The sequence below is a fragment of the Rhodococcus sp. IEGM 1318 genome (genome assembly GCF_033142465.1).
GTDB lineage: Bacteria > Actinomycetota > Actinomycetes > Mycobacteriales > Mycobacteriaceae > Rhodococcus_F > Rhodococcus_F qingshengii_B.
In genome coordinates this window covers 1-48,145 of the sequence record NZ_JAWLSC010000021.1, presented here as the reverse complement: position 1 = coordinate 48,145, position 48,145 = coordinate 1, and the positions used below count along the sequence as shown (strand labels likewise).

At 62.4% G+C, this 48,145-nt stretch carries 55 protein-coding genes and 4 pseudogenes; 28 read left to right on the top strand and 31 right to left on the bottom strand.

What is annotated here, in order from left to right:
- Positions 1-167: 167 nt before the first annotated feature.
- Both R4P65_RS30660 and R4P65_RS30655 read right to left on the bottom strand, forming a co-directional pair.
- The gene (locus tag R4P65_RS30660) at positions 168-2,534 is read right to left on the bottom strand and encodes an arylsulfatase (RefSeq protein ID WP_317829306.1); all 2,367 of its coding nucleotides are present in this window, start codon (positions 2,532-2,534) and stop codon (positions 168-170) included.
- A 909-nt stretch (positions 2,535-3,443) separates the two neighbouring features.
- Positions 3,444-4,097 carry a helix-turn-helix domain-containing protein gene (locus tag R4P65_RS30655; protein WP_317829305.1) on the bottom strand — a complete coding sequence of 218 codons (654 nt, stop codon included), beginning with the start codon at positions 4,095-4,097 and terminating at the stop codon, positions 3,444-3,446.
- Positions 4,098-4,162: 65 nt separating this feature from the next.
- On the opposite strand from R4P65_RS30655, the gene R4P65_RS30650 reads away from it, so the two are divergent.
- The gene (locus R4P65_RS30650; protein WP_317829304.1) at positions 4,163-5,041 is read left to right on the top strand and encodes an alpha/beta fold hydrolase; all 879 of its coding nucleotides are present in this window, start codon (positions 4,163-4,165) and stop codon (positions 5,039-5,041) included.
- A gap of 334 nt (positions 5,042-5,375) precedes the next feature.
- On the opposite strand, the gene R4P65_RS30645 is transcribed toward R4P65_RS30650, so the two are convergent.
- Positions 5,376-5,708, bottom strand: a complete 333-nt coding sequence (locus R4P65_RS30645; protein ID WP_317829303.1) for a hypothetical protein — start codon at positions 5,706-5,708, stop codon at positions 5,376-5,378.
- 160 nt (positions 5,709-5,868) lie between these two features.
- On the opposite strand from R4P65_RS30645, the gene R4P65_RS30640 reads away from it, so the two are divergent.
- The gene (locus R4P65_RS30640) at positions 5,869-6,375 is read left to right on the top strand and encodes a sigma-70 domain-containing protein (RefSeq protein ID WP_317829302.1); all 507 of its coding nucleotides are present in this window, start codon (positions 5,869-5,871) and stop codon (positions 6,373-6,375) included.
- 292 nt (positions 6,376-6,667) lie between these two features.
- On the opposite strand, the gene R4P65_RS30635 is transcribed toward R4P65_RS30640, so the two are convergent.
- Both R4P65_RS30635 and R4P65_RS30630 read right to left on the bottom strand, forming a co-directional pair.
- Positions 6,668-6,853, bottom strand: coding sequence for a hypothetical protein (locus R4P65_RS30635; RefSeq protein WP_317829301.1), 186 nt, complete (start codon positions 6,851-6,853; stop codon positions 6,668-6,670).
- Between the two features lie 262 nt (positions 6,854-7,115).
- On the bottom strand, positions 7,116-7,334 hold the full coding sequence (locus R4P65_RS30630) for a hypothetical protein (RefSeq protein WP_317829300.1): 219 nt from the start codon (positions 7,332-7,334) through the stop codon (positions 7,116-7,118).
- Positions 7,335-7,614: 280 nt separating this feature from the next.
- On the opposite strand from R4P65_RS30630, the gene R4P65_RS30625 reads away from it, so the two are divergent.
- Positions 7,615-7,770: a hypothetical protein gene (locus R4P65_RS30625; protein WP_317829299.1), complete on the top strand. Its 156-nt coding sequence runs from the start codon at positions 7,615-7,617 to the stop codon at positions 7,768-7,770.
- A 205-nt stretch (positions 7,771-7,975) separates the two neighbouring features.
- Here the strand turns inward: R4P65_RS30625 and R4P65_RS30620 are convergent, their stop codons facing one another.
- The 3 genes from R4P65_RS30620 to R4P65_RS30610 all read right to left on the bottom strand — a co-directional run bounded on the left by R4P65_RS30620 (position 7,976) and on the right by R4P65_RS30610 (position 9,086).
- Positions 7,976-8,389: a PIN domain-containing protein gene (locus tag R4P65_RS30620; protein WP_317829298.1), complete on the bottom strand. Its 414-nt coding sequence runs from the start codon at positions 8,387-8,389 to the stop codon at positions 7,976-7,978.
- Positions 8,386-8,607, bottom strand: a complete 222-nt coding sequence (locus R4P65_RS30615) for a type II toxin-antitoxin system VapB family antitoxin (protein ID WP_317829297.1) — start codon at positions 8,605-8,607, stop codon at positions 8,386-8,388. Before R4P65_RS30615 ends, R4P65_RS30620 begins: the two co-directional genes overlap by 4 nt.
- A gap of 80 nt (positions 8,608-8,687) precedes the next feature.
- Entirely contained in the window at positions 8,688-9,086 is a 399-nt protein-coding gene (locus R4P65_RS30610) for a hypothetical protein (protein ID WP_317829296.1), read from the bottom strand.
- Between the two features lie 62 nt (positions 9,087-9,148).
- Here R4P65_RS30610 and R4P65_RS33280 point away from each other — a divergent pair, with 62 nt between their 5' ends.
- Both R4P65_RS33280 and R4P65_RS30605 read left to right on the top strand, forming a co-directional pair.
- Complete coding sequence (locus R4P65_RS33280) at positions 9,149-9,610, top strand: helix-turn-helix domain-containing protein (protein ID WP_411742605.1); 462 nt, start codon at positions 9,149-9,151, stop codon at positions 9,608-9,610.
- Positions 9,510-10,484, top strand: coding sequence for an IS3 family transposase (locus tag R4P65_RS30605; protein ID WP_411742608.1), 975 nt, complete (start codon positions 9,510-9,512; stop codon positions 10,482-10,484). Before R4P65_RS33280 ends, R4P65_RS30605 begins: the two co-directional genes overlap by 101 nt.
- A 181-nt stretch (positions 10,485-10,665) precedes the next feature.
- Here R4P65_RS30605 and R4P65_RS30600 read toward each other — a convergent pair whose 3' ends face one another.
- Both R4P65_RS30600 and R4P65_RS30595 read right to left on the bottom strand, forming a co-directional pair.
- The gene (locus R4P65_RS30600; protein ID WP_317829294.1) at positions 10,666-11,601 is read right to left on the bottom strand and encodes an NADP-dependent oxidoreductase; all 936 of its coding nucleotides are present in this window, start codon (positions 11,599-11,601) and stop codon (positions 10,666-10,668) included.
- A gap of 69 nt (positions 11,602-11,670) precedes the next feature.
- Complete coding sequence (locus R4P65_RS30595) at positions 11,671-12,135, bottom strand: DODA-type extradiol aromatic ring-opening family dioxygenase (RefSeq protein WP_411742604.1); 465 nt, start codon at positions 12,133-12,135, stop codon at positions 11,671-11,673.
- A gap of 532 nt (positions 12,136-12,667) precedes the next feature.
- Between R4P65_RS30595 and R4P65_RS30590 the strand changes: the two genes are divergently transcribed.
- Together R4P65_RS30590 and R4P65_RS30585 are read left to right on the top strand one after the other, a co-directional pair.
- Positions 12,668-13,141 (top strand): MarR family winged helix-turn-helix transcriptional regulator, encoded by a 474-nt coding sequence (locus R4P65_RS30590; RefSeq protein WP_317829293.1) that lies wholly within the window; start codon positions 12,668-12,670, stop codon positions 13,139-13,141.
- Between the two features lie 323 nt (positions 13,142-13,464).
- Positions 13,465-14,019: an EthD domain-containing protein gene (locus tag R4P65_RS30585; RefSeq protein ID WP_317829292.1), complete on the top strand. Its 555-nt coding sequence runs from the start codon at positions 13,465-13,467 to the stop codon at positions 14,017-14,019.
- 28 nt (positions 14,020-14,047) lie between these two features.
- On the opposite strand, the gene R4P65_RS30580 is transcribed toward R4P65_RS30585, so the two are convergent.
- Entirely contained in the window at positions 14,048-14,509 is a 462-nt protein-coding gene (locus tag R4P65_RS30580; protein WP_317829311.1) for a MarR family winged helix-turn-helix transcriptional regulator, read from the bottom strand.
- A 483-nt stretch (positions 14,510-14,992) separates the two neighbouring features.
- On the opposite strand from R4P65_RS30580, the gene R4P65_RS30575 reads away from it, so the two are divergent.
- Positions 14,993-15,925, top strand: coding sequence for a chlorophyllase/cutinase-like alpha/beta fold protein (locus R4P65_RS30575; RefSeq protein ID WP_317829291.1), 933 nt, complete (start codon positions 14,993-14,995; stop codon positions 15,923-15,925).
- 451 nt (positions 15,926-16,376) lie between these two features.
- Here the strand turns inward: R4P65_RS30575 and R4P65_RS30570 are convergent, their stop codons facing one another.
- The 3 genes from R4P65_RS30570 to R4P65_RS30560 form a co-directional block, all read right to left on the bottom strand.
- The gene (locus R4P65_RS30570) at positions 16,377-17,552 is read right to left on the bottom strand and encodes an ATP-binding protein (protein ID WP_317829290.1); all 1,176 of its coding nucleotides are present in this window, start codon (positions 17,550-17,552) and stop codon (positions 16,377-16,379) included.
- 777 nt (positions 17,553-18,329) lie between these two features.
- Positions 18,330-18,587 carry an alpha/beta fold hydrolase gene (locus tag R4P65_RS33275; RefSeq protein WP_411742607.1) on the bottom strand — a complete coding sequence of 86 codons (258 nt, stop codon included), beginning with the start codon at positions 18,585-18,587 and terminating at the stop codon, positions 18,330-18,332.
- Between the two features lie 516 nt (positions 18,588-19,103).
- Complete coding sequence (locus R4P65_RS30560) at positions 19,104-19,550, bottom strand: hypothetical protein (protein ID WP_317829289.1); 447 nt, start codon at positions 19,548-19,550, stop codon at positions 19,104-19,106.
- Between the two features lie 647 nt (positions 19,551-20,197).
- On the opposite strand from R4P65_RS30560, the gene R4P65_RS30555 reads away from it, so the two are divergent.
- On the top strand, positions 20,198-20,437 hold the full coding sequence (locus R4P65_RS30555; protein WP_317829288.1) for a transcriptional regulator: 240 nt from the start codon (positions 20,198-20,200) through the stop codon (positions 20,435-20,437).
- A 1,686-nt stretch (positions 20,438-22,123) separates the two neighbouring features.
- Here the strand turns inward: R4P65_RS30555 and R4P65_RS33270 are convergent.
- The gene (locus R4P65_RS33270; RefSeq protein ID WP_411742606.1) at positions 22,124-22,390 is read right to left on the bottom strand and encodes an integrase core domain-containing protein; all 267 of its coding nucleotides are present in this window, start codon (positions 22,388-22,390) and stop codon (positions 22,124-22,126) included.
- Here R4P65_RS33270 and R4P65_RS30545 point away from each other — a divergent pair.
- Positions 22,360-22,602 (top strand): hypothetical protein, encoded by a 243-nt coding sequence (locus tag R4P65_RS30545; RefSeq protein WP_317829286.1) that lies wholly within the window; start codon positions 22,360-22,362, stop codon positions 22,600-22,602. The two genes, R4P65_RS33270 and R4P65_RS30545, sit on opposite strands and share 31 nt — an antisense overlap.
- Positions 22,603-22,605: 3 nt before the next feature.
- On the opposite strand, the gene R4P65_RS30540 is transcribed toward R4P65_RS30545, so the two are convergent.
- Together R4P65_RS30540 and R4P65_RS30535 are read right to left on the bottom strand one after the other, a co-directional pair.
- Complete coding sequence (locus R4P65_RS30540) at positions 22,606-22,776, bottom strand: hypothetical protein (RefSeq protein WP_317829285.1); 171 nt, start codon at positions 22,774-22,776, stop codon at positions 22,606-22,608.
- Positions 22,777-22,849: 73 nt separating this feature from the next.
- Positions 22,850-23,020 (bottom strand): annotated as a pseudogene (locus R4P65_RS30535) (helix-turn-helix domain-containing protein); the annotation flags it as partial.
- Between the two features lie 447 nt (positions 23,021-23,467).
- Between R4P65_RS30535 and R4P65_RS33265 the strand changes: the two are divergent.
- Positions 23,468-23,773 (top strand): annotated as a pseudogene (locus R4P65_RS33265) (integrase core domain-containing protein); the annotation flags it as partial.
- Positions 23,774-23,992: 219 nt separating this feature from the next.
- Here the strand turns inward: R4P65_RS33265 and R4P65_RS30530 are convergent.
- The gene (locus R4P65_RS30530; protein ID WP_317829284.1) at positions 23,993-24,145 is read right to left on the bottom strand and encodes a hypothetical protein; all 153 of its coding nucleotides are present in this window, start codon (positions 24,143-24,145) and stop codon (positions 23,993-23,995) included.
- 236 nt (positions 24,146-24,381) lie between these two features.
- Between R4P65_RS30530 and R4P65_RS30525 the strand changes: the two genes are divergently transcribed.
- Positions 24,382-25,029, top strand: a complete 648-nt coding sequence (locus R4P65_RS30525; protein WP_317829283.1) for a trehalose corynomycolyl transferase — start codon at positions 24,382-24,384, stop codon at positions 25,027-25,029.
- A gap of 122 nt (positions 25,030-25,151) precedes the next feature.
- On the top strand, positions 25,152-25,376 hold the full coding sequence (locus R4P65_RS30520; protein ID WP_317829282.1) for a hypothetical protein: 225 nt from the start codon (positions 25,152-25,154) through the stop codon (positions 25,374-25,376).
- An 80-nt stretch (positions 25,377-25,456) separates the two neighbouring features.
- Here R4P65_RS30520 and R4P65_RS30515 read toward each other — a convergent pair whose 3' ends face one another.
- Positions 25,457-25,696, bottom strand: coding sequence for a hypothetical protein (locus R4P65_RS30515; protein WP_317829281.1), 240 nt, complete (start codon positions 25,694-25,696; stop codon positions 25,457-25,459).
- Between the two features lie 579 nt (positions 25,697-26,275).
- On the opposite strand from R4P65_RS30515, the gene R4P65_RS30510 reads away from it, so the two are divergent.
- The 4 genes from R4P65_RS30510 to R4P65_RS30495 all read left to right on the top strand — a co-directional run bounded on the left by R4P65_RS30510 (position 26,276) and on the right by R4P65_RS30495 (position 28,439).
- The gene (locus R4P65_RS30510; protein ID WP_317829280.1) at positions 26,276-27,022 is read left to right on the top strand and encodes a flavodoxin family protein; all 747 of its coding nucleotides are present in this window, start codon (positions 26,276-26,278) and stop codon (positions 27,020-27,022) included.
- A gap of 174 nt (positions 27,023-27,196) precedes the next feature.
- Positions 27,197-27,688 carry a redoxin domain-containing protein gene (locus tag R4P65_RS30505; RefSeq protein WP_317829309.1) on the top strand — a complete coding sequence of 164 codons (492 nt, stop codon included), beginning with the start codon at positions 27,197-27,199 and terminating at the stop codon, positions 27,686-27,688.
- Positions 27,689-27,801: 113 nt separating this feature from the next.
- The gene (locus R4P65_RS30500) at positions 27,802-28,149 is read left to right on the top strand and encodes a glutaredoxin domain-containing protein (RefSeq protein ID WP_317829279.1); all 348 of its coding nucleotides are present in this window, start codon (positions 27,802-27,804) and stop codon (positions 28,147-28,149) included.
- Between the two features lie 5 nt (positions 28,150-28,154).
- Positions 28,155-28,439 (top strand): DUF427 domain-containing protein, encoded by a 285-nt coding sequence (locus R4P65_RS30495; RefSeq protein ID WP_317829308.1) that lies wholly within the window; start codon positions 28,155-28,157, stop codon positions 28,437-28,439.
- Here R4P65_RS30495 and R4P65_RS30490 read toward each other — a convergent pair.
- The gene (locus tag R4P65_RS30490) at positions 28,377-29,054 is read right to left on the bottom strand and encodes a class I SAM-dependent methyltransferase (RefSeq protein ID WP_317829278.1); all 678 of its coding nucleotides are present in this window, start codon (positions 29,052-29,054) and stop codon (positions 28,377-28,379) included. The genes R4P65_RS30495 and R4P65_RS30490 overlap by 63 nt on opposite strands.
- 147 nt (positions 29,055-29,201) lie before the next feature.
- Here R4P65_RS30490 and R4P65_RS30485 point away from each other — a divergent pair, with 147 nt between their 5' ends.
- The 4 genes from R4P65_RS30485 to R4P65_RS30470 all read left to right on the top strand — a co-directional run bounded on the left by R4P65_RS30485 (position 29,202) and on the right by R4P65_RS30470 (position 32,172).
- Complete coding sequence (locus R4P65_RS30485) at positions 29,202-29,744, top strand: RNA polymerase sigma factor (RefSeq protein WP_317829277.1); 543 nt, start codon at positions 29,202-29,204, stop codon at positions 29,742-29,744.
- On the top strand, positions 29,741-30,016 hold the full coding sequence (locus R4P65_RS30480) for a zf-HC2 domain-containing protein (protein WP_317829276.1): 276 nt from the start codon (positions 29,741-29,743) through the stop codon (positions 30,014-30,016). Before R4P65_RS30485 ends, R4P65_RS30480 begins: the two co-directional genes overlap by 4 nt.
- Positions 30,013-31,473 (top strand): dihydrolipoyl dehydrogenase family protein, encoded by a 1,461-nt coding sequence (locus R4P65_RS30475; protein ID WP_317829275.1) that lies wholly within the window; start codon positions 30,013-30,015, stop codon positions 31,471-31,473. Before R4P65_RS30480 ends, R4P65_RS30475 begins: the two co-directional genes overlap by 4 nt.
- Before the next feature lie 120 nt (positions 31,474-31,593).
- A complete protein-coding gene (locus R4P65_RS30470; RefSeq protein WP_317829274.1) occupies positions 31,594-32,172 on the top strand; it encodes a hypothetical protein in 579 nt (192 codons plus the stop codon).
- Between the two features lie 35 nt (positions 32,173-32,207).
- Here the strand turns inward: R4P65_RS30470 and R4P65_RS30465 are convergent, their stop codons facing one another.
- Both R4P65_RS30465 and R4P65_RS30460 read right to left on the bottom strand, forming a co-directional pair.
- Positions 32,208-32,831, bottom strand: coding sequence for a CDP-alcohol phosphatidyltransferase family protein (locus R4P65_RS30465; RefSeq protein ID WP_317829273.1), 624 nt, complete (start codon positions 32,829-32,831; stop codon positions 32,208-32,210).
- A complete protein-coding gene (locus tag R4P65_RS30460; protein WP_317829272.1) occupies positions 32,828-33,568 on the bottom strand; it encodes a TVP38/TMEM64 family protein in 741 nt (246 codons plus the stop codon). Before R4P65_RS30460 ends, R4P65_RS30465 begins: the two co-directional genes overlap by 4 nt.
- Before the next feature lie 204 nt (positions 33,569-33,772).
- Between R4P65_RS30460 and R4P65_RS30455 the strand changes: the two genes are divergently transcribed.
- From R4P65_RS30455 to R4P65_RS30440, 4 genes are read left to right on the top strand one after another with little or no spacing between them, the layout of a single operon-like run.
- Entirely contained in the window at positions 33,773-34,981 is a 1,209-nt protein-coding gene (locus R4P65_RS30455; protein WP_317829271.1) for an ABC transporter substrate-binding protein, read from the top strand.
- A complete protein-coding gene (locus R4P65_RS30450; RefSeq protein ID WP_317829270.1) occupies positions 34,978-35,817 on the top strand; it encodes an ABC transporter permease subunit in 840 nt (279 codons plus the stop codon). The genes R4P65_RS30455 and R4P65_RS30450 overlap by 4 nt, the downstream gene beginning before the upstream one ends.
- Complete coding sequence (locus R4P65_RS30445; protein WP_317829269.1) at positions 35,814-36,587, top strand: ABC transporter permease; 774 nt, start codon at positions 35,814-35,816, stop codon at positions 36,585-36,587. Before R4P65_RS30450 ends, R4P65_RS30445 begins: the two co-directional genes overlap by 4 nt.
- Positions 36,584-37,618, top strand: coding sequence for an ABC transporter ATP-binding protein (locus tag R4P65_RS30440; RefSeq protein WP_317829268.1), 1,035 nt, complete (start codon positions 36,584-36,586; stop codon positions 37,616-37,618). Before R4P65_RS30445 ends, R4P65_RS30440 begins: the two co-directional genes overlap by 4 nt.
- A gap of 8 nt (positions 37,619-37,626) precedes the next feature.
- Here the strand turns inward: R4P65_RS30440 and R4P65_RS30435 are convergent, their stop codons facing one another.
- A complete protein-coding gene (locus R4P65_RS30435) occupies positions 37,627-38,796 on the bottom strand; it encodes a radical SAM domain-containing protein (protein WP_317829267.1) in 1,170 nt (389 codons plus the stop codon).
- A gap of 458 nt (positions 38,797-39,254) precedes the next feature.
- On the opposite strand from R4P65_RS30435, the gene R4P65_RS30430 reads away from it, so the two are divergent.
- The gene (locus R4P65_RS30430) at positions 39,255-39,815 is read left to right on the top strand and encodes a carboxymuconolactone decarboxylase family protein (protein WP_317829266.1); all 561 of its coding nucleotides are present in this window, start codon (positions 39,255-39,257) and stop codon (positions 39,813-39,815) included.
- On the opposite strand, the gene R4P65_RS30425 is transcribed toward R4P65_RS30430, so the two are convergent.
- A complete protein-coding gene (locus R4P65_RS30425) occupies positions 39,808-40,443 on the bottom strand; it encodes an RES family NAD+ phosphorylase (protein ID WP_317829265.1) in 636 nt (211 codons plus the stop codon). The genes R4P65_RS30430 and R4P65_RS30425 overlap by 8 nt on opposite strands.
- A 9-nt stretch (positions 40,444-40,452) precedes the next feature.
- Positions 40,453-41,082: a helix-turn-helix domain-containing protein gene (locus R4P65_RS30420; protein ID WP_317829264.1), complete on the bottom strand. Its 630-nt coding sequence runs from the start codon at positions 41,080-41,082 to the stop codon at positions 40,453-40,455.
- A gap of 211 nt (positions 41,083-41,293) precedes the next feature.
- On the opposite strand from R4P65_RS30420, the gene R4P65_RS30415 reads away from it, so the two are divergent.
- A complete protein-coding gene (locus R4P65_RS30415) occupies positions 41,294-41,803 on the top strand; it encodes a hypothetical protein (protein WP_317829263.1) in 510 nt (169 codons plus the stop codon).
- Between the two features lie 299 nt (positions 41,804-42,102).
- Positions 42,103-43,191, top strand: a pseudogene (locus R4P65_RS30410) (IS110 family transposase).
- Positions 43,192-43,517: 326 nt separating this feature from the next.
- Here R4P65_RS30410 and R4P65_RS30405 read toward each other — a convergent pair.
- From R4P65_RS30405 to R4P65_RS30380, 6 genes and pseudogenes are all read right to left on the bottom strand, one after another.
- Positions 43,518-44,526: pseudogene (locus R4P65_RS30405) on the bottom strand (IS481 family transposase).
- Between the two features lie 224 nt (positions 44,527-44,750).
- Entirely contained in the window at positions 44,751-46,121 is a 1,371-nt protein-coding gene (locus R4P65_RS30400) for an MBL fold metallo-hydrolase (protein ID WP_317829262.1), read from the bottom strand.
- 57 nt (positions 46,122-46,178) lie between these two features.
- Positions 46,179-46,448 (bottom strand): metal-sensitive transcriptional regulator, encoded by a 270-nt coding sequence (locus R4P65_RS30395; RefSeq protein WP_317829307.1) that lies wholly within the window; start codon positions 46,446-46,448, stop codon positions 46,179-46,181.
- Positions 46,449-46,521: 73 nt separating this feature from the next.
- Positions 46,522-47,295, bottom strand: coding sequence for a sulfite exporter TauE/SafE family protein (locus R4P65_RS30390; protein ID WP_317829261.1), 774 nt, complete (start codon positions 47,293-47,295; stop codon positions 46,522-46,524).
- Positions 47,295-47,714 (bottom strand): DUF302 domain-containing protein, encoded by a 420-nt coding sequence (locus R4P65_RS30385; RefSeq protein ID WP_317829260.1) that lies wholly within the window; start codon positions 47,712-47,714, stop codon positions 47,295-47,297. Before R4P65_RS30385 ends, R4P65_RS30390 begins: the two co-directional genes overlap by 1 nt.
- Positions 47,715-47,757: 43 nt before the next feature.
- Complete coding sequence (locus R4P65_RS30380; protein WP_317829259.1) at positions 47,758-48,003, bottom strand: YgaP-like transmembrane domain; 246 nt, start codon at positions 48,001-48,003, stop codon at positions 47,758-47,760.
- Between the last annotated feature and the right edge of the window lie 142 nt (positions 48,004-48,145).

Sequence of the window (48,145 nt, the reverse complement as noted above, 5' to 3'; positions counted from 1 at the left end):
CGGAAACCACAACGTCGATCCCAGCCGGCCTCGAGCCGAGCAACAGCACACCGGAGACCGACACGAAGTCGTCGCGATTACACCACTCAACCAAGCCGGAAGCTTTGACGTTTTCCTTCCTTGGACCTGGGAGGCTATGCGCCTCCGCGCCGACTACTTACTCGCTGCTACTGCCGTGATATTGCCACCCTCGAGATGAGTGCAGGGTCAATGAGGTGGGTGTGGTCGTCGTCGCCGACGTCGATCTGGACGACGTCGATGCGGCCGTTGAATTTGCTGGCGCCGTGGTAATCGGAGCTGACGGGCATGCCGTAGTCGTCGCCGATGTCGGTGGTTTCGTCTGCGGAGAAGATCATTGGTTGGGTTTGCTCGATCCGACCCGTTCCGACTTCGGCGCCGTCGTAGAAGAGGGTCACGTCCCCGCCTTTCGCGAGTCCTCCTCCATCGTAAGCGAATTCGACGCGGACCTGATGAGCGCCTTCCGTGAGTGCCTCCGTTGCGGTGGTGGTGAACTCGGTCATTCCGAGCAGGTTGTACACGAACGTGGCGTATCCGTCCTTCATGTAGAGAGCCCATCCACCGAATCTCCCGCCTTGAGCGATGATCACACCGTTCGCGGCCCCGTGTGTCGCGGTGTCGATCGCGGCGCTCACGCTGAAGGAGCGGTTCTTGATGTCCAGGACGCTGTGCTCGCTGAGGCGTTTCATTCCAGGGAAGAGGACCTGTGTGGTGCCGTTGATCAGTTGTGGCCGACCGGCAATAGTCGGATTGAGCCGTTCGAATCTGCGGTCGTCGACGGGAAGGACATTATACTTCACCGCTTCGATCAGCCACAACCGCTGTAGTGCCGCAAGCCGTTCCGGTTGTTCTTTCGACAGGTCACGTGCCTGGGACCAGTCTTTAGTGCCGTCGTAGAGTTCCCACACGTCGTCATCGAGAGCGGGTAATTCCTCGTTGGGGAGCCAGGGCGTGCTGTGCCGGGTGACCGCGCTCCACCCCTTGTAGTAGATGCCGCGGTTACCTGCCATCTCGAAATACTGAAGATCGTGGCGTTCGGGAGCATCTGGCGCGTCGAATGTGTAGCTCATGCTGGTGCCCTCGATGGGTGACTGTTGGACGCCGTTGACGAAGGTCGGTTCGGGTATCCCGGCTGCTTCGAGGATGGTGGGGGCCACATCGATGACGTGGGTGAATTGCGAACGAACCCCGCCTTTGCCTGTGATGCCGGCGGGCCAGTGCACGATCGTTCCGTTGCGGGTGCCACCCCAGTGCGAGGCAACCTGCTTGGTCCACTGGAAGGGCGTGCACATCGCCCACGCCCAGCCCACCGAGTAATGGTTGTAGGAGTCGACGCCGCCGAGTTTGTCTTTGACTTCGGCCATGAATTCCGGGGTCTCGATGGCTGCCAACCCATTGAAATTCGCCATCTCGTTGAACGCGCCGTTGACTGTGCCTTCGGCGGAGGCACCGTTGTCGCCGATGATGTAGTAGATCAACGTGTTACTCAGGGCACCAAGTGATTCCACAGCATCGATGACCCGGCCGACATGAAAGTCAGTGTGCTCGAGGAATCCTGCATAAATCTCCATCTGCCGTTCCAGGACAGGTTTGAGCTCATCGCTCATCTCGTCCCATGACGGGATCGCATCCGGTCGTGGTGTCAATTCGGCGTCGGTAGGTACGACGCCGAGTTCCTTCTGCCGTGCGATGATCGCCTCGCGTTGTGCATCCCAACCGCCGGCGAACCTGCCTGCATATTTGTCAGCCCATTCCCGCGGGACATGATGCGGTGCATGAGTGGCGCCGGGAGCGAAGTAGACGAAGAACGGTTTCTCCGGCGCCAACGCTTTTTGTGTACGGACCCAATCGATCGCCCGATCAGCGAGGTCTTCGGTCAAGTGATAGCCCTCTTCCGGGGTTTTGTCGGGCTCGATCGGACTGACGCCGTCGTAGAGAGCAGGGTAGTACTGGTTGTTTTCGCCGCCGATGAACCCGTAGAAATGTTCGAACCCTCCGCCGCCGGTCGGCCACGCGTCGAAGGGCCCCACTGGTGATGTCTGCCAGGGCGGGACCTCGTGGCATTTGCCGAACTGCGCCGTCGAATATCCGTTGAGTTTCAACGTCATCGGCAGTGCTGCTTTGGTGTTCGGTCGCATTCCGGATGATCCGGGAGCTGCTGTCGCGGTTTCGGTGATCATTCCCATCCCGACCGAATGATGATTGCGTCCACTGAGCAGCGCCGCGCGGGTCGGTGCACACAGCGCCGTGGTGTGGAAACGGTTGTAGGTGAGGCCACCACTTTGCAGTCGCTCCGCAGTCGGGGTGTCCGCGGGCCCCCCGAACGCACTGCTGGCCCCGTAACCCACATCGTCGAGCAATATCACCAGAACGTTCGGGGCATCCTCAGGTGGCTGCAGGGGTTCGATCGGGGGGAAGGTGGTGTCGGGATCCTTAGCGTCGTAGGTCACCAACCCCAAATATTGGCGATCGGCGATGGGTAGTGAATCTCGACGTGCACCCGACTGGTCCGTCATGGTCGAATCCTCATTCTGCTCGATCAAACAGTTCGAAAGTGCTGGCGGCCACCCGCGCGGGGCTGTCTTGCAAAAACGCCTATTCCGCCGACGAGAGCGGGGAAGCTGCTGCCATCGTGGTCCCCTTCGCGAGGCTGCGCTGGATGCGCTGGTGCGGGAAGGTCGGCTCGGAGTAGTCATGAACTTCCCTTTATCGGTACAACAGCGGTGAGAACAGTATTGAAAGGTTCAGGCCGAGGAACATCACCCCGAAAGGATGAGACTCACCATCCGGCGGAACGGCCTCGGGGCGCGGCCGAGGCGGCTGAGCTGTGAGGGGCAGTTGTAGAAATTTCGGGGAGCCAGCGAGCCAGAGCAATGATCAGAACCTGGCTCACGATCAGCGGCCCTGTCCCTATCAGCGGTCCATCGACGTCACCGCACCCGGCGACACCACCCCCCGGATCATTGATGACAGGGGCACGAAGTCATACCTGGTTTGGCGACCGCAGCCCTCGGTTTCAAGGACTGCCTAAAAGATAACGGGCAGACGAACGCACGAGATGCGCCAGCACACCTGTACACCGCGAGAGAATGGCATCACCCAGACCCACACAACGATTTCCTGACAGCACCATCAAACTTCACATCGCCAGTGTTTCCACGCGTTTCCATCGCCCACGCCCCGCGTACACGTGAGACGACCTAGCGAGTCTGCGTACGCCCCATTCCTTCAACGTGAACTACCCTGCACGCGTCTGCGTCTCGGACAACAGGCCACCCGTCGTCCGCAGGAGCGGCACCAAAGATGGCCGAACCGGCATACCGACACCTCCGGTACGCGCAGAGGCAGCATCAACCTTCCTTCATCGCGCCGACTTCACGAACTGAAAAGACAAACTACCGCCCGCCAACTGATGCCGCCGAGGGTCATGTCTTCGAGAGCCCTGCCGCAGCGCGGGGAGCTTCGAAGATCGCGCGTAGGGCGGCGATATCACCGTCCATGACGACGGCTGGTGCGACGGCGTCGATGGTCAGCACTCCTGCTGCCAGACCTAGCACGATCGGGGCGTCGGCACTCAGAACGGCGTCGACATCCCGCCCGTCCGGCAGACCCACATCGATACCAGTGGGTGTGGCGCGGAGTTGGATACAGTGGTCTGCAACCGAGATGTCCACCGCCGCCGTCTGATCGGCTGGGACGCGGCCGGTGAACAAGGCCGCGAGGGCCAGCGACACCCACTCAGGCCGGAACTCGTCGTCCTCTGGACCGCGGATCATCAGCGGCGTCGACCACCGGATCAGTCCGTTGATCGGCTCGCGAAGTTCGGCACCCCACACGGTCAAGGCGTAGGTGATGGCATTCCCACCTTCAGACAGGCGCCTTTCGATCACACCGGCGGCCTCGAGGTAGCGCAGGCGGCCGGCCAACAGGTTCGTGGCGATGCCGGAGAGGGCTTCGCGCAGGTCACCGTATCGAGCAGGCCCCAGCAACAACTGCCGCACGATCAGCAAATTCCACCGGTCACCGATCACATCGAGAGCTCGCGCGAGTCCGCAGTACTGGCCATAATCGCGGCTCATAACACCTACTTTCGAAAATAAAGTGTGCTTCACTATATCAATCATCAACTTTGCGAGGGGCGCGCATGACGACGACAACAAGGCCATCCTGGGTCGACGACGACCTGTTCCCGTTCGAGAGTCGATTCGTCGACATCGACGGAAATACCGTCCACTACGTCGACGAGGGATCCGGTCCCACATTACTTCTGCTGCACGGCAATCCGACCTGGTCATTCCTCTGGCGCGAGGCGATCAGTGCGCTCCGCTCCGACTTTCGATGTATTGCCCTCGACTATCCGGGCTTCGGCCTCTCGACCCCCAGGCCCGGCTACCGCTACTTTCCCGAGGAACACGCCGACGTCGTCACCGGATTCGTCGACGCACTCGGCCTTGACGACGTCACGTTGGTCGGGCAGGACTGGGGCGGGCCGATCGGGCTGGCCGCCGCCCAGCGGCGACCGGATGTTTTCGACCGACTGGTACTCGTCAACTCCTGGGCGTGGCCGGTCAACGGGATTCTCCACTTCGAGGCATTCGCTCGCATCATGGGCAGTCTCCCGATCCGTTTCCTGGTTCGTCGGGCCAACCTGCTTGTCAACGCCTTCCTCCCCACCGGGCACCACCGCCGGAAACCGACCACGGCCGAGATGACCCACTACAGGATGGCACTCGACACTCCGGAGCGACGACAGGCCACCGCTGTGCTTCCCGGCCGGATCCTCGCCAGCCGTGACTTCTTCGCCGAGGTCGAGGCCGGCCTCCCCGACCTCGCTCAACTACCCACGCTGATCGTGTGGGGTGACGCGGACATCGCCTTCCGTCGACAGGAGCGTGAACGCCTGGAATCCACGTTCCCCGACCACACGACCGTGATCGTCAAAGGCGCAGGTACCTACGTCGAATCCGACGCCCCAGATGAGTTCGTCGCCGCAATCCGCAACTGGCACACACCCCAACAGTGACGGCGGCAAGTGGCAGGGCGACGACGCGCACGCCGACCGTTTCACACACCGCACATCACGGGTACCCGGCAGTGCGCGAAGGCAGCACGAGCCCCATCATGCAGAGCTGCAATGTGCTACTCTGCCCCTCACCCCACCGCACCCGTTTCACAGCCTCCGTTGCCGGGGAATTGACTCGACGGCCGAGCGTTGCACACGCAAACGAGTCGACGACAGGCCCCACTGCCAGCCAGCACCAACCGGCACCAGCCGGCAACGGCCTGCGCGCCTCCCACACACCCGACCACGGGATACGCACACAAACAGCCGACCGTTCAGGGTCGGCACCCAGCGTTCATGTCCCCGATGACAGCCAGATGACCGGACGTATCGACGGCGGCGTGTACCGCGAATACCGCTCTCTCGCAAGGCTTCTCAACTGAATCGGTTCGCTGGACAACTCCACCCGGCGCCGGTAGCGAAGAAACCCGCTCACACACTCCCACAACTCATCAGCACACACCGGAGCAGCCGGTCCCACCAACCCGATCAACAAACCGAACACCACATCGTCGTCACCGTCCACGAGGGACTCGTAGGACCCGATCAACACCGCATCATCGGGAAACCGCCCACGAAGCTGCCTCAACTCCCGCAGAACCTTCTCCCGACACTCACCAACACTCACGCGCTTCCGTCCCTCCCCTGCTCGACCGGCCGGACACACCCCACGAACAGACGATAACGATCGCACCGCTGCCCGCTCGCCTGCGCTCTCCCTGGTCAGTGCCGTCAACCGATTCGACCTCGACAAAGGGAAAGACTTCCTCGCGTTCGCCGTCCCCACCATGATGGGGGAAGTCCGCAAGCACTTCCGGGACAAAGGCTTGGGCGTTCGGGTTCCGCGCTCGCTGCAGGAAAACTACCTCGCGCTGAAGAAGGCGCGATCCTCGCTGACACAGAGCCTCGGTCGCGAACCCACCATGCCCGAACTTGCCGCAGAGACCGGTGTGGAACCGTCCGAGATCGGGCAGATAGTCGCCGCCGGCGACTCGTACCGTTCGACGTCCCTGGATATCGAAATTTTCAAAGACGGCGTCTTCGTCGGCTATACCTTGGGGACTTCGATGCCGCCATCGACGGCGTCGACAACCACGAAACCCTCCGCCCAGCCCTGCTCGCACTCCCCCGAACGAGAACGCACGATCCTGCTCTACCGATTCTTCGGCGAGATGATCCAAACGGAAATCGCAGCGAAAGTCGGCCTCTCCCAAATGCACGTCTCCCGGCTTCTCAGCCAATCCCTCAAAGCCCTACGGCGCGAACTCGGCAACAGCCACCTCCTGAAACGGTGAGGACCCATAACCGAGGGAGTGGGCAGAACCCGGGAGTTGCCACCACGCCTGTCCCACGCCCGGACCCTGATCTCAGTCCACAGAACTCTCAGTCCGCAGAAGACGATGTAGTGGTCCCCTGATGTCCACGACGTGCGAACCGGCGACGACTATTCCGCAAAGAGGGTCGCAGCCATCCGAACTCCAGACAGGTCACCACGATCGCGCCGATACTCAACATCAGAAGCAGCAGAACGACATTGCCCATCGCGTCCCCACCCTTTCCGAATCGAGAAATGCCCGACCCATCCGGTCACGCCGCGGTCACCGCATGAAGCGATGCAGGCGCCGAATCGCGCCTTCTCGGTGTCACCGAAAGAGTGCGTGGCTGCTCCCCGGCAACCGTTGTCGCGCAGCGGTCTCCGGTAGTTGTGATTCCCACAATCTCACGCCACCACCGTTCACGTTCCTCGGATTCCTGCCACACCACGACATCCACCGCGCCCTCCTTCTCAGCAGTCAGCGCCCGGCCCCCCTCTACGCAGTGCAGGCAACGGACCCTGCGGAGGACATCCCCGCCTTCCACGATCGGTGAGACCACAAGAACAGGGAAGCCCCTCGAACTCGATCACAGGCGCGCGGTAGTCGACGCCATAACCATGCTAACGATCACCGACCGTGACGCACAGCCACTTCCGAAGCGAGCGAAAAAATACCGGACAGCCCTTCGCCCTCGCCCCAAATAGATCTCAGACCAGATCTCAGACTTCACCGTCCCAGGCATCGCCCTGAGCCTGCACTGTAGGCGTCGGCATTCCCGCGGGCAGGCCGCGAGCCTTCATCTCCTCATTCACGTAATAGAGCCGCGCATGCTGGTTCGGGCTCAGTTGCTCGGACTGATCGCAGAGCGCGTGGTAATCCGCCACGAGTTGGTCCGACGTCAACCGGTAAACGGCCACCGGAATCTGCCCACCCTTCATGTGCACCACCCCACCTCAGACGAGTAAAGACAGTGACAGCGGGTGGTTCGAAAACTCCCGCGGTCACGAACCAGAACGAATCGAACTGCCACACAATATTTTACGCTGCGCGACCTCAGGAGAAGCGAAGGCTGTCGCGCTGCGATCAGTTCCTATTGGGCGCGCGGTTGCCGGCATGGACGGATCGGGCAGTGGCGGATACTACCGATAGCTCTGTTGCGGGGTTGCGAATCCTTGCCGTGCTAGCAGCATCGAACTCGACATCGACGGCCTGGACATCATGGCCGTCGGCGACCGCGTCATCGCCGAAGGACGCGAAAGGGGCGCCCTCGCCGACGGCACACCCTGGCCCGACACCCAGATCTCCACCGGTCGCTTCTGCAACGTCTTCACCTTCCGCGGCGCCGAGATAAGCTCCGTTCACATCCGACCCTGACATTGCCAGCGATCACCAGGCCAAGATCCTTCAGCCGCGCCAAGATTGAGGACGCGGCGCCGGTCTGACACCACCACACGGGGCGGCCGCCCCGGCGCTGCATCTTCTCGATCACCCGATAAGTACACCCCCGGTCAACCTTCCTCAGGATGGCACTCCCCTTGATCGAACTCACTCATGACGTTTGAAATGACCGAGGCCAGAGTCAAACAGAGGGGGCGACGTATTCGTGCTTGAGCTCGCTCACCCGCGCGATGTAATCGAAGTCGTGATCAGCGGTCAGCACTGTTGCGCCGTTGACGATGGCGTAACCGGCGATGAGGATGTCGACAGCGCCTGCGGAACGGACACGGCCCGATCCCCACAGCGCGCTCTGAATGTCGAGGACGAGGGACTCATCCGGCGCATGTTCGAGCGGGAACCCGAGGGAGATCTGCTCGCGATAGCAAGCGTGCTCGTCTGGTGTCCTGGCGCTGTGACAGAACTCGAGCACCTGTGGAGGACAGGTGACGAAGAGATCGGCGGGAGCGCGCTCGACCCGCCGTAACCGAGCCGTGATCACCGGGTCGCCGGTCGCCAGCCGAGCCCAGACCGAGTTGTCTACGAGGTAATCGGTCACGAGGCCCGAGGCGCTGTGGACGGCGAAACGACAGGCGCGCCAAGCCCTTCAGGGAGATCGGTCAACTCGGCGACGCCGTCGATCATCGCACCCTTCTGCCTTGAGGCGATGAGGCGGCGTAATGCGAGGTCGAGCACGGCACGGTTCGACCGTTCCCCAGTAAGCGCGCGGGCACGCTCGATGAGGCGGGGATCAAGATCGACACTGGTTACTGCCATGACAGGCTCCTCTCACAGAATTATATCTCTGACTATATAGTCACGCACGGGGAAGCGCCAGCCGACACAGAGCTGAATCTTTATCTCGGTCTCATCGTGCCAGGCAACGCGCGCAACGAGTCCTCGACGATGGCGCGCTCTGGTTCGGTCACGACAACGACCCAACTGAGTACCGAGTGCCATCGTGCGACGAGCAAGTGCGTTCCCTCCGATCTCACCCGGGCAGATGCAAGACGCACTCCCTGTGACGCGATTTTGTCGCCGTCGAACCTGGCCAGATCCCGGGCAGGACTGAGAACAGCTGCCCCAGCGGCGTACGAAGCGGCAAGTGGAAAGCCCTCGGCGACCCCGTCGACACCGTGCATCTGGATCGCTCGATCGGCGATTTCGAGCCGCAGTGCGTAGTTACTGCCGGGACCGCCGCGATGGCCGTCGAGTTTGCAACGCGAAGGAGGATCGAACGAAACAACGAACGACATTCTGGAGTGGACCCCAAAAGTTGGACACCGAATCTAGGTATCCTTCTTCAGGGAGTAGTCAGATGTACTCGAAAAGCACGTTAAGCCACACCGACGCCATGTCGGCGCTCGAACTGTTCGAGCAGGGCTTCACGGCCAAGTCCGTGGCCATTTCGCTTGACCTCGCCCAGAACCCTGTCCAAATGTTGTATCAACGATGGCAACTACGGGGAGCAGGTGCGCTGGTGACGAGAGACCGAAGACAGTACGACTTCGAGACCAAACTCGAGATCGTGCGTCGCCACGTCAACGGAGAGTCCGGAAGGGTTCTGGCCGAAGAGTACGACTTACCCTCGCCCACAACGGTAGCGAACTGGACTGTCATCTACCGACGCGACGGTGAGGACGGGTTACGCCCGAAGAAGCGCGGCAGGCCTCCAACCGATCGCGGGGATCCCCTCCGAAAAGCGAGCTCGAGACACTGCGCACCGAGAACGAACGACTTCGCGCCGAGGTCGCGTACTTGGGAAAATTACGGGCCTTGAGGTCTCAGGAACGACGCTGAAAGTTCGAGCAGTCGACGATCTCAAGGCGCAATTTCCGCTGGCACTCTTGCTGTCGATCGCGCACCTCCCCAAATCGACGTTCTATGACCATCGGAATCGACTCCGTCGCGCGGACCGCCATGCTGAGCTCAAAGGAGCCATTCGTGAAACCTTCGAAGATGCGAAGGGCGCCTACGGGCACCGACGCATCCTCGCTATCCTTCGACGGCAGGGACGGAGGGTGTCGAAGAAAACCGTGCTCACATTGATGCGCACCCTCGGACTGCAATGCCTGGTGCGTCGTCGCAAACGGTACAACTCCTTCCGAGGAGAAGTCGGCGAGGCAGCCGAGAACGTGTTGAACCGCCGGTTCGCGGCAGAGACGGCGCACACCAAATGGGCAACGGACGTAACCGAGTTCAACATCGGCAGTTCCAAGGTCTACCTTTCGCCCATCCTCGATCTCCATGACAACCGAATCATCTCTGTCACGGCCGGGCCCTCTCCGAGCGTGAAGATGGTCACCGACAGCCTCCGCATGGCAATCGATACCCTCAACGCTGGCGAAAAACCACTTGTGCACTCCGAACAAGGATTTCAGTACCGTCACACCCTCTGGAGGGACACGTTGCGCGAAGCAGGGCTCACCCAGTCAATGTCCCGCAAAGGCACGTGCCTCGACAACGCTGTCATGGAAGGATTCTTCAGCCACCTCAAGGAGGAATGGTTCCGCATCCAGAAACCCGGAACTCTCGACGAGTTTCACACGGGGCTCACCGACTACCTACGATGGTGGAACACCACCCGCATTCAACAGCGACTCGGCTACCTCAGCCCCGACGAGTACCGCGCCCAAACACCCGCCATCGCATAAGGTTCCATTAAGAGTCCAACTTTTGGGGTCCACTCCAATTCTGCGCGCGCATTTTCCGAAGGGATCTCCCCCCTCTCATTCCACAGCCTCGACCACCTCGAACGAAGGGCCCACGAACGGAACACCGGAACGCTTCGAGATTCCGGCATTCCGGCATTCCGTGACGGGCGTCCTCTATGACCTACGCAATGGTGATGATGGTTTTACCCGAGAGCTTTCCGCTCGAGGCGTCTTCGTGGACGGCCCGTAGCTGCTGCAGTGGCCGCCGACCGACAATGGTGAGCTCGAAGAGACCGTCGTCGAGACGAGACACCATGTCGGCCAGGTGAGAACCATTGGGCGTTACCCACACGTTCGCAGACCTCACCGAGCGCTCGTCGTCGGCGGGCACGGCGCCGGCGGAGCTGACCACAATGCCGCCGTCGGCGACGTACGAGGTCAGCTTCGCAAGTCCATCTGCATCCAAACGCACGTGATTGACGACCACGTCGAAAGGACCGCCGACCGCAGCAGGACCCGCATCGAGGTCCAGTGGGCCCACAACCCTCGTCGCGCCGTAACTGCCAAGACGAACGGCGTGCTGCGGTCCGTCGACTGCAGTGACGGTTGCGCCGGCGTCGACGGCAAGCTGGACGACGAGGCCGCCCACCGCACCGCCTGCTCCGATTACGAGCACGCTCTGCCCCTTCTCGATGTCGGCCAGCTCGATAGCAGCCTGCCGGGCGGCGAGGCCGACGAGAGGAAGTGCGGCGGCATCAGTCAGGGCCACGGTGCTGGGCGCAGCGGCGAGGAGATCGGCCGTGATCACCGCGTACTCTGCCGCGCCGCCATGCTGATTCAGGGGGAACATGCCGACGACCTGATCGTCGACCTGCAGGCCGCTGACCTCTGCCCCCAGCTCGACGACTGTGCCGGACAAGTCCAGACCGGGCGTGATCGGCAATGGGGTGGGAATCGCTTCTGCGAGCACCCCCAGACGAATGTGGTCATCTACCGGGTTGAACGACGTCGCGGCGACTTTAACCAGCACCTGCCCGGCGCTGGGAATCGGACGGTCGACGTCTTCGTAGCGCAGGACTTCACTGGTGCCGAACTCGTGGAAACGGATTGCCTTCATGGAACTGTCCTCCAAGGTGTTTCGATGTCGTCGCCCCGGAATGAGGCGATCAGGTCGGGAAGTCGAGGCTCAGGTCAATTGGACCGAGCGGATGGAATTGCCCATCACCATGCGGTCGATGACGCTCACGGCACTGGCGGGGTCATCGGCGGCGCCGACGGTGAGCAGCAACGGAACGAAGTGCTCAGTGCTCGGATGGGCGACCGCAGCGCCAGGGGCCTTCCTGCGGTAGTCGGTGAGGGCGTCGACGTCGCCTCGCGCGAGAGCGTCAATGGCCCACTCGTCGAAGGCCGAGGTCTGGGCGGCGAGTGCGGGCCGTCGGAAGACAGCGAAGCTGTGCGTCATGAAGCCCGAGCCGAGCACAAGGATGCCTTCGTCGCGCAAGGCCCGCAGGCGAGCGCCGAGTGCCAGCAGCGCCCGGGGTTCGAGGCTGGGCATCGACAGCTGAACGACCGGCACGTCGGCCGCCGGATACATCGCCATAAGCGGAATGAACGCGCCGTGGTCGAGACCGCGGTCGGAGAACTCGTACACCGGCGTGCTGCCGAGCAGGCCCGTGAGTCGGTGAGCGAGGTCGGTGGCGTCCGGGGTGGCGTAGGGAGGGTCTTGTAGCGGGGATGGAAACCGCTGAAGTCGTAGTAGAGCGGGGTGCCTGCTGCGGCTGCGGTGACAGCGGTGGGCGCGTGTTCCCAGTGGGCTGAAATGACCACTATGGCAAGGGGTTTGGGCATCGACTGGGCCCAGGCGAAGAGGTCACCGAGCCACTGCGGATCGTCGAGGGTGAAGGGGGCGCCGTGGCTGACGAACAGGCTGGGCAGCGGCCCGTCGGACGGACTCCACACGCGCTGCTCACGTGCCTGCGGCAGCACGTGGGCACGGAGATCGTCGTACGCGGCGGCCGGCCCGGGCGAGGTCCGGCCGTGGCGCGAGGCTGGGCTCGTGAACATCAAAATCGGCTCCTTAACTTTCCCAGGCAACTGTTTTAACTTGCCTGGGCAAGTACTAGTCTAACGCGGGATCACTTGCCTAGGCAAGTGCAAGTTGCCCAGGCAAGTACGATGGGCCCATGAACACCCCGTCGCCCTGGCTCGATGAAGACCAACAGGATTTGTGGCAGGCACTGCTCACGGTCGTCATCGCACTCCCGACAACCCTCGACCGACAGCTCCAGCGCGACGCGGGCATCTCCAATTTCGAGTACGGAATACTGGCCCAGCTATCGATGGCCGACGACGACACGATGCGCCTGAGCGACCTCGCCCGTGTCTGCGACAGCACCCAGCCCCGTCTGTCGAAAGCGATGGACCGCTTCGAAGCCCGCGACTGGGTCACCCGCCGCCCCGACCCCAGCGACGGCCGATACACCTTCGCCACCCTCACCGACGACGGCCGCCGCAAGCTCGCCGACAGCGCCCCCCAACACGTCGCGCACGTAAAACGACTCGTGTTCGATCCACTGACCGCTGCTCAACGCCGCAGTCTCGGGACCGCGCTCACCCGCATCGCCGCCACCGTGCGCGGGGAACTCGAACAGGGCTGAGCCACCCCTAGTCGCGCCAGCCCTCCAACCCGGCATCAACCACTCGAAGAAATCAACGCCTTCGTTTATACCCAAAACGAACTGGGCATCTCCGGCTGTCCCCCGAACACCGAAAGCCGCCCAGCAGCGCCTCCCCCAGACAACCAGCAACCTCCGGACCGCAGGCAAGCGCTTCGACATCGAGAATTCCGAAAAACGCTGATCGAAACTCCGGAAATCACCTGGAGGGGGCAAGATCCACCGACCCCCTTGCGCGAGACTCGTCTGCGTGCAATAGCTGCCCCAGCAACAAGTGCCCCCGCAACTAATTTGGAGGACGGCTCATGATCAAGATCACCATCCTGCTGACCCGGCGCAGCGACCTCACCCACGACGAGTTCATCGACTACTGGACCCAGAAGCACACGCCGCTGCTGGCCCAACTGCCCAGCGACGAAGTGACGGTGAACCGCTACGTCCAGCTCCAGCCCACCGGCGACTCGATCTCGGGCATCGCGACAGCCCCGGTCGACGGTGTGGCCGAACTCTGGGTCGACACCGTCGCCGACGCCGCCTCGTGGTTCACCTCGCAGACCTACCAGAGCGTCGTGGCCGAGGACGAGACCAACTTCCTCGACCGGTCCAAGACTCAATTCCTGTACGCCACCGAGCAAGGGCGCTCGGTCCAGGTTCGGCTGCCCGTACAGCTGTCGGTTGAGCATCTTGATGCGGTTCATGTGACCTTCGAGGGGGCTGGAATGGTGTTCGAGGGTCGGTCCTCAGCGGTAACCATCGAGAACACTGGCATACTCGAGAGCGGATGCTTGCCGCAGTTAGGCCTGCTATGGGTCGCGCCGAATCTCACCCACCAGCAGACCGGCGATCCCCGTTTGGCGTAGCGCCGAATTCTGTTGCAGACCAAGCGATTTACGATGCCGGCTCCGCGCTCCGAGGTCGAGGTTCTTGCACCGGTTCTCTGGCACGCCCGCCTCCCGCTTGCCGCTCCGCACCTAAGGGGCCGCTTGGGTCCAGGCTTCGCACCAACCGTGCGAGAAGGGCGCCGAGCGTAGTGACCTCGTCGGCGGACAAGCAGCTCAATGCAAGGTCGCGGGCTGCGGTACTTTGGATTGGCGCCGAATCGCGCAGCCGACTACGCCCTTCCGTCGTGAGCTCGATGTCGAATGCGCGTGAATCCTCAGTAGACCGCACGCGACGCACAAGCCCACGCGCCTCGAGTCGCACGAGGACCTTCGACATGCGTGGCAAGGAGGCGTAGGTACGCTCGGCCATCTCACTGATCCGCAACGTGTGCTTCGGTGAGTCCAGGAGCGACATCAGCGCCCCGTACTCGAACAAAGTCAAGTCGACCGACCGGAGACGCTGGTCCATCGATGGTGTCAATAGCTGGGACATCACCGTGAGTGCGATCCACAGCTCCGCCTCCGCATCACTCAACCCGGGTAAGCCTCTTGACATGTCAACGATCCTACCAAAGTAGTTGCACTTGCAACTGTTCTTCTATATAGTTGCCGGTGCAACCAAAATTTGGAGGGTGAATCGCAATGGCTCGTCGAGCTGTTTCGTATGCGGGATCGGATGGAGAGTTCACCCGCAACGAGAAGCAGAAGTCGCGCGGCCTTCCTTCGTTTGGACACCGGCTGGATTCCCGGGAATCTGGCACGAGGACCGCAGCAGAGGCTTATCGACAGTCGATCGAACTGGTCGTCGCAGCGGAAGAAATTGGCGTCGCCGGGGCGCACTTCCGCGTACATCACTTTGCCGAGCAACCGACCGCGCCATTGCCGATCCTCGCTGCCGCAGCGGAACGCACCGGATGGCGCCAACCGACCAATCCACTCGAAAGGTATCCCCATGTTCGAGAACACCACTCATCTGATCGCCGCTCAAGGGCCGATCGTGTCCGTCAAACCCATCGTCGTACCGAGCAACGGGCGAGGAACCGCCCTGCAGCTTCGGATATCCGCACCCACGACCGGGACCGATCTCCCCGTCATTCTATTTTCCCACGGTTTCGGTGAATCGATGGACGGATACGGTCCACTCACGGACTGGTGGGCCTCGCACGGTTTCGTTGTCCTGCAGCCCACCTATCTCGACTCCCGCAGCATGGGCCTTACCGACGAGGATCCCCGGCGTGCCGGCATCTGGCGGCAACGCGCCAACGATGCGATCCGGATCCTTGACCACCTCGGCGATATCCTCGACACCATCCCGGGACTACGCGAACGCACCGACACCACGCGCATCGCCGCCGCCGGACACTCTTTCGGCGGCCAGACAACCGGAATCCTGCTCGGCCTCGGCGTCGTTGATCCAGATACCGGCGACATCGTGTACTCCCCCGACGAGCGGGTGCGAGCCGGCGTGCTCATGGCCACGGCCGGACGCGGCAGCGACCTGTCACCATTTGCCGCGGAGCACTTCCCCTTCATGAACCCCGTCTTCGACCGCATGACCACACCTGCCCTCGTCGTTCTCGGCGACAAAGACGACTCACCACTCAGTACCCGCGGCCCCGATTGGTCTGCCGACCCCTACACCGACAGCCCAGGCGAAAAGCACCTCCTCACTCTGCACGGCGGCGAACACTCCCTCGGCGGCATTCCCGGCTACGACGTCCGCGAGACCACCGACGAGAACCCCGCTACGGTGCGGTTGCTGCGCGAGACTGCAGCAGCATTCCTCCTCCACGCCCTCCACCTCGACGACACCCACTGGGAGTCGGCGCAACGATCTCTCGGCGGCAACGGGACCGACCTCGCATGGTTGGAGTCGAAGCGATGACTCGGACCAAAAGCCTCGACGAACATAAGGCCACCCCAGAATCGAAACGCAAGGAGTGTTTACAGCTCCACAAAAGGTCTTCAGCGGCAACGGAATACGAGCTTTGAATCCGGTGCGGGGTAGCCCTTACGCATCGTCAGTGAGATCACAGAGTGGACGCGACTGACTCCCGAGCAGCTCCAGACCGGGCGGGAGCGGGCAAGCCAACGGCATGCTCGTCTACCGCATCCCCGCGCTCCCAACAAACGAACGTCAAACTCCGCGACATCCCCGAACAACTCCTCACCCGAGTATCAACCCGGCATCGACGTTCCCTTCACCTCAGAGAGACGAGTCCACATCGATTCGGCGATTGCGCCATGGGGATCCGGCCCGAGCTCTCCTATCCGTCCTTCTGAACGAGATCGTGGCAGAGCGAGGAAAACTGTCATCGACACTGTGCCGGATATGTTTACGCTGTCGGTTGGCGCCTGATGAAGTCGGCCATGCCAGGGACCGTGAAGGCGATCCGGCCGTGTTCCGGCGCCCAGATCAGCCCCTTACGAATAGCGGAGTCGCGAACATCGCTGACACCACTCGAGGTCGATCCCATCAGCTCGGCAACCTTCCCCGACCGGGGCGTGTCCTCACCTGTAGCCGCTATCGCGACAAGATACCGACGTTCACGTTCAGTGGAACGGTCCCAGCGGGAGGGGAAGAACCCCTCGTCCAGATGGCTTCGGCCGACTTCCACGGCAAGTTCGGCGTCCTCGAGCTGGAATGGTGTATCAGGGGCGAGAGTCCAGATCGCTTTGCCGTACTCCTGCAGGAAGTACGGGTAGCCACCGCTCGCAGTGACCAGCAGCGCCAGCGCCTCCTCTGTGAAGTCGCCGCCGTGGCGGCGGACCGGAATCCGCAACGCATCGGCGGCGGCCTCTCGATCAAGGGGCCCGATCGTGTTGTAAAGGAACTGCCTCTCGGCGTACGAGCGGTTCTCCGCCAACGTCGCCGGCAAGTTCGGCAGGCCGGCCCCGATCAAGAAAAACGGCCATTCCCGCTGGCTCGCACGATGCTGGACCGCCAGCAATGCAGACAGCAGATCCGTGTCGAGATCTTGCATCTCGTCGATGAACAACCCGAAAGCACCGCCCCGCGGCTTGAGTGCCCCGGCGATCGCCTCGACAAGCTCCTCGATATCGAGGTCGATGTCTCCGCTCGCTGCCGCGGGCTGCGCCGCTCCGACCTTCACCGTCGCCGGTCCGAGCCCAACTTTCAGGGAGAATCCCCGAGCAAGATCAATCAGCGGGTCGACGACCTGCTGAAGTTTGTGCTTGCGGCTGTAGCGGCGCAGGCCAACTGTCAACTCTTGCGAGAACTTCGCCCGGACCGCTGCGGTGCCGGAGACATTAGGCCGCGCCTCGATACCGATCGTCAACCATTCATGCCGATCAGCATGTCCGGCAAGGGTGTTCAACAGCGTTGTCTTACCCACTCCCCTCAATCCCGACAAGATCATGCCCCGGTCGTAGTTACGGCGCTTGCTCCGCGCCACGAGAAGGTCGAACGCCGCGAGCTGCTTGTCTCGACCTTCGAGCGCCGGAGGGCGAAGGCCCGATCCCGGCTTGAACGGGTTCAGCTCCAGGTCCATATCGGAAACTATAGCAATCTATGGTCACATTCCCATATACATCGATAAGTTCAGATACCTGTCTAGGCCCGAAACCAAGCCATCACCCACGACCGACGTTGCGTTGTTCTGGACACCTGAGTACGCAGGACGTTTGCCTGGCGGCTTCAAGAACCTGCTCGACTGGACAGTCGGTGGACCGAACTGACCGACAAACCTCCGGCTTGGATCAACGTCGACGCACGGGTCCTGGGCCGGGCGCCATGCACACATCGAAGACCGTATTAGGTTATGTCGGGGCACAAGTGGTCCGGGCTGCACGCTTGCAAGCACCTGTCGGACGGGCCGACGTCGACGAAGACGGCACCATACGAAACCCGGCAGTAGTGCAATCACTGGCCCAGATCTGGAGCCAGCTGAGATGACCTCCACCAGAGTCCCCGCGGTGGGTCGCCAAAGATAGTCTAACCGGTACGCCGGCGCCTCCGGTTCGCACAGAATCTTCACCCACTCGCACGGCGGTCATTTCGGCGGGGTCAAAGGATTTGTCACTGACGAGGAGATTGAGTCCGGTGCTGTAAAAGTCTATGCGCCAGACAGTTTTACCGAAGAGGCGATTTCGGAGAACGTGCTCGCCGGCACCGCGATGACGCGTCGCGGCATGTACATGTACATGTACATGTACAGATCGTTCCTTCAACCGGACAACGGAACACTGCGCCCGACCGACGTCGCGCCTGTACGAAGGTGTTCCGTAGAGGTCTCCGGTAATCCCCCCGCTATGGGGAACACTTGGTGCTACGGGCGATCCGTTCTGTGTCGGATACGTGCACTGTTCCACCGACGAACAAGACGTCGAGAGCAGCAAAATTGTTCGACGCCGATCGAATCGAGGGCCCCGAGGGTGTCGCTCGCTTGTTCGTCAGGACCGAAATCAGATACCGGCGAGCGATCCACACCGTGGCCGCGCCAGTCGATGCGCACCACCTGGTGATCGTTTGCGAGGATAGAGACGAGCGGGCCGAATAACCGATGGTCCTGGCACCATCCGCTCAGTAGTACAACGCTCGGGTTCGAACGATCGCCGTGCTCGTCGTAAGAGATGCCATGATCTGCAACAGCGATGCTTTCGAGAGCGGATGCAGATCATCGCCCTGCCTTTCTGTCGGCGGTCACGGCTCCGGCGAATCGGCCGAATCCGGTCGGGGTGGTCAACGCAGCGCACAGGCGCGAGCGTTTCGAAACGTCCAGTTGCACTGAGGAATGAGAACGCGCACCGTCAGGAATGTTGTTGAGCGGCCGCAGCCCGTACGACCAGCGCTGGGTGTGTTGGATAGTTGGACGTTCCCTAGCCTCCCAGGCCTGGAGTGCCTACGGTACCGATCCGGTCGAGAGGGTCAGAGCGTCGGCAAGGCCGAGCGCGTTCATCATTGCGCAGCCCCTCCCTGCCTGAGGTACGGGGGTTGAGCGTGCGCCGCGTCCCGATGACGGCAACCTTGCCTGCCGACCAGGACTTGAGTTTGATGAGTTCGAAGGTATCCCAGCGCGCTGGAACGCCTTCCAGGCTGGCGATTAGCTTCGCGAGGTGGGGAAAGCTCTGCGTCCAGGCGTCCACATCGACCGGGACGCGGGCGGCGGCCTCGTCCCCTGTGTCGGCCACCAGCGCAATGTAAAAGACTCTCCGCGCTGCTCGGTGTGTAGAGCACACGTCGGTGTCCGCTGAAGTACTCGAGGTAGCGCCCGGCGTCCTCGGGCGACACGAATTCGTCCGATCGAGGAACTGTCAGCCGGATTGCACCCTGACTCATCCGGACCCGTTCCTCGATCAATCCGAATCCATCTCGGGATCCTCGAGTGCGCGCCGTCCGCCGCGACTACCACGTCGGCAGTGCTGACATTTCCCTCGGCATCGGTCACCGAACCTGCTTCGTCGGCCGAGACGATTTCGGAGTCGGCGACGATCTCGACTCCAGCCCGGGTGGCTCCGTCGACGAGCGCGCCGATGAGTCGCTCACGCATGATCGTTTTCACACGAGGCCGGCCAGGAGTGTTGATCTCGATACGTTCGACAGTGTGGCCGTTGTGGTCTCGACTCTCCAGGACCGACCTACATGAGCGGCCACCACCGCGTCGTCGTACAGTCCGAGCGCTTCCAACGAGGCAAGTCCGTTGCCCACACGTAGATTCCGGCGCCAATTGCACGGATTTCGGACGCGCGCTCGTGCAACCGCACCTTCCAGCCGCGTTGCGCCAACGCTGTTGCGACTGTAAGATCGCAGATTCCGCCACCGATGACTTGGGCTGTTCAGGTACTTGCCACGTTGCGTGACCTCCGGGGTCGATGTTGAGGAGGGTGCACCGCCGTGAACCACGGTGCGGCCTACAGCACATGCCTGTCTAATGCGAATACTGCTTGTAGATATACCTATACGGGAATATCTCAGCGACTCCTGAGAGCGTGATTGAGAACTCGACGACTGCATGCATCTGCGGTGGTAAATGCATCGAAGTGGGCTCCTGGTTGAGTTGGTGAGGTCGACATCCGCAGCCGAATCGAGGAGCCCACCCATACCATTATCGCCGGTCTCACTGCGCCCGTCGTGTTCGCCCCACTCGACGGTAGGGCACCGTTGCGCGGTGTACCCGTCGTCGGCCACCGACACACAGTGGGCGATTCTGCAACCGCTGCTGCCGGCGGCAAGCAACATCGCGGGGCGCGGCGGCAGACCCGAGAAGCGCTGCCGCCGAATTGTGATGCGGGCCTGGTCGAGGTCAAAAAGGGATACTCCGGTAAACGGCCTCGAACGTGGATTTCGCTTACCAGCGCCGGACGTTCCGCACTGGTACGCGAAATCAGATCACTGAAGGCCATCGTGGCCGGACTCGGCCCCGGCCGACGTCAGTGACAGCTCCGAGCCAGGTGCGAGCTAGATGTACGAGGCCCGCGTCCCTAACGTCCGTGCCTCATACAGTTAGTGCAGCTTAACCGGACCGACGAGTGGGCAGCAGTGCGCAAAATCGGGCTTTGAAGTACGACAGCGACTCTCATCGAACTCCGTTGGAAGGAGACGCTTGCAACATATCGGTGGTCCGCCCACCCCTGCCATGCTCGCTGTTCACGGGCACGTTCCGGGCCTCACACCCGATTCGAGCACAAGTGCTTGCGGCGTCACACCACGCTCCACCGCGGTCTCACGGTGTGGGGTATCCCCTGACCTCAGCATTCGCCTTCGCGTGCTCTCGTGATCCACCTGACTTGGTCGAGTACGCATACCTCCTTCGCGCCAATTTCCATATTGCAGGCCTCCCTCTTCGATCGGTTTTTCGCTAGTCTGCATGATCAACTACGCACTCGCAGGAGACCGATCAGTGCCAATGCCAAACAATGACACCCCACTCGCTGCTGGCCGGTACCAGGCTGAACAGTGGCTTCCCACAGCTGGATTGCCAGCGCAATCAGACAACATCGCCTTGTTGGCCCGCGCATTGGCACCAAGCGCCTACGGTTCAGCTCGCGATGCCCTGCCGCTGCCCGATCCAGATTCCCCCGCAGGGGCGGCTGTTGCTGCACTACTCCGAGCAGGTCAAGTGCCCACGCATAGGTCCGTCCTCGCAACACTGAAATGGGAGCGCACCAACCCGATCATGCCGAAGGATGCTGCCGAAGACCTCGACAACATGAATCGGTGGCATACGCGCGTCGATGCGTTCGGCGCGGTCCTATCCACCGCAGTGGAAGACTATTGGCATCGGAAGGGATACGGTCCGACGCGATCCGAAGCTTTCGAATCCGAAGCGGTTATTTCATTCGCCCACGCCAACGATCTCGTACAACCGACGCATCGCCAACTGCGATCAACACTGTGCTCAGAACTCCATCGAGCCGGTTGGCTCGTATCGAACCGGCACCCACGATCACTCTGCACAGGCCCGACATTCTTTGCCGTCCAGCACAAAAGATCAAGACGTCGGAGTACCCAGAGAATCGGCCAGCAAGTTGGAAAGTCCATCGGAGAGTTCCGATTTCGATATCACCGCAGTCCCACCTGGAGTCAACTCGCCAGCTTCGCCAAAGACGAGAACGACCATCGCATCTTCCGGACAACCGCAGATGCTCAAGCTCAAAGCCGATGGCTACTCACACAGGAGTGGATCAGAATTGAAAACGGTGAAATCCGACGCGGTGCACGAGCAAAGGCAGCGACAGCACAGCGAGCAGCTGATCGCCAGAAGAATTGGGAGCAAAAAACAACTGAGGAGGACATCTCGCAACGACACCCTGACGTCGATCGAATGACCGAGCAGATTTCGCATCAACCGCATCGTCGGTAAAATCGGACACCACAGCCTCCGAAACCCCGTCGATCCGCGCAGCGTGAGCTGCTGATGGATCAGACCCGAAACCTCCGTCGAGGCCGCGCAGTCCATTCCTGCAAGGTTCGATCAGGACCATCACCAACAGCGAATTCGCGACGATGGGGCAGGCAGATTGGTGCAGTTCGGCGCGTTGGCGAGACATACCCATTTCTGCGACCACATGAGCGATCGGACGACGCTGACACCGCTCGACGAGTTGTGCAACTGAAAGAGGCTTATGACAGCGGGTCTCGTGCTTTCTGCTTGAGGCGTTCGTAGGGTGTTTGGCCTGAGAGGGCGCCGTGGGGTCGATCGTAGTTGTAGTGGTCTTCCCAGTGTTGGAGGCGTTCGGCGAAGAGGTTCGCATCGTCGATGACTTCACCTTCGAGCAGTCGTAGAACTCGTCGGAATCGATGCGATGCGAGCGCTCGACTTTGCCGTTCAGGCGTGGGGTTCGAGGTCGGATCTTGACGTGCCCGATACCCATGTCGAGCAGGTGCCAGTGGAATGCCGAGCCGAATTCCTGACCGTTGTCCGTTTGGACCTTCTCGACCTGGAACGGCAGCTTCGAGAGGACGTGGTCGATGAACTGAATCGCGACCTTCTGGTCGTTGCGCGGATAGGCCCGCAAAACCCGCAATCGAGTGCAGTCATCGATTGCGGTGCAGAAGGTAGTAACGCTTCTTCTTTCCTGTTTGACCAAGTGGCTCAATGAATTTCACGTCCACTTGCAGTTGGTGGCCGGGAGTTGTTTCTCGCAGCGCTCCACCGGGTCTGCGTGCGTTTGTAGCGCCCAAGATGCCGGCAGCCGGTTGAGGCCGAGCTTGTGAAGAATGCGCCAGACACCGGACGGGCTGATGGTGACGTCGTGGTAGCGGGCGAGGTACATCGAGATTTTTTGTGGTCCGAAGTGGTACTGCTGTCGGAGCCAGAGGATCTTCTCTGGTCCCCTGCGGGTCGGTTTTGGTGGGCTGATGGTGCGGCACACTCGACCGATCGTTCAGACCCTCGAACCCCTCTTCGTCGAACCGTCGCCGCCATACGTAGTAGCACTGCCGGCTGATGCCGTAGTAGCGACAGGTGGCGGCAACGCTGCCACTGACCTCCTCGACGTGACGCAGCACTGCAAGTTTGTGTTTTGCCCGACGTTCGAGCTCTCATGGTGACATGGAAGTCTTCCTCTCATCGGAAGACCCAACTGTCAACAACCTCCATCAGTTTTAGAGCTAGCTCGGAAGCGACCTCGATCCCTGCCAGACCACCCCCTGACGGCGGTGACCACACTCCAGCACGGCTCGTGACTGCTGCGTTCCTCCCCGCGTCGCGACCGGCGCCGTCCCCGCAAACGCGGACTGTGCTTCCGACCGCGACGAGCAGAAAGTCGAAGTCCAGGCTCATTGGCAGCCGAATTCATCGAGGCGGCAATCTCCCTCAACGGCGCTGTCCCGCACACCGTCCACGCCGACCGCGGCACTTCGATAACCTCCGGACTTTGTGTCAGAACTGCTCACCAACCTCGGCATCATGCGGTCGCATTCACGACCTCGGGTCTCGAATCATAAAAACCACTTTCCGAAGCCCAGTTCAAGACCCTGAAATACCTGCATGATTTTCCGAAATCATTTGCAACACTGGATGAAGCACGAGTGCTCCTGGAAGGAGTCTTCAACGAGTACAACCGCATTCACCGTCATTCGGGAATTGCCTGGCGTACCCCGGCATCGGTACATTTCGGAACTGCCGACGCGGTCGACGACGCCCGTCAGATCACTCTGAACGATGCCTGCCTCGCGAACCCGGCCCGGTTTTCGCGCCGGCCGAGTCCGCCCGAGATGCCGACCTATTCTTCGACAACGAACCCGTTACCGAATCGCAAAATCAATTGAACGTCACTGTCTCACTTGACTTGACACATAGCGGCCGGTTCGCCGTGTTCCCGTTGAACGAGAACGGCACTGGTCACCAAGCGTAGCCGCGCAAGACGTAGGTGGAGACACTTCGTTGATGTTGGGGCGGATCGAACACGCTCATTCCGGGTACTCAACCTCTCGACCTGGCCATCGACGACTGCGGCGCCAAGTGGTCGGCGTTCTGGACGATGATGGTCACTTCTTCCGGTTCGGTGGGGTGTGCGGAGCGTGCTCGCGGGCGTTCCTCTTGGTGGCGTGGCGAAGCTGCCATATCCGGGCGCCGCCGACCGAGGCCATTACCAGTAGGCCGGCGATCGCGGCGAAGAGCAGTGCCACGCCCAGCGGCATGCTGAAGTTCCATCCAAGGAAGGAGATAGCTGCCTTCTGGGTGTTCTGCAGAATGAAGATCAGCAGGACAATGAGATGATCGCGCCCACGGCAACTGTTATCCAGGTTCGTCCAACTCGGGTGTGGTCGATGCCCGGACCGGCGGGTGGGGCCGCTGGCCTTTCTCCGAGTAACCGATTCGTCCGATCAGAACACTGACACTACGGTGTGAGGGTGCTCGACGTCTGTGTGCGGGCATGACTCTGGCGTCCACGCTCCGCGCTGTGCAATGCTCGAAGTACAACGGACAAATGGGGCGATACGCCATGGTGAGAACTCGTACAGTCCGGGCCGTGATGGTGCTGGCCCTGATGGCCACGGTGGGGGCGTGCTCGTGGTTCTCCCACAAACCTGATTGTTGTCTTCCCCACGGAGCAATCGGTGCCCGCTACATCGCGATCGGCGGCGAGGACAGCCCGCTGGGCCGGTGCAACGGCGGCGAAACGGAGCGCGACGGCGGTCGCGCCCAGAGCTTTACGAACGGCGCGATCTACTGGACCGACACCACCGGCGCTTGGGAGGTGTACGGGCAGATCAGCAACAAGTACACCGATGTCGGCGGCCCCACCTCCGGCGTCGGGTGGCCCACCAGCGGCGAACTGACCACCCCGAACAACATGGGGCGATACAACCGATTCGAGCACGGCGGCATCTACTTCTCCGAATCGGGAACACACCCCGTGTACGGGGCAATCTTCGACGAATGGGGACGCCAAGGCTTCGAAAGCGGACGATTCGGATTCCCGACTTCCGATGAAGTGCAAGTCCCGGACGGTCGGCAAACCAACTTCCAAGGCGGTTGGATCCGCTGGATCACCGAGTCCGATCAGATCCTGACATCGTGACCGGTCAGGTATCGTGACCGGTCAGGCTCCTGGGATTTGCAAGCACACTCTGAAATCTCAGGAGGCCCGCCCAGCGGGACGAGCGGAACGGACGTGAGGATTCCCAACCGAAGGAGAAAGCCATGAACTACCGCCGCCGCAGCCGGATCCCCACCCTGCTCGGGGTGCTGCTCCTACTGTGGTTGACCGCCGGTGTGATCGCCGCTGCCCAACGCGACTACTTCGCCGGTACCTCGGCCGACTGCGCCGACGTGGGCACCATCCTGGTCACGATCATCACCGGGCCACTGAACTACATGGGTGTCAATCCGACGCTCGATTGCTCCCTGCCGCAACCGAGTTCATGACGACCATCCCGCCACGCGGCTGCGCTCGGCCGGCCCCGCGCACCGTGGCGGCGCACCAGCGATGCAGCTGCGGCAGATCATCAGCGGAGACGACAGACATCCACGAGTTCAGCCAACGCGAGAGCGATCTTTTCCAGGATTTCGCGCAGCAGCGGAGTAGTTCGTGTGTAAGCCGTGGTCAGTCCGTCGATCTGCTCGACAAATGTGCGCCGGTCACAGCCGGTGTTCGGGCACAGAAACCGGCGTACCTGCAAGACGCCGTTACTCGATCGGCCAGCTATAGCCGTCTCGGCGAGCATGCATTCGTAGCGACTATGCACTCGTGTCGAGGAAACACCACAGGTCGGACAGCTCGCTGAAGTCGACAACGGCGACGCACGAATACGGACTCCAACAGCGGTCGCATCGACCGAATCGATGTCGACCCCTGACAGATGCGGAAGAAGTACACGCAGGTCACAACAGTTTTCAGAACACCAGAACGATCATCTCCCGCACGATCCACGTCCTGCCCGAACGACACGCAGCGACAAGGTGGAGCCGTCACGGAAAGTGGGCCAGAACCAGGTTTCGACCGTCGTTCACAGCTCGCATCATAGCGATGCACCCGAGCCGCGTCGCTCGATCACGTGGCGAAACGGGCACCGCCCGATCGCGGCAATCCGCTGGCAATGTCCCGCCGCCGGTAGGACTGTTCTCCAGCAAGTCCAGATCGATCACAACGGTGGTGATCTGATGATCGGGTGCGATTTGCGGGACTTGTCGTCGATAGTTGCCCGTTCCGCATGTGAGTCGCAAATAGCTGGAACAGGGAAGCATTCGGTGTACTCGGTGGGTTTCGGGCTTAGGAGCACATCAGTGTCTTGACCATCCGAGTCCGCTCACCAAGGAGTTACACCATGTCTTCGATTCCCGACCCCAACGTGGCCGCGTCCCCTTTTGCGCTCGGATTCGGGGGATTGCGCGCAGTCTTCGTCAACTGCACTCTCAAACGCTCACCGGAGCAGAGTCATACGCAGGGGCTGGCGGATCTGAGCAGCCGGCTGATGACAAGGTATGGGGTGCAGGTGGACCACATCAGGGCTGTCGATCACGACATCGCTACCGGGGTGTACCCAGATATGACCGAACACGGCTGGCGGACCGACGAATGGCCTGCACTCTACGAACGCATCATGGCAGCCGACATCCTGGTTCTCGTCGGTCCTATCTGGCTTGGCGACAACAGCTCGGTCATGAAAAAGGTCATAGAACGGCTCTACGCGTGCTCGGCAATACTCAACGACGCCGGACAGTACGCCTATTACGGGCGCGTCGGTGGCTGTCTGATCACCGGAAACGAAGACGGTGTCAAGCACTGCGCCATGAACGTCCTCTACAGCCTGCAGCATCTCGGCTATATGATCCCGCCGCAAGCGGACGCCGGGTGGGTCGGTCCGGCGGGGCCGGGACCGTCGTATCTCGACGCAGGATCCGGAGGACCGGAGAACGACTTCACCAATCGCAACACCACGTTCATGACGTACAACGTGCTGCACGCGGCCGCCATGCTTCGCCAGGCCGGCGGATTCCCTGCATACGGGAACCAGAGATCGAAGTGGGACTCCGGTGCACGCTTCGACATGGCCAACCCGGAATACCGTTGAGCGGGCCGAGACTGTCCTCGCGCCCATCGAACATCGTTCGACACGGCTATCCGGGTGCGAGACGGACTGCACGTGCCGTTCAGGTCGCGAGCAGTGAAAACGAGTCGAGTCCGACATGAAACAGCTCACCGCACTCGGTGATCGCGTCGGCTCGATCACTCTCTACGACGTCGACTGAGGCCGGTCCAACTCGACGAGCTGCTCGCCGAGCCGGTCGTTGTGCCCTTGGTTCGGTACTACGGGTGCATGCCGTGCCGAGCGTTCCTCCAGGAGCTGGAAAAGCTGCGACGGGACTTCGAGACAGCCGGGGTCCGGATCGTCGCGGTGGGTGGTGCTGCCGACTACCAGGCCCGGAACCTGATGGACAACGGGATCGATTATTGGCTGCTCCTGGACCCGTCGCATGCTCTGTACGAGGCACTCGATGTGCGTCGGATTCATTGGTGGATGTTGCTCTACCCACGTACCTGGTGGAGATATTTGTCGACGATTCATCGCGCCCGACAGGGGCGTATCACCGGGCATCCGCTACAGGCGCCTGGATTGGCGATCATCGATACCGACCGCACGATACGTTTTTTGTATCGCGGCCGCACGCTCGGCGACTATCCGTCGCCCGCAGCTGTCCTGAGCGAGGCTCGGCGTCTGACTCGTCACCACAGGTGACAGATGCCGACACCCGTGAGGGCCCGCTCTCGAGGACGCGGATCCGTGAGTGGAATCGATACCCCGGTTCACCGGGTTCTGGTGAGCATAGAAAGCCTACGACAGGAGCATGTATGAGTTCATCGACGTTCGTCGACGGGATCGAGGTCATGTGGCGCCCCGGATGCCCGTTCTGCAGGAGACTGCGCAGTGCATTGGGCAAGCGCGGCATCTCCACCACCGATATCGACATTTGGTCGGTACCCGAGGCCGCCGCGAGGGTTCGCGCTGCCACAGGGGGCGACGAAACCGTCCCGACCGTCTTCATCGGGAGGAGTGCGCTCGTCAATCCGAGCGTCAAGCAGATCGTCGCTGCGGTCCAGCGTGAATTACCAGACCGAATAGGAGAGCTGGCACCCGCGCAATCGGAACCCCGAAAGTGGCGTGCGATGTTCGGACTCGGGCAGGGAGCCACCTCGTGAGCAGCATGTCGGCGTGGTTGGGCGAGCACAAGATCGCGCAGTCCGACGACATCGTGATGGTGGAGGGCAATGCCTACTTCCCGATCGGCTCAGTTCGTAGTGGTGTTCTGACGCCCACTGCGTCGAAGTCACTGTGCTTGTGGAAAGGGATAGCGAGCTATTTCGACGTCATGGTCGAGGGTGCTGCGCTGAAGAACGCGGCGTTCGAGTATCGGCGACCCTCTCCGCTAGCGCGACGAATCAAAGGTCGTGTCGCGTTCTGGAACGGTGTCACTGTCCGGAGGGACTGATCCGACGCGCACCTGAATGTGGCCTCCGCGAACGGAAGCCGAACGCACCTGTGCTAGTTGCCGCGGCACCGTCGTCCACGGATGCGCGTCGATGTCGGATCCGCCGAGTCGGCAGGCCAGGCGGGCGAGCGGAGTCCAGACCGCAGCGGCGCCGGTGGGTGTGCGCATGTCCACCACTGCCACGTCGCCGCCGGTCCGCGTCGCCGAGATCATCGTGTTCAGTGCCGAGCGCCATGCGGGCATCAGCGACAGCGCGTAGGTGCTGATCGCCGCGTCGAACCGTCGCTCATCACCCAACTCGGCGGCGTCCACGGTAGTGGCATCAGCTTCGATCAATGTCACGTTGGACCAGCCTGCGTCGGTGGCGCGGCGACGGGCCTGCGCGAGCATCTGCGCGCTGACGTCGACTCCGGTGATGGACCCGCTCGGCCCGATCTGCTGCTGCAGCAGCGAGAAGTTGAGGCCGGTCCCGCACCCGATGTCGAGTACGTGACTGCCCCGCCGAAGCGCGAGCAATTCGATCGCGGTCGCCCGCCCTGCGCGGTAGACCGGCCACTCGAAGGAAATCGCGTCGTACATCCGCGCAGACACCGTGTAGCGCATAGGTTTTTTCATCGGGGGCGTCCGTTCCAGGTCGGGTTCGGTGCCGAATCGGTCGAATCGGGCACACTCGTGCACATGAGAACACTGTTCGTCACTTCGGGAACACTGCGCACCAGTCGAAGGGTTCCTTGAACTGTGCACGATTCCGAGCCCCCCGATGTGACAGACGCGCAGGCGCGTGGCTTTCGCCTCTACGTCGAACCGGAGATCGAGGTTCTCCTTCGTGTGGCGGCGACCCTGACCGGCCCCTCCGACGCCGAAGATCTGGTACAAGAAACACTCGTGCGCGCCTGGCGCAGCGTCGACAGATTCGACGGTCGGCACCCGCGAGCGTGGCTTCTGACCATTCTGCGCAACACGAACATGAACATGCACCGGCGTCGCCGCCCGGATACCGTCGCCGACATCGCCGACTTCGTGTCCACTCGGCCCGCGTTCGGAGTCGATCCACCAGGAACGGAAGAGCACGTCATGTCATCGATTCTCTCCGACGATCTCGAGCGGGCCGTCCAATCGTTGGCTCCGAAATTCTGCACTGTCCTTCTCCTGATCGACGTCGATCAACTCACCTACAGCGAAGCCGCGCAGGCCCTGGGCGTTCCCGTCGGCACCGTGATGTCACGACTGAGCCGTGCGAGGGAACGAGTACGACGTCATCTTCGGCCCACGTTCGTCGCGGCTACCGGAAAGGCACACCCATGATCAGAGCTGCACGGATGATGTTGACGTGCCATTGGTCGGCACGTCGGATACAGCGCTACCTCGACGCCGACCCTGCCGCACCACTCCACACCGACGAGATCCGACGTCTCGAAGCCCACCTGGCGGTGTGCGAGAAATGCCGCGCCTCCGAACTGGAGTTTCGGCAGATCAACGCCGCCCTCTCGCGGTGGACCGTCGACACGATGCCCGATCAGGACAGCATCGAACACGTTCGACACTTCCTCGACCGACTGACAGGTGAGAGCACATGAAGGCACGCGAAGTAGGGAGCGGCGAGTGGCCCGAGAAGGCTGATCTCGTGGTCGTGGGCGGCGGCACCGCCGGCATCGTCGCAGCGAAGACCGCAGCCGGATTCGGGATCCGGGTTGTCTTGATCGAACGCGAACGCACCGGCGGTGACTGCCTGTGGACCGGCTGCGTCCCGTCGAAAGCCCTGATCGCGGCGGCCTCGGCCGCCGCGACAGCGCGGTCTGCGCATCACTTCGGCGTCGACGTCGGCGAGACGCGGATCGACTTCCCACGAGTGATGGCTCACGTACACCGCTCCATCGAGCGCATCGCACCCGTCGATTCACCCGAAGCCCTCACCGCCGCCGGGGTCACCGTCGTACCCGGTAATGCCGTCTTCACCTCAGCGGACACCGTCACCGTCGACGGCCGACCTGTTCACTTCCTTCAGGCGATCATTGCTACCGGTGCCCGGCCCACCGTTCCACCGATCACCGGACTCGACTCCGTCGCCTACCTCACCAGCGACACCCTGTGGAACCTGACCTCACTGCCGCAGCGGCTCCTCGTCATCGGCGCAGGCAACATCGGGTGCGAAATGGCGCAGGCCTTCGCCCGACTGGGATCGGACGTCACCCTCGTCGGCCGCGCCGAGACCGTCCTTCCCAAAGAGGACGAGTCGGCATCATCGTTGCTCGCGAACACCCTCGGAGAGGACGGAGTGACCGTCGTGACCTCCGCCGAGATCGTCGACATCGACGCCCGTTGCGCACGTACCGATTCCGGGTGCACAATCGAGTTCGATCGGGTACTTGTCGCCACTGGCCGCACCCCGCGTACCGAATCACTGGGACTCGCTGCAGCGGGCGTCTCCGTGGACGGCCGTGGATACGTTGTCGTCGACGACCATCTCACCACCACCAATCCGCGTATCTGGGCCGCCGGCGATCTGACCGGTCATCCCCAGTTCACACACACGGCCGGGATGCACGGCTCGCTGGCCGCAAGCAATGCTGTCCTCGGACTGCCACGCATGATCGACAAGACGGGCACTCCGCGCGTAACCTTCACCGACCCCGAGATCGCTTCTGCCGGAATCGATGTCCGAACAGCACGACGCATCCCCGGTCTACGGTTGCAGACCCTCGAGCACGCCGAGATCGACCGAGCCATCACCGAGGGCAGGACCGGCGGCTTCACGACGCTGGTACTCGACGGCAAACATCGCATCGTCGGAGCCAGCGTGGTCGGTCCGAGGGCCGGCGAGACCATCGGAGAACTCGTCCTCGCCGTCAAGCACGGTCTGCGCACCCGCGATCTCGCCGCGGCAACGCATCCGTACCCGACGTACAACGACGGGCCGTGGAACGCCGCGATCGCCGACGTTCGTGCGCAACTGAACTCACCCATCGTCGCACGCGCAACCAAGACGGTCGCGAAGATTCGAAATGCCTGGGTGCGAAGACGAATCGACTCCTAGCGCCTGCACTCCACATTCCTTCGTCGGGAAAGGGTGGAAGGGAAGGGATAGGTCGGCGGGTTTCCATTCCAGAGGGTGCGCGGCCCTCGGTCACCCGCCACCAAACAGAAAGCAGACGTCATGTCAACCACATCGGCTACCTCCACCACCGGCACCACCACGTTGCCCAGAACGATCGCAGTCGGCGCCATCGCCGGTCTGATCGGATCGCTCGCCATGGCGATGTTCGCAATGATCGCCGCACTGACCTATCAGAACTCCGGCTTCTTCACCCCGCTCTATCACATCGGATCGGTGTTCATCGATCCCTCGACGATGATGACGTCCATGCAGCAAGCGATGGGAGGACAGTCGTTCTCCTTCGCATTCGGGCCCGCGGTCGTCGGCGCGTTGGTTCACATGATGGTCGGCATCATGTACGGAATCGTGTTCGCGCTGATCGTGCACGTCGCCAAACTACGGGGACCCGTCCTGCTGCTCGCTGGCATGCTCTACGGTGCCGTTGTATTCGCCGTCAGTGCGTGGGCGGGATTGCCGATCGCCGCGTCGATCTTCTCGAGCGGAGACCAGGTCGCAGACATGGCGTCAATGGTCGGATACGGCACTTTCGCCGCAGAGCACCTGCTCTACGGTCTGGTCACCGCTGCCGTACTCGTCGGAGCAGGCTTCCGCGCAGCTCGCGCACGCCCGAGCCACTGACACCGACCGTGCCCCGTTCTGGAGTGAAACACTCATCAGGACAGGGCGCGGTACCCGGCGATGATGCGTTGCCCGGAACTGACCGTGACCACGCCCGCCCACACCACCGCGATCTGCCAGCCGAACTGCGGCAACAACAGCCATAGGCTGTGCACCGCAATGGTTTCCGCTCCTTCGGCCAGTCCGCCGAGGAAGGACAGTGAGCGGCCGTCGTCGATCTTTCGGTCGGTTTTCTCGGCGATGGAGGAGAACGCGAGAAATGCGGTGCCGTTGATGTAGTACGCCAGCAGCACCAGCAGGAACGGCCACCACGGTGCGTCGTAACCGGAAGATGCGCCGACCGCCACACCGACGACCGTCGTTCCGTAGACCGTGAAATCGGCGGTGATGTCGAAGAATCCACCTGCTCCCGAAATCGGTTTGCCGCGGCGAATGCGCCTTCGCGCCAGTGGTCCGTCGAGCCCGTCGGCGAGGCGTGAGAAGATCCACAGTGCCAGCGCGAGGAGCCACAGTTGCAGTCCGGCACTCAGGGCACTGCCCAGGCCCAGCACCAGGCCCAGCGCAGTGATTCGATCGGGAGTGATCCGGCTGCGGTCGAGTATCCGGGCGCACCGATCCAGCGGATCCTCGAGCATGCGACGCAGGTAGTTGTCGATCATCGGGTCGTGTCCTCCTCCTGAACCCCCACCGCATCCTGCGTCAGACCGAGTCGACGGGCCAGCAACCAGGAGCCGACGCTGACGAGGAGCACGGCAAGCAGCGCGGCCGCGAAGGGCCAGGACAACGGCGAGGTTCCGTAGGCCCCGAGTGCAGTGAATCCGATAGTGCCGGGCACGATGCCGACCAGCGTGCCCAGAACGTAGTCACGTTGACCCACTGCGCTGATGCCGGCCGCGTAGTTGACCAGAGAGAATGGGAACAGCGGTATCAGTCGCACGATCAGCACCGACATCAATCCGCGGCGTCCGAGCATGCCATCGAGCTTACGAAGTTTGCCCCACTCCGACCGCGCGACCTGGCCGCGGCCGAGCGCCCGAGCGAACCAGTACGCCAGATAGGCACCGCCGGTCGCGGCCACGACCACCAGCGACGCGCCGACTGCAAGCCCGAACAACAGGCCGGCCGCGATCGTCAGAGTGCTGGCCGGGAACGGGGTCGCCGACAGCAGCGCGTAAAGAACGACAAATGCGGCGAACCCCCACCAGCCTGCATCGGAGACTGCCGCCCGTATCGCCTCGGGATTCGGGAGATCGACGGTGTTCGCGGCGAGGACGACAGCGATGAGCATCAGAGCGACAACAATCAACTTGACGGTAGAACCGACGCCACGTGAGCTCTTGCTGTCGACAGCGGGTTCAGTGGGTTCGCCTGCCGAAACCGGGTCCTGCTGCACCATGGGCACCTCTCGATTGCCGAAAACACATTCATCCTCGTCATCGGGAAGCCTTCGAGCACCTCGGTGTGTTCCCATAACGCTGGATTCGACCGATTACGGTGGATCGGGCAGCGTCATCGATGTCTGCATGTTCGGACCAGGAGGCCCGCTTTGTTCCCACGATCTTCCGCCAGTAGGTCTCGAAGGCGCTCATTACAGGCCCTGGTGACCGCCGCGAGCGCAGGTTTGATCCTCACGGCCTGTGCAGCGCCTTCATCGGAGGCTCCGCGTGCCGAGGACCAGTCCTGGAGCGAGATAGAACAACAAGCGCAGGGACAGACGGTGTCGCTGTGGATGCACGGCGGCGACGAACAGGGCAACGTGTACGTCGACGATGTCCTCACTCCCGCCGCCGCAGCCGCAGGCGTCACGCTCCGCCGCGTTCCCGTCGAATCCACCACCGATGCGGTCAACCGCATCCTGTCCGAAAGGCAAGCCGATGTCACCGACGGCGAGGTCGATCTGGTGTGGGTGAACGGCGCGAACTTCGGCACCGGGAAGCAGGCCGGTGCGTGGCTGTGCGGTTGGACGCAGAATCTGCCGAACATGCAGTACACCGACCCGGCGGACCCACTGCTGAGCAACGACTTCGGCACCCCGGTGGACGATTGCGAATCACCCTGGCACAAAGCGCAGTTCACGCTGGTCTACAACGCAGCAGCCATCCCCGATCCACCGACGACGTTCGACGGCGTCCTCGACTGGGCCCGCGCCAATCCCGGCCGCTTCACCTACCCCGCTCCCCCGGACTTCACCGGCTCGGTGTTCGTCCGCGAGGCACTGGTGAACGAATCCGGCGGAGTCGACGAAGTCCCCACACAGTTCGACCAGGACTCCTACGATCGGCTCGCGCCTACACTGTTCGACCGTCTGAACGCGCTCGCGCCCTCGCTCTGGCGGGAGGGGACGACGTACCCGCAGTCCTCCTCCGAGCTCGACGCGCTCTACGCCGGCGGGCAGGTGGACATGACGATGACCTACGGGCCGGCCACGCTCACCCGACTCGTCGCCGACGGCACCTACCCGCCCGAGACACGCGTACTGACTCTCGACGAGGGAACCGTCGGGAACGCGAGTTTCCTGGCCATACCGTCGACCTCGGGGAAGTCCGCCGCGGCGCGGGTGGTGGCCAACATCGCTCTGTCACCGGAGCAGCAACTCGCCAAGTCGGAACCTGAGGTGTGGGGTCAGTTCACCGTGCTCGACATCTCGCGCCTCACGCCGGAAGCGCGGGCACAGTTCGAGCAGCTACCGTCCTCGCCGGTCGTGCCCGCGTACGAGGTGATCTCGGCGAACGCGCACCCGGAACTGTCCGCGAAGTGGGTCACCCCGCTCGACGAGGGTTGGCGTCGAAGCGTGCTTGCCGGACGGTGAGCGCGACCAAGACAAGCCGCCGCGGCACCGTGGCGGTGCTGCCTGCCGTCGTGCTGGTCGTCCTCGTTGTCGGCGGTGGTCTCGGTACAGTGGTGCTCCAGAGCCTGGGTTTGATGCCACTGGTGGGAACACCTGAGCTGTCGGCGGCGGCGTACTCCGCGCTGGGCGGTGACCTGTGGCGCTCGGTAGCGCTGACGGCGTCGATCGCCGTCGTGTCGACGGCGTTGGCCGCGGTGATCGGGCTCGCGGCGGCTCTGACCGCGTTGTCGGGTCGGCGCACTTCCCTCGTGGCCGCCGGATTGACGGTCACGGTGCCGCACCTCATCGGTGCTGCAGCGATGGCGCTGCTACTGGCAGATTCGGGCATGCTGCCCCGCATTCTCGGCCTGACCGGCGGGGGTTGGCCGGAGTTGGTCGGCGGGCGGTGGTGGATCGCTGTCGTCGCCGAATATGCCTGGAAAGAATCGGCTTTCGTGGCCGTAGTCGTGGCGGGCACTGTGGCCACCCGAGTAGCGGAATTCGACGAGACGGCCGCAACCCTCGGGGCCGGCCGGTGGGCTCGGCTGCGGCTGGTCACCCTGCCGCTGGCTCGGCCTGCGCTGATCGCCTCGGCGGCCATCGCGTTCGCCTACGCTGTCGGATCGTACGAGGTGGCGCGCATCCTGGGTCGCCCCTACCCGGAACCGTTGCCGGTCATGGCAATACGGTTGTTCACCTCGATCGACCTCGAGACGCGTCCGCAGGCCGCAGCTGCTGCGACAGTCGCCACCGCCGTGACTGTCGTCGTGGCCGCGGTGGCGCTGCACTTTTTGCGCAGATCGGCGGTGTGGAAGTGAACAGGGCCTTCTCGTCCGTCGGCCGAACGCTGCTTGTTGTGTGGTTCCTGTTGCCGCTGGTTCCGATCGTGTTGTGGGCCATCAGTAATCGTTGGTCTTTCCCCGGCTCGGTCCCCCAGGAATGGGGGTTAGACGGGGTTCGCAGCGCCGTGGCAGCCGGGGGCATCGACGCTTTCGTGCGGTCGACCTACCTCGCTCTCACCGTCGCTGCCATCGCAACACCACTGGGCTCGCTGGCTGCCCGCGCCCTGGTGCGCGGCGAGGTGCGTTTCCCCGCCGTCGTGGCTGCGATTCTGTTCGCGCCGCTGGCTTTGCCACCGTTCGCCGTGGCGATGGGCCTCGATGTTCTCGTGTTGCGCTCGCGCATCCCCAGCACGCTGGCAGTGATCGCGCTGCTGACTGTTGCAGCCATTCCGTATACGACGTATCTGATGCGAGTGGCGTTCGGCGCGTATGACATCGGCTATGAGGAAGAGGCGCGCACACTCAGCGCGTCGAGCTCCATCGTTCTGCGGCAGATTCGCATCCCGCTGTTGGCTCCAGCGTTGGCGGGTGCAGCGTTACTCGCCTTCCTCGTGGCGTGGAGCGACTACGTGATCACCCTGCTGATCGGTGGAGGCAGACTGGTCACCGTGCCCATTCTTGTCGCCTCGTTCGCTGGCGGAACCGGCAACGATTCGGTGGTGGCTGCGCTCTCGGTCGCCGCTCTCGTGCCGCCGCTGCTGTTGGTGATCATGCTCGCCAGGCTGCGCCGAAGGGCAGGGCGATGAGCGTCGAGCTGTCCGTACGCGGGCTGACCAAAATACATGCCGGTCAATCGGTCGCGGCTCTGGATTCGTTGGATCTTACTGTGCCGCCGGGCTCCTGTACGGCGATACTCGGCCCCTCGGGCTCGGGTAAGAGCACGGCGCTCCGCTTGATCGCCGGGCTGGATTCACCCACTGCCGGCACGGTCCACATCGACGGTGCAGACATCACCGGCACGGTCGCGGAGAAGCGCGGCGTCGGGATGGTGTTCCAGCGTCCGATGCTGTTTCCGCACATGTCGGTACTCGACAACATCGGCTTTGCTTACCGCGCTGCCGGGGAGAGTCGTCGACGTTCCCGCGAGCGGGCCCGCGAGTATCTCGATCTGGTCCACCTTGGCGATATCGGGGGTCGAGCCGTCTCCGAGGTTTCCGGCGGGCAGGCGCAGCGGGTGGCGTTGGCGCGCTCACTCGCCGGTTCCCCGCGCGTACTGTTGCTGGACGAGCCCTTCAGTGCGCTGGACCCGGTGTTACGCACCGAGATGCACGACCTGGTTCGCGAGCTACGAACCTCGCTGGATCAAACCCTGCTGCTCGTCACCCACGATCAGCAGGAAGCGGCGGTGCTCGCCGATTCGGTTGCGGTGCTCATCGACGGCCGATTGGAGCATCATTCCGACATCGCGACGGCCTACACGCGGCCGAGCACCCTGGAGGTCTCCCGGCTGATGGGTGGAGTCAACGAAATCGACGGGCAGTGGGACGGAACCGGTCTGCATCGCTCCGACCTCGGCGAACTGCGGGTCGACGGCGTCACCGGAATCCCGGCCGGACCCGCTGTTTTGCTGGTGCGCCACGAACTGATCATGTTGGGTGACTACGGTGTTCGTGGAACCATTTCATCTCTACGGCCTACCGGGTTTCGGGCCATCGCCGATGTGAATGTTGGTTCGACTACCGTGAAGGTGGAGGTGGCTGCGGCGTCCTCCGTGAGTATCGGGGATGCGGTCGCACTGACCATTCCAGACGGCGCGAGGTTCGTCGTCGGGCAATGACTCTCTCGTCAGAAACAGCGACCGGCGGCCGGGGGCGTGGCAGGAATCAGCGGGAGCAGTCGGCGCAGGTGCTGGTTCTCACCCGGATCGAGAACCGAATGCTGAACGCAGGCCGGTACCAGTTCCCCAGTCTCGGGATGGGCCATCGAGTAGGTGCAGGCGGCCAGTCTCTCCTGCGTTTCAAGCAGCACGGGGTCGGATGACGTCTGACCGGCTTGCATCATTTTCCAGGCCGGAGTTACGTTCTCTGCGTCCATGAATCGATGGACAACGAATGTCATCGGACGTACCCGGTGGCGGGCGAATGTTCCCGTAAGTTCTAGGAGACCTCCGCATCGGCGCACTGCACTGCACGCCCACCGCGCCACCACGACCATGCCCGGTGGATACCCCGCGAGAACCCGGAGCACCTTGAGGGCCAATAGCCATGGTGGGGTACCACCGAAGTTCACCCCGCCCAGATGGGTGAAGAACTCGTCACGAGCACGTTCCTCTGCCGAGTACGACACGTCGAGGAACGGATGCCACGTCGAGCCGACCATGAAGCCCAACGCTGTTCTGTTGCAGCGTGGATCACCGAATTGAATCGACTGGTACGAGATCGGCTGTCCCATTCCTCGTTCGATCTGCTCCCAGACGGTATCGATGCCGATCTCCCGGTAGTCGCCGCTCCAGCGCCGCTCGTCTCCAACGAAAGCCGCGGGCTGGAAGGAGACCATCGAATAGCCACCCATGCCGACCACATCGTCCACCACCGCGGCAACCTCGTCGATGTTGTCCGGCGTGACGGTCATGTTGTGCGCCAAATACGACGCCACCCCGTGTTCGCTTTTCAATCGGGCGAACATCTCCGCGAAGCGTCGGCGATAGGGAGTGAGTTCGGCTTCTGACCTGGGACGGGGAATTCCGCTCCGACCGCGCATCAGCTTGTCGAAGTGCGCAGCGAAGGACACTCGCGAAAATCGTGCCTGGCCGTCACCGTCGAGCACGACGGCCCGCAGGTACTCGTAGTCGAAGTCGCCATGGGTGAACGCCATCGGCTCGCGTCCGTACTCACGCATAATCGTCAGCGCGGCCGCATGATGGTCGGGTGCGAGCAAACTGACCTCTCCGCCGATCAATTGTGCATGCGCCCGCGGACCTCGACGAGCAGCGAGATACTTCATCTGTGCGGCCACTTGACGGAGAGTGTGCTCGCCGTCGATGCGAACCTTATTCGCATCCGCACTGTGATAACACGGACTGCACGTCAGATTGCACTTCGGGAACACGCCATGGGTGCCCTCGCACCCCACAGCGTGGCGGCCCAGTGTCTGCGACGGAGTCCGCACCCCTTCGGGCAGAGCCGCCCAGCGTTCATCCAGCGCTGCCCGTGTCCGAGGATCCACCGGGCGTGTCCTGAATTCGGCCCTGCTCACCGCTGCCCAAATCTTCGACCACGCTGTTCCTGATCGTCGGCGAAGGAGAACGCCTTCCCCCACCCCGGTGCGAGTGAGCGTGAACGCAAGGCGAGCATCGCCGAAAGGACCCATGGCCTCGAGTATGCACCTACGGACGCAGGCCGGATAGGTCAGCGTGGTCGCTGGGTTCCCTTGTTGGTCCACATAGTTTTTCGATCAGTTCGAGGAGTTTCTTCATGCGACGCATACCCGTCCACACGATCGCCGACACACCCGCCAACAGCGCCACTGCGCTGCAGAAAATTGCGAAGCAGACCGGCCAAGTGCTCAACATTTTCGGTGAGATGGCGCATTCACCGGTAGTGATGGCCGCTTGCGTCGGAATCGGTGATGCGATCGCGCGACACGGAAGCTTCGACGCCCGGACCAAAGAAGCCTTCGCCCTCACAGTGGGAGCGATCAACTCGTGCGCCTACTGCCAGTCTGCCCACACCATCTCGGCGACCCGAGCGGGCTTGGCCGAAGAGCAGAACCTCGCGATCCGCGGCGGCAATGGCATCGACGACACCAAAGTCGATGCCTTGCTCAGAGTGGTTCGCAAAGCCGCCACGGATATCGGTTCGGTCGACAATGCAACCTGGACGGCCGCGGTAGGCGCGGGATGGACCGAAACCCAACGCCGTCGGAGTTGCTCGACGTCAGCGGGTACACCGAGCCCGGACTCGCGCCAGACCTGTTGTCCGAACAGTTCCGAGAGTCAGCTGAGATCGGCGCGGCTGAGCACCGATTTCATATGATCGTGTAACCGAGTTCATGCGCCGCGGTGTAGATTCGGTCGGCCAACGCCGGATGACTCAACGGCTGCGAAAACTCCGGGAGAGCGGGGAATGCGTCGGCGGCGCGTTCGAACAACGCCATACATACGGTCCCGGCGTACCGGCCCCGGTAGATGATTCCGTCAAGATCTTCATGAGCGCGGTGAATTGTCCTGGCCCAGTGCTGGGTTCGGCGGTGCGCTGCCGAATCGAGCGCATGGTTCCCACCGACACGGGTTGCCCACACTCCGGTGCCGATTCCGGACACATCGAGAAGCCGCAGTGCACGCACGAACTGCACGCCTGTCAAGAACGGTTCGCAGTGCCGCCGGTCGATGATGCGCGAAGATTGGAATGCTTCGGCCAGAGCACCACGGGGATTGCTTGCTCCGTACCAAATTCCGTATCTCGTGCGATCGGCCGGAGGGAGCGGATGGTGATCGAATCGAAGGACCGGCCCGAAGGTACGAAGTCCGTTCCAGGCGAGGACGTGGGGGCCGGTGGTGCGGTGCACCCGCCAGACCACGTCGCCGGGTTTCCACTCGAACACCTCGTCGGGAAGAACTCCCGCATTGCGGAGGTCCTCAATCGACGGCGGCTGAGGCAGCATCACCACCATCTATGCGGATTCCCACTGCGCCGAGGTGACCACATCGGCGGCCTGGCTGATGTCGTCGTCGGTTCCAGCGCACCCCGTCAGCCACGCGACGATCGACGCCGGCTCACCCTCGACGATCAAGGACTGCTGTGGTGTAGTGAGCAACGCCTGTACAGACAACGGATGCATGTCACTCTCGAGCAGCGGAAGGATCCGGTCGAGGTGCGGAACCTGACCGGTAGAGGTGAACTGGGCGGGCGGAAGCAACCGGTTTCGACCAGAGGCGAACGCCCACAGTCTGTGTTCAGCGAGAAGTTGGCGGATCCGCGCCGGCGTTACGCCGAGTCGCTCAGCGACGTCCGGGACGGAGAGGGATTCGTACACCAAGTTCTGCATGCGAATATCGCGGTCGACCCGCGCCGACGCCGCTGCCACCGGATCAGCGACAAACCCGGCATCATCGAGAATGTGGGCATCGTGGGCAGAGAGGACTGGTGCGGCAGCCCGACGTTCAGAGGCCAGGCCTTCGAGGATGTGCCAGAGGTGACTTCGGTCGAGGTCGGTACCGGTGACCTCCTTCAGTGCGTCTTCGAAGGGAAGGTCACCGTGTAGGAAGCGGTCTTTGGTGCTGCTGGTCGCTGCGTCCGACATCTCCATTTCCTTTCGTTGATTTTCGCACGTAAATCAATGATAGCGCTCGGGAAGATCGATAGCCACTTCTCGCAAACCTCTACGGGTCATCACACCCGCGCCGTCGAACTTTTCCGACCCAACACGCTCACCCCACCGCGGTGAGCGCCGCGAGTACCGTGCCGCCGACCGATGTCATACAACCGCGGCAAGGGTCTACGGTCACCTGTCCGTGACCGCCGTGGGTCGTGAAGATCGACGGCGCAGCGATACCGCGCAAGCCAGCAGGTCAGGCACGCCGCGTAGAAATCGGCATCCAACGGGCGATATCGCACCCAAATCACGCCCGTTCGCGAAGATCGGCTCCGGGCTACTGCGAGTCATGCTGCCCGAGACGCAGTTCGACTGGCCTCTCGACGATGCAGTCGAGCACATCATGAGCGGATTCATCAGCCTCGATCCTCACCCCGACGTGGGGGAAGGGGTCGAAGCATCGACGAACCTGGGAATCCGGTTGGCCACACTCGGCAACGGATCCACCAGCGTTGCAACGACGCTGCTCGAGTCAGCGGGGGTACGAGACAACTTCGAGATACTGCTCTCCGTCGTCGGCGCCGGCGCATGGAAGCCTGCCGCCCCTGCATACGAATACGCGCTCTCCGCGTGCGGTATCGACCCGGTGAGGCAATGTACGTGGCCGTGCATCCCTGAAACATCGACGGAGCAAACCGAGCAGGCCTGACAACTGCATGTATCAATCGCAGCGGCGAGGTGCATCCCACTACTTCCATACCCCGGACCTAGATGCGGCGTCCCTCACTCGTCTAGCGCGTCGTTTGAGCTGACCTAGCCCACGGATGACAGCTTCGATCCAGTCCGAGCGATCTCACAGATCACGAAGCGGACGCCCAGCGGGCGTGGATTACTAGACGGTATGAGGGTCGGCCGTTTCGGGCCGGGGCCTCGCTTGCAAGTTGCCGTGGGTTGCCGAGTAGGCGAAGCCTGGATCGGTAGTGCCTACATTTGCAGGAGGCCCCGGTGATGTTTCAGCGTACGAGTGTCGGACTGGACGTGCACGCACTCTCGGTAGTGGCATGCGCGATCGACGGTCAAACCGGTGAAGTATGGAAACAACGATTATGTCCGGACTCCGGTGAGATCCTCGCCTGGTTGCGTTTACTGCCGGGTCCGGTGAAAGCCGTCTACGAGGCCGGACCGACCGGATTCGGCCTGTACCGAGCCCTGAATCAAGCGGGTGTGGAGTGAGTGGTGGTCGCGCCGTCAAAAATTGCAGAGACCTGCTGGTGACCGGGTCAAGACCGATGCTCGCGACGCGCTGCATCTGGCGCGGTTGCTCCGACTGCAACGAGATCGTCGAGGTCACGGTCCCTTCGGTGAAACAAGAGGCAGCCCGTGATCTGGTCCGTGCCCGCGGCGATGCTCGCGGGGATCTGATGCGATGCCGACATCGCTTGTCGGAACTTCTTCTGCGCCCGGGAATTGTCTATTCAGGTGGTGCGGCGTGGACTGGTGCGCATGATGTGTGGCTCCGAAGTCAGAGGTTCGATCAGTCGGCGTTGCAGGCCACGTTCGATTCGAATTACGAGGCGATGCTGCTCACCCACGCTCGCCGCGACCGGCTGGATACGGCGATCGAGGAGATGGCGGAGAACAGTCCCTACACGCCGATGGTGCGCCGGCTGGGATGTTTGCGCGGAATTTCGACGTTGACCGGGTTCGGGTCGGCGGCCCGGATCGGCGACTGGCAACGCTTCACAGGGAGCACCATCGGTTCCTATGTCGGCCTGGTGCCGAGTGAATACTCTTCGGGGACACCCGCGATCACAGGGTTCGATCACCAAGACCGGCAACGGTCATGCACGTCGGTTGTTGGTCGAGGCAGCGTGGCATCACCGCAAGATCTACCGCAATCTAGGGCAGGTCATGCGCACTCGATGGGCGAAAGCCAGCCCCGCTGCGCGTGCTCGTGGGCATGCCGGCAACCACCGCCTGCATCATCAGTGGGAGCAGTTCACCGTTCGTAAGAAGCGTCCGGTAGTCGATGTTGCCGTAGCCAGAGAACTTGCGGGATGGTGTTGGTCGCTGGCGGTCGTCGACGACCAGCCCTGAGCTTGTCCTTCCCCTAGATTTCGGTCGATAGACAATCGCAAAGGGCGTGATGGCAGCGTGAGGAACGATCTGCGAAAACAACTATGGGCAGCAACAGGTTCCGAAATCGGAACCGATTGCGACGCCCGACCCTAGAGCAGCAGCACCGTTCCTGCCGAACAGTCGTCCTGCGGTAGCCAACCCGCGTATATCAGTCTGACCACGAGTCGTGAATATCGACATGTCACCCGCCGTTATCCATGTCCGTCGACCGAAACGGAAACGGCCTCCGGAACTGCCGTTCCCGAGGCCGTTTCCACCTGCCCCTTGACAAATTTCTCTACATATCAGCTGTATGAGGAAAGGACGTTGGTGACGCGGTGCCAGCGGTAAGCGGCGGGCGGGCGTCCTCCGCGTACTGAATGCGGTCGATGGTAAGTGTAGCGAACGTTCCATACCTCGACGGCAGTGCGTCGTTGCTGCTCGCTGATGTATTCGCGGGAGTACAGCAGCTCTTCGGCGAGGATGCGGTTGTAGCGTTCCACTTTCCCATTATGTTTCGGCGTGTACGGCCGGATCCGTTGGTGTCGAGCATCGCGGAGTGAAGCGGTGAAATCTGCTGCCCGATAGCATGATCCGTTGTCGGTGATCACCCGTTCGATACGGTTGATGCCGTGGGCGGCGAAGAAGAGTCGGGCGTTGTTGATGAAATCGATGGCTGTTGCGGCGGTTTCGTCGTCGCGTGCTTCGATGTATGCCAGCCTTGTGTTGCCGTCGATCGCGGAATGCAAATAGGTGAAGCCGACGCGGACCTGCTTGTTCTTCGTTTTCCGACGCTGCGATCGTTTGGCCTGCTCGGAACCTCGCCCGTGGACGCGCCAACCTCCGCCGTCAGGGATGCGGCCGACTTTCTTCACATCGGCGTGCACCATCTGACCGGGCCGTTTCGCGATGATGACCTGGGGTTTTCGGCTGGTTTCGCCGTTCGGGTCGATGAACCGGCGACGATTGAGACCGAGATCCCGCAGGAGTTTCGTGACCGTCCGGCGAGCGATGACCGTTCCGTCCATTCGGAGTTCGAACGTGATGCGCGCGGCCGACCATTTCCGGGTCCGGCGCATCGCTTCGATCTCGGCCACTATCTCTGCTGATGTGGCGGTGGGTTGATGGTTCGGGGTGCTGGATCGGTCCTGTAAACCCAGGTCACCGTACTTGCGGTACCGGTTGACCCACGTGGAGGCGCACTCTGGCGGGAGATGCCCATCTCGGCGGCGACGTGGCGATCGGACGACTCTGGCACCGCTCGACGAGTCGTCGTCTTCCCTCGACAGTCAGCGGAGCATTACGGTGTGGCACAGGGCTGGTCCCTTTGCTGTTGATGGTCTGTTTCGCAGCTTCGATCCTGCCGCGAAGGGCCAGCCCGTCTACTTCAATCCCGCGTCAGCAACGTCCATACCCACAACAACTAGATAGGGGCACGAGACCGCTTAGCGATTTCTCGATATTGGGCCGCTTGGCGTGCATCGAAGTCAATCTCGGCTGGACCGCTTCGCCGTTCCGACGAAGCAGCCGTGCTCGTGTCACACGTGTGGAGTGTGCAGTCCGAGTTCTACTGCGTGGTCGTAGTGATCGTCGATGAGGACGATGGTGCGGTGTTCGCGGTCAAGCAGTGATGCTGCGATGGAGGCTCGGTAGCCGGAGGCGCAGTGCACCCATACTTCAGCGGCGTCGGGAACGTCGGCGAGGCGGTGCGGCAATTCGTGGAGTGGAATGTTGATGGCGCCGGGGATGTGGCCGTCCGTGTATTCGGAATGTTGACGCGTGTCGAGCACAGCGACCTCACGTTCAGCGGTGGCTGCGGTGAGTCCGGCGAAGTCGGATACATCGTAAGACCGCACTTGTCCGTCACCGACGAGCGAGCGAATCTCACCGACAGCAGCACCGGAGGGACTGTCGATGCCGATGCGCGCCAACTCTTTTGTGGCGTCCGCGATCTGATCTGATGTGTCGCCGATCAGTGTCAGCGGCGCACCCCACTGATACAGCCATCCGAGGTAGGTCACGAAGCTGGTGGACAGCTCGAAACCGAGGGAACCATCGAGGTGTCCGGCGGCGAAAGCGGTGCGCGCCCGTAGGTCGACGACCCACTGCCCGGCGTCGATACGTCGACGTAGCTCGTCGGGATCGACGGGCTCGGGCGTGGACAGGTCGATGGGAGCTGGCCCTTCGGTGTTGATGACGCCCATGTGGGCGTAGTAAGCGGGATACGCGGACAGTCCTGCGATCAATTCGTCGACGTACGATTGCTCGTTCTGAGTCAGTGCGGGGTTGGACTCCTGTTGTTCACCAATAGTGGAGGAGTCGCCGCTGGTGGGTGTCGCGGAGCAGAAGCTACCGAACCCGTGGGTGGGGTATACCTCGACGTCTGCGGGGAGTTCGGCAGCGATGCGGCGAACCGAATGGAACTGCGCGTGGGTGAGTTCGTAGGTGTGCTCAGAGCCGAGCAGATCGGTGCGGCCGGTGGATCCGTAGAGCATCGAGCCTCCGGTGAAGATCGCGATCGGTTTGCCCCCAGCGCGCAAGACGTAGCTGACGTGGTGATGAGTGTGGCCGGGTGTGTGCATGACCTGAAACGTCATTGCGCCCGCATCGATGCTATCGCCGTCGACTACGGCTCGGCGTTTGTATCCGACCGAGTCGCCGTCAGGGACGACGTACTGGGCGCCGGTGGTGCGAGCGAGTTCGAGTCCGCCGGTGACGTAGTCGTTATGGATATGGGTTTCCAGCACGTGGGTGATCGCGGTGTTCTTCTGCGCTGCGAGGGCCAGGATTCGGTCAATGTCGCGTTGTGGATCGATCACCACTGCAACGTCGTCGTGGCTGATCAGGTAGCTGCGGTCGCCGAGACTCGAGGTTTCGATGGTGGCGATGTCCGGGTCGGGCGTGCTCATACAGGTGCTCCTCCAAGAAGTGTCGATTCGCCTCGTTTCCGTCGGGAGAAACGGGGTTCAGGCCAGTGCGAGAAAGAGTTTTTCCAGTTCTGCTTCGGTCATCGGTTCTTTGTTTTCGGTGGTCTCACCGGTCATGCATTCACGCAGACCAGTAGCGACGATCTTGAAGCCGGCTTTATCGAGGGCACGGGAGACTGCGGCGAGCTGAGTGACGACGTCTTTGCAGTCACGTCCGTTTTCGATCATGCCGATCACGCCGGCCAGTTGGCCGTGTGCCCGTCGTAAGCGGTTGAGTACCAATGCGATGCTGTCTTCGTCGCCGATCATGTCGGTCTCCTCGGGTGCGTGGTGATATATGCCCCAGATTACCCTGGGGGGCATCGAGGTGGTGTCTGGTCGATCATGAGAGAACGAGGGTGTCGAGGAGTACGTAGCCTGCGACGGCGAATACCAGGTAGGCAAACCACTGCCGAAGCCTGTCGGTGTCGATGCGTGTGCTGAACCGAGCGGCCACAAGCGACCCTACGATGGCAGCACCGGCGAACGCGGAGGTGAGAGCCCAGTTGCCGCCGAGTTCGCCGGCTTGGGCGATCAGTCCGGCGGCGGAGTTGGCGACGATGACCACCAGCGACGTTCCGACTGCCACACTCATCTCGATTCCCAACAGCAACACCAACGCGGGGATGATCAAGAATCCGCCGCCCACGCCGAACAGCCCGGTGAGGACACCGACACCGAATCCGGTGGGTACGGACCGTGGTGCGCATCGCCGCCAGTCGATCCCGGAATTGCCGGTTCGACAGGCGGTTCCGACGTCATCGTTGCTGCGCAGCATGCGTATCCCGGCGATGATCATGACGATGGCGAAACCGATCATCACAGCGGTCTCGGGCAGGTGTCTGCCCAGGACAGTGCCGATCAAGGTGCCGATGATGCCGGTGGCGGCGAAGATCGCCGCCAGTCGCCATTCGATGAGCCGCGCCCGCACCTTCGGGATGGCCCCGGTAACGGAGGCGACTCCGATCACCAGCAGCGAAGCCGGGATCGCCTCAGATAGCGGTAACCCGAGTACATAGACGAGGACCGGGACGGCGAGGATCGACCCACCGCCTCCGAGGAGGCCTAGCAGAATTCCGACGGCGACGCCGAGAATCAGCGCCAGGGTCAGCGTCATCAGTTGCGTTCTGCGCCCTGGCCACCGAGTGTGTCGATAGCGGCCCGGAGTTTGGTAGTGGCCTCGGTAGCGACGGCTGACAGTGCTGGTTCGCCAGTCGATTGGACCATGATGTCCGGGTTCATCGCCTCGACGATGATCGCTCCTGGTGTGGTGGTGTCGGTACGGACGACGACGTTGCAGGGCAACAATAGTCCGATCTGGCGCATGACCCCGAGGGCGCGGTGCGCGAGCGCGGGATTGCATGCGCCGAGGATCAGATACTGCTCCATGTCTTCGTCGAGTTTGGCTTTGATCGTTGCCTGCATGTCAATTTCGGTCAGGACCCCGAACCCTTGGTCGGACAGCGCCGTTTTGACGGCATCAACTACGGTGTCGAAGTCGGTATCGGTGAGGGTGGTAGACAGTGCGATGTCCATCGCGGTGTTCCTTTCGGTTGTCGAACTGCGGTTATTTGAGTACCTACCCGTTTCGCGGGTGTCGAAGACTCGGTACGCCCGCTCTGGCGAGGAGTGCGCTGGCCGGGCACCAGCCGACCGCTGCGTAGAGGGCGAGGTTCGCGGCAGCGAACGCGCTGAGCAACCGCCATTTCGGTGCGTGGAGTTCGCCAAGGACCAGGCCGGCGGCGGTGACGCCGGCGGCGAGGGCGGGGACGACCCGTTCGATCGGCCATCCCGCGGCCAAGTAAGTGCTGTTCGTGTCGATCACAATGCCTCCGTTCGGTATCGTATTGATCAGTGAGAGAAGCTGATCGACGGCAACACTCTGCGCAGCCACGCCGGGGACCACCACGCGGCATGTCCGGTCAACCGCAGGAGCACCGGCAACAGGATGAGCCGGATCAGGACTG

Coding starts and splice junctions, on each gene's coding strand:
- R4P65_RS30660 (WP_317829306.1), bottom strand. CDS start 2,534: ATGACGGACCAGTCGGGTGCACGTCGAGATTCACTACCCATCGCCGAT.
- R4P65_RS30655 (WP_317829305.1), bottom strand. CDS start 4,097: ATGAGCCGCGATTATGGCCAGTACTGCGGACTCGCGCGAGCTCTCGAT.
- R4P65_RS30650 (WP_317829304.1), top strand. CDS start 4,163: ATGACGACGACAACAAGGCCATCCTGGGTCGACGACGACCTGTTCCCG.
- R4P65_RS30640 (WP_317829302.1), top strand. CDS start 5,869: ATGATGGGGGAAGTCCGCAAGCACTTCCGGGACAAAGGCTTGGGCGTT.
- R4P65_RS30630 (WP_317829300.1), bottom strand. CDS start 7,334: ATGAAGGGTGGGCAGATTCCGGTGGCCGTTTACCGGTTGACGTCGGAC.
- R4P65_RS30625 (WP_317829299.1), top strand. CDS start 7,615: ATGGCCGTCGGCGACCGCGTCATCGCCGAAGGACGCGAAAGGGGCGCC.
- R4P65_RS30615 (WP_317829297.1), bottom strand. CDS start 8,607: ATGGCAGTAACCAGTGTCGATCTTGATCCCCGCCTCATCGAGCGTGCC.
- R4P65_RS30610 (WP_317829296.1), bottom strand. CDS start 9,086: ATGTCGTTCGTTGTTTCGTTCGATCCTCCTTCGCGTTGCAAACTCGAC.
- R4P65_RS33280 (WP_411742605.1), top strand. CDS start 9,149: ATGTACTCGAAAAGCACGTTAAGCCACACCGACGCCATGTCGGCGCTC.
- R4P65_RS30600 (WP_317829294.1), bottom strand. CDS start 11,601: ATGAAGGCAATCCGTTTCCACGAGTTCGGCACCAGTGAAGTCCTGCGC.
- R4P65_RS30590 (WP_317829293.1), top strand. CDS start 12,668: ATGAACACCCCGTCGCCCTGGCTCGATGAAGACCAACAGGATTTGTGG.
- R4P65_RS30585 (WP_317829292.1), top strand. CDS start 13,465: ATGATCAAGATCACCATCCTGCTGACCCGGCGCAGCGACCTCACCCAC.
- R4P65_RS30580 (WP_317829311.1), bottom strand. CDS start 14,509: ATGGACCAGCGTCTCCGGTCGGTCGACTTGACTTTGTTCGAGTACGGG.
- R4P65_RS30575 (WP_317829291.1), top strand. CDS start 14,993: ATGTTCGAGAACACCACTCATCTGATCGCCGCTCAAGGGCCGATCGTG.
- R4P65_RS30570 (WP_317829290.1), bottom strand. CDS start 17,552: ATGGACCTGGAGCTGAACCCGTTCAAGCCGGGATCGGGCCTTCGCCCT.
- R4P65_RS30560 (WP_317829289.1), bottom strand. CDS start 19,550: ATGCGTGAGCGACTCATCGGCGCGCTCGTCGACGGAGCCACCCGGGCT.
- R4P65_RS30540 (WP_317829285.1), bottom strand. CDS start 22,776: ATGTACCTCGCCCGCTACCACGACGTCACCATCAGCCCGTCCGGTGTC.
- R4P65_RS30530 (WP_317829284.1), bottom strand. CDS start 24,145: ATGCCGCTGGGCGTGGCACTGCTCTTCGCCGCGATCGCCGGCCTACTG.
- R4P65_RS30525 (WP_317829283.1), top strand. CDS start 24,382: ATGACTCTGGCGTCCACGCTCCGCGCTGTGCAATGCTCGAAGTACAAC.
- R4P65_RS30520 (WP_317829282.1), top strand. CDS start 25,152: ATGAACTACCGCCGCCGCAGCCGGATCCCCACCCTGCTCGGGGTGCTG.
- R4P65_RS30510 (WP_317829280.1), top strand. CDS start 26,276: ATGTCTTCGATTCCCGACCCCAACGTGGCCGCGTCCCCTTTTGCGCTC.
- R4P65_RS30500 (WP_317829279.1), top strand. CDS start 27,802: ATGAGTTCATCGACGTTCGTCGACGGGATCGAGGTCATGTGGCGCCCC.
- R4P65_RS30495 (WP_317829308.1), top strand. CDS start 28,155: ATGTCGGCGTGGTTGGGCGAGCACAAGATCGCGCAGTCCGACGACATC.
- R4P65_RS30490 (WP_317829278.1), bottom strand. CDS start 29,054: ATGAAAAAACCTATGCGCTACACGGTGTCTGCGCGGATGTACGACGCG.
- R4P65_RS30480 (WP_317829276.1), top strand. CDS start 29,741: ATGATCAGAGCTGCACGGATGATGTTGACGTGCCATTGGTCGGCACGT.
- R4P65_RS30475 (WP_317829275.1), top strand. CDS start 30,013: ATGAAGGCACGCGAAGTAGGGAGCGGCGAGTGGCCCGAGAAGGCTGAT.
- R4P65_RS30470 (WP_317829274.1), top strand. CDS start 31,594: ATGTCAACCACATCGGCTACCTCCACCACCGGCACCACCACGTTGCCC.
- R4P65_RS30465 (WP_317829273.1), bottom strand. CDS start 32,831: ATGATCGACAACTACCTGCGTCGCATGCTCGAGGATCCGCTGGATCGG.
- R4P65_RS30460 (WP_317829272.1), bottom strand. CDS start 33,568: ATGGTGCAGCAGGACCCGGTTTCGGCAGGCGAACCCACTGAACCCGCT.
- R4P65_RS30440 (WP_317829268.1), top strand. CDS start 36,584: ATGAGCGTCGAGCTGTCCGTACGCGGGCTGACCAAAATACATGCCGGT.
- R4P65_RS30430 (WP_317829266.1), top strand. CDS start 39,255: ATGCGACGCATACCCGTCCACACGATCGCCGACACACCCGCCAACAGC.
- R4P65_RS30425 (WP_317829265.1), bottom strand. CDS start 40,443: ATGCTGCCTCAGCCGCCGTCGATTGAGGACCTCCGCAATGCGGGAGTT.
- R4P65_RS30420 (WP_317829264.1), bottom strand. CDS start 41,082: ATGTCGGACGCAGCGACCAGCAGCACCAAAGACCGCTTCCTACACGGT.
- R4P65_RS30400 (WP_317829262.1), bottom strand. CDS start 46,121: ATGAGCACGCCCGACCCGGACATCGCCACCATCGAAACCTCGAGTCTC.
- R4P65_RS30395 (WP_317829307.1), bottom strand. CDS start 46,448: ATGATCGGCGACGAAGACAGCATCGCATTGGTACTCAACCGCTTACGA.
- R4P65_RS30390 (WP_317829261.1), bottom strand. CDS start 47,295: ATGACGCTGACCCTGGCGCTGATTCTCGGCGTCGCCGTCGGAATTCTG.
- R4P65_RS30385 (WP_317829260.1), bottom strand. CDS start 47,714: ATGGACATCGCACTGTCTACCACCCTCACCGATACCGACTTCGACACC.